This window comes from Sediminicola luteus (assembly GCF_002514735.1).
Lineage (GTDB): Bacteria > Bacteroidota > Bacteroidia > Flavobacteriales > Flavobacteriaceae > HQA918.
The window spans coordinates 230,687-288,357 of sequence record NZ_NBWU01000004.1; the positions used below are offsets into that span (position 1 = coordinate 230,687).

43 protein-coding genes (2 of these 43 running past the window's edge) are annotated in these 57,671 nt (G+C 43.3%); 24 read left to right on the forward strand and 19 right to left on the reverse strand.

What is annotated here, in order from left to right:
• Window positions 1-138, reverse strand: partial view of an endo alpha-1,4 polygalactosaminidase gene (locus B7P33_RS13335; RefSeq protein WP_172435950.1) — the start only. 855 nt of this gene lie to the left of the window's left edge; only the first 138 of its 993 coding nucleotides appear in the window; its start codon is at window positions 136-138; the stop codon falls past the left edge of the window.
• Window positions 139-429: 291 nt separating this feature from the next.
• On the opposite strand from B7P33_RS13335, the gene B7P33_RS13345 reads away from it, so the two are divergent.
• From B7P33_RS13345 to B7P33_RS19285, 3 genes are read left to right on the forward strand one after another with little or no spacing between them, the layout of a single operon-like run.
• The gene (locus tag B7P33_RS13345) at window positions 430-963 is read left to right on the forward strand and encodes an RNA polymerase sigma factor (protein ID WP_097442518.1); all 534 of its coding nucleotides are present in this window, start codon (window positions 430-432) and stop codon (window positions 961-963) included.
• A 6-nt stretch (window positions 964-969) separates the two neighbouring features.
• Window positions 970-1,386, forward strand: coding sequence for a hypothetical protein (locus B7P33_RS13350; protein ID WP_097442519.1), 417 nt, complete (start codon window positions 970-972; stop codon window positions 1,384-1,386).
• Window positions 1,352-1,606, forward strand: coding sequence for a hypothetical protein (locus tag B7P33_RS19285; RefSeq protein ID WP_141402487.1), 255 nt, complete (start codon window positions 1,352-1,354; stop codon window positions 1,604-1,606). Before B7P33_RS13350 ends, B7P33_RS19285 begins: the two co-directional genes overlap by 35 nt.
• 222 nt (window positions 1,607-1,828) lie before the next feature.
• Here the strand turns inward: B7P33_RS19285 and B7P33_RS13355 are convergent, their stop codons facing one another.
• Window positions 1,829-3,457 carry a thiol-activated cytolysin family protein gene (locus B7P33_RS13355; RefSeq protein WP_097442520.1) on the reverse strand — a complete coding sequence of 543 codons (1,629 nt, stop codon included), beginning with the start codon at window positions 3,455-3,457 and terminating at the stop codon, window positions 1,829-1,831.
• A 309-nt stretch (window positions 3,458-3,766) separates the two neighbouring features.
• On the opposite strand from B7P33_RS13355, the gene B7P33_RS13360 reads away from it, so the two are divergent.
• The gene (locus tag B7P33_RS13360) at window positions 3,767-5,665 is read left to right on the forward strand and encodes a tetratricopeptide repeat protein (protein WP_097442521.1); all 1,899 of its coding nucleotides are present in this window, start codon (window positions 3,767-3,769) and stop codon (window positions 5,663-5,665) included.
• Window positions 5,666-5,772: 107 nt separating this feature from the next.
• Window positions 5,773-6,012, forward strand: coding sequence for a DUF1059 domain-containing protein (locus B7P33_RS13365; protein ID WP_097442522.1), 240 nt, complete (start codon window positions 5,773-5,775; stop codon window positions 6,010-6,012).
• Here the strand turns inward: B7P33_RS13365 and B7P33_RS13370 are convergent.
• Window positions 6,009-7,478, reverse strand: coding sequence for a c-type cytochrome (locus B7P33_RS13370; RefSeq protein WP_097442523.1), 1,470 nt, complete (start codon window positions 7,476-7,478; stop codon window positions 6,009-6,011). The two genes, B7P33_RS13365 and B7P33_RS13370, sit on opposite strands and share 4 nt — an antisense overlap.
• A gap of 120 nt (window positions 7,479-7,598) precedes the next feature.
• On the opposite strand from B7P33_RS13370, the gene B7P33_RS13375 reads away from it, so the two are divergent.
• The 5 genes from B7P33_RS13375 (at window position 7,599) to B7P33_RS13395 (ending at window position 14,762) form a co-directional block, all read left to right on the forward strand.
• Window positions 7,599-8,003, forward strand: a complete 405-nt coding sequence (locus tag B7P33_RS13375) for a thiol-disulfide oxidoreductase DCC family protein (RefSeq protein ID WP_097442524.1) — start codon at window positions 7,599-7,601, stop codon at window positions 8,001-8,003.
• A 219-nt stretch (window positions 8,004-8,222) separates the two neighbouring features.
• Window positions 8,223-10,793 (forward strand): c-type cytochrome, encoded by a 2,571-nt coding sequence (locus B7P33_RS13380; RefSeq protein WP_097442525.1) that lies wholly within the window; start codon window positions 8,223-8,225, stop codon window positions 10,791-10,793.
• Window positions 10,794-10,845: 52 nt separating this feature from the next.
• On the forward strand, window positions 10,846-12,765 hold the full coding sequence (locus B7P33_RS13385; protein WP_097442526.1) for a DUF294 nucleotidyltransferase-like domain-containing protein: 1,920 nt from the start codon (window positions 10,846-10,848) through the stop codon (window positions 12,763-12,765).
• Window positions 12,765-13,439, forward strand: a complete 675-nt coding sequence (locus B7P33_RS13390) for a 3'-5' exonuclease (RefSeq protein WP_097442527.1) — start codon at window positions 12,765-12,767, stop codon at window positions 13,437-13,439. The genes B7P33_RS13385 and B7P33_RS13390 overlap by 1 nt, the downstream gene beginning before the upstream one ends.
• Before the next feature lie 57 nt (window positions 13,440-13,496).
• Window positions 13,497-14,762, forward strand: a complete 1,266-nt coding sequence (locus tag B7P33_RS13395; protein WP_097442528.1) for a mechanosensitive ion channel family protein — start codon at window positions 13,497-13,499, stop codon at window positions 14,760-14,762.
• A 350-nt stretch (window positions 14,763-15,112) separates the two neighbouring features.
• Here the strand turns inward: B7P33_RS13395 and B7P33_RS13400 are convergent, their stop codons facing one another.
• The 5 genes from B7P33_RS13400 to aroC all read right to left on the reverse strand — a co-directional run bounded on the left by B7P33_RS13400 (window position 15,113) and on the right by aroC (window position 20,668).
• Window positions 15,113-16,282 (reverse strand): flavohemoglobin expression-modulating QEGLA motif protein, encoded by a 1,170-nt coding sequence (locus tag B7P33_RS13400; RefSeq protein WP_097442529.1) that lies wholly within the window; start codon window positions 16,280-16,282, stop codon window positions 15,113-15,115.
• Window position 16,283: 1 nt separating this feature from the next.
• Window positions 16,284-17,105, reverse strand: a complete 822-nt coding sequence (locus B7P33_RS13405; protein WP_097442530.1) for an N-formylglutamate amidohydrolase — start codon at window positions 17,103-17,105, stop codon at window positions 16,284-16,286.
• Window positions 17,098-18,129 (reverse strand): glutathione synthase, encoded by a 1,032-nt coding sequence (gene gshB, locus B7P33_RS13410; RefSeq protein ID WP_097442531.1) that lies wholly within the window; start codon window positions 18,127-18,129, stop codon window positions 17,098-17,100. The genes B7P33_RS13405 and gshB overlap by 8 nt, the downstream gene beginning before the upstream one ends.
• Window positions 18,130-18,139: 10 nt before the next feature.
• Complete coding sequence (locus B7P33_RS13415; protein WP_097442532.1) at window positions 18,140-19,465, reverse strand: dicarboxylate/amino acid:cation symporter; 1,326 nt, start codon at window positions 19,463-19,465, stop codon at window positions 18,140-18,142.
• A 135-nt stretch (window positions 19,466-19,600) separates the two neighbouring features.
• Complete coding sequence (gene aroC / locus B7P33_RS13420) at window positions 19,601-20,668, reverse strand: chorismate synthase (RefSeq protein WP_097442533.1); 1,068 nt, start codon at window positions 20,666-20,668, stop codon at window positions 19,601-19,603.
• A 181-nt stretch (window positions 20,669-20,849) separates the two neighbouring features.
• Here aroC and B7P33_RS13425 point away from each other — a divergent pair, with 181 nt between their 5' ends.
• Entirely contained in the window at window positions 20,850-21,761 is a 912-nt protein-coding gene (locus B7P33_RS13425) for a UDP-2,3-diacylglucosamine diphosphatase (RefSeq protein ID WP_097442534.1), read from the forward strand.
• A 4-nt stretch (window positions 21,762-21,765) separates the two neighbouring features.
• On the opposite strand, the gene B7P33_RS13430 is transcribed toward B7P33_RS13425, so the two are convergent.
• Both B7P33_RS13430 and B7P33_RS13435 read right to left on the reverse strand, forming a co-directional pair.
• Window positions 21,766-23,523, reverse strand: coding sequence for a hypothetical protein (locus B7P33_RS13430; RefSeq protein ID WP_141402488.1), 1,758 nt, complete (start codon window positions 23,521-23,523; stop codon window positions 21,766-21,768).
• 110 nt (window positions 23,524-23,633) lie between these two features.
• A complete protein-coding gene (locus tag B7P33_RS13435) occupies window positions 23,634-26,543 on the reverse strand; it encodes an FAD-binding and (Fe-S)-binding domain-containing protein (protein WP_394341532.1) in 2,910 nt (969 codons plus the stop codon).
• 91 nt (window positions 26,544-26,634) lie between these two features.
• Between B7P33_RS13435 and B7P33_RS13440 the strand changes: the two genes are divergently transcribed.
• On the forward strand, window positions 26,635-27,129 hold the full coding sequence (locus B7P33_RS13440) for a hypothetical protein (protein WP_097442537.1): 495 nt from the start codon (window positions 26,635-26,637) through the stop codon (window positions 27,127-27,129).
• A 102-nt stretch (window positions 27,130-27,231) separates the two neighbouring features.
• The gene (locus B7P33_RS13445; protein WP_097442538.1) at window positions 27,232-28,350 is read left to right on the forward strand and encodes a TlpA disulfide reductase family protein; all 1,119 of its coding nucleotides are present in this window, start codon (window positions 27,232-27,234) and stop codon (window positions 28,348-28,350) included.
• Window positions 28,351-28,434: 84 nt separating this feature from the next.
• Here the strand turns inward: B7P33_RS13445 and B7P33_RS13450 are convergent, their stop codons facing one another.
• Together B7P33_RS13450 and B7P33_RS13455 are read right to left on the reverse strand one after the other, a co-directional pair.
• Entirely contained in the window at window positions 28,435-30,081 is a 1,647-nt protein-coding gene (locus B7P33_RS13450) for an LVIVD repeat-containing protein (protein ID WP_097442539.1), read from the reverse strand.
• Between the two features lie 150 nt (window positions 30,082-30,231).
• Window positions 30,232-30,879 carry a rhomboid family intramembrane serine protease gene (locus B7P33_RS13455; RefSeq protein WP_097442540.1) on the reverse strand — a complete coding sequence of 216 codons (648 nt, stop codon included), beginning with the start codon at window positions 30,877-30,879 and terminating at the stop codon, window positions 30,232-30,234.
• 48 nt (window positions 30,880-30,927) lie between these two features.
• Here B7P33_RS13455 and B7P33_RS13460 point away from each other — a divergent pair, with 48 nt between their 5' ends.
• Window positions 30,928-31,836 (forward strand): lysophospholipid acyltransferase family protein, encoded by a 909-nt coding sequence (locus tag B7P33_RS13460; protein WP_097442541.1) that lies wholly within the window; start codon window positions 30,928-30,930, stop codon window positions 31,834-31,836.
• A gap of 67 nt (window positions 31,837-31,903) precedes the next feature.
• On the forward strand, window positions 31,904-32,794 hold the full coding sequence (locus B7P33_RS13465) for a lysophospholipid acyltransferase family protein (RefSeq protein WP_097442542.1): 891 nt from the start codon (window positions 31,904-31,906) through the stop codon (window positions 32,792-32,794).
• A 15-nt stretch (window positions 32,795-32,809) separates the two neighbouring features.
• Here B7P33_RS13465 and glmM read toward each other — a convergent pair whose 3' ends face one another.
• Window positions 32,810-34,198 carry a phosphoglucosamine mutase gene (gene glmM, locus B7P33_RS13470; protein ID WP_097442543.1) on the reverse strand — a complete coding sequence of 463 codons (1,389 nt, stop codon included), beginning with the start codon at window positions 34,196-34,198 and terminating at the stop codon, window positions 32,810-32,812.
• Between the two features lie 101 nt (window positions 34,199-34,299).
• On the opposite strand from glmM, the gene B7P33_RS13475 reads away from it, so the two are divergent.
• The 3 genes from B7P33_RS13475 to B7P33_RS13485 all read left to right on the forward strand — a co-directional run bounded on the left by B7P33_RS13475 (window position 34,300) and on the right by B7P33_RS13485 (window position 37,506).
• A complete protein-coding gene (locus B7P33_RS13475; protein ID WP_097442544.1) occupies window positions 34,300-34,902 on the forward strand; it encodes an acyl carrier protein phosphodiesterase in 603 nt (200 codons plus the stop codon).
• Window positions 34,903-35,109: 207 nt separating this feature from the next.
• A complete protein-coding gene (ggt, locus tag B7P33_RS13480; protein ID WP_097442545.1) occupies window positions 35,110-36,792 on the forward strand; it encodes a gamma-glutamyltransferase in 1,683 nt (560 codons plus the stop codon).
• A gap of 15 nt (window positions 36,793-36,807) precedes the next feature.
• Window positions 36,808-37,506, forward strand: coding sequence for a hypothetical protein (locus tag B7P33_RS13485; protein WP_097442546.1), 699 nt, complete (start codon window positions 36,808-36,810; stop codon window positions 37,504-37,506).
• 3 nt (window positions 37,507-37,509) lie between these two features.
• Here B7P33_RS13485 and B7P33_RS13490 read toward each other — a convergent pair whose 3' ends face one another.
• The 6 genes from B7P33_RS13490 to B7P33_RS13515 all read right to left on the reverse strand — a co-directional run bounded on the left by B7P33_RS13490 (window position 37,510) and on the right by B7P33_RS13515 (window position 46,565).
• A complete protein-coding gene (locus B7P33_RS13490) occupies window positions 37,510-38,262 on the reverse strand; it encodes a LytR/AlgR family response regulator transcription factor (RefSeq protein ID WP_097442547.1) in 753 nt (250 codons plus the stop codon).
• A 26-nt stretch (window positions 38,263-38,288) separates the two neighbouring features.
• Complete coding sequence (locus B7P33_RS13495; protein ID WP_097442548.1) at window positions 38,289-40,154, reverse strand: tetratricopeptide repeat-containing sensor histidine kinase; 1,866 nt, start codon at window positions 40,152-40,154, stop codon at window positions 38,289-38,291.
• A 137-nt stretch (window positions 40,155-40,291) separates the two neighbouring features.
• A complete protein-coding gene (locus B7P33_RS13500; RefSeq protein ID WP_172435952.1) occupies window positions 40,292-43,180 on the reverse strand; it encodes a cadherin domain-containing protein in 2,889 nt (962 codons plus the stop codon).
• 207 nt (window positions 43,181-43,387) lie between these two features.
• Entirely contained in the window at window positions 43,388-44,863 is a 1,476-nt protein-coding gene (locus B7P33_RS13505) for a BspA family leucine-rich repeat surface protein (protein ID WP_097442550.1), read from the reverse strand.
• Window positions 44,864-45,105: 242 nt separating this feature from the next.
• Window positions 45,106-45,876 carry an XRE family transcriptional regulator gene (locus B7P33_RS13510; protein ID WP_097442551.1) on the reverse strand — a complete coding sequence of 257 codons (771 nt, stop codon included), beginning with the start codon at window positions 45,874-45,876 and terminating at the stop codon, window positions 45,106-45,108.
• 158 nt (window positions 45,877-46,034) lie between these two features.
• Entirely contained in the window at window positions 46,035-46,565 is a 531-nt protein-coding gene (locus tag B7P33_RS13515; protein WP_097442552.1) for a hypothetical protein, read from the reverse strand.
• Window positions 46,566-46,683: 118 nt separating this feature from the next.
• Between B7P33_RS13515 and uvrA the strand changes: the two genes are divergently transcribed.
• The 6 genes from uvrA to B7P33_RS13545 form a co-directional block, all read left to right on the forward strand.
• A complete protein-coding gene (gene uvrA, locus B7P33_RS13520) occupies window positions 46,684-49,515 on the forward strand; it encodes an excinuclease ABC subunit UvrA (RefSeq protein WP_097442553.1) in 2,832 nt (943 codons plus the stop codon).
• Between the two features lie 23 nt (window positions 49,516-49,538).
• Complete coding sequence (locus B7P33_RS13525; RefSeq protein ID WP_097442554.1) at window positions 49,539-50,225, forward strand: LOG family protein; 687 nt, start codon at window positions 49,539-49,541, stop codon at window positions 50,223-50,225.
• 42 nt (window positions 50,226-50,267) lie between these two features.
• Window positions 50,268-53,066, forward strand: a complete 2,799-nt coding sequence (locus B7P33_RS13530; protein WP_245871814.1) for a gluzincin family metallopeptidase — start codon at window positions 50,268-50,270, stop codon at window positions 53,064-53,066.
• A 155-nt stretch (window positions 53,067-53,221) separates the two neighbouring features.
• Window positions 53,222-55,636: an alpha-ketoacid dehydrogenase subunit alpha/beta gene (locus B7P33_RS13535; RefSeq protein ID WP_097442556.1), complete on the forward strand. Its 2,415-nt coding sequence runs from the start codon at window positions 53,222-53,224 to the stop codon at window positions 55,634-55,636.
• Window positions 55,637-55,644: 8 nt separating this feature from the next.
• Complete coding sequence (locus B7P33_RS13540) at window positions 55,645-56,652, forward strand: glycosyltransferase (protein WP_097442557.1); 1,008 nt, start codon at window positions 55,645-55,647, stop codon at window positions 56,650-56,652.
• A 109-nt stretch (window positions 56,653-56,761) separates the two neighbouring features.
• Window positions 56,762-57,671, forward strand: partial view of a BatA domain-containing protein gene (locus B7P33_RS13545; protein ID WP_097442558.1) — the beginning only. It continues 1,019 nt past the right edge of the window; the window shows 910 of its 1,929 coding nt (coding positions 1-910); its start codon is at window positions 56,762-56,764; the stop codon falls past the right edge of the window.

A 57,671-nucleotide genomic window follows, 5' to 3' on the forward strand; every position in this document is an offset into this window, starting at 1 on the left:
CTTTATAGCAATGACAAAATCCCGCATTTCCTGTCGGTAATCCACCGTTGGTGTTTCGGGGTTCGGGCTTTCAACAATAGGAGGGTTTTCAATTAAGGGTTCGTCCATGGGTATCTCATCAGAACCACATCCAATCATTAAAAATACGAGTATTGTCCTAAAGCAGGTTTTGGTCATAAAATCGATATACTTGGGTAACAATTTCAAAATAAGGAGACAAATAGTATTGACAACATTATTATTTACGACTAGAAACCTACTGATAGACTACGGGTTAGCATAAAAATTATTTTTTTTCAAAAAAAACGCAAGATTCCGGTTAGTTGGCGTCTTTACTAATAGAACAATCAAAAAACGGGTCTGGATCCCTTTGGAAATAAAATTCAAAGTAGTTGGACCATAATCATTAATCTCGATCACCAAGCCCTCTTGGAAACCGATAACCATAAAAAGCTACAGGCATTTTTTAAGCAAGAGTACCAGATTCTGACCCAGTATGTAAACGGACGAATCAGGGCCAATACCCAACGCGATGCCGAAGATATCATTCAAGATGTAGCCTTAAAGCTATTCTCTGGGGCGGATCGCTACGCCCCTATACAAAATGTGGCTGGTTTTGTGTATCGTTCAATAAAGAACAAAATAGTGGATGTGATGCGAAAAAACGGCCGCAACCCAAGAATGGAATCAATTGAAGAGGCACAGGTTCCCGAATTTGCACAAAGCCTGAATTTCTCTAATGCGGGGGAAACCGATGCCCAAATGGAGAAAAAATTGGTGACCGCAATACATCAATTAAAACCCATGTACCGCGATATCATTTTAGCTATTGATTTTGAAGGGTATTCGTATCGGGAAATAGCGGAAGAGACAGGAATTCCGGAAGGCACTTTAATGTCGCAACGTCACCGGGCCATTGCCCAACTATATAAAAAAATGGAAATAGAAATTTTATCTAAATAAGATATCATGAAAGATTATATTAAACATAAACTACGCGGAAAATCCATTGGAGAAATCATAGGTATTATCATTGCCGGGGGCATATTCATCGTAGGCTTGGCCATTTTGTTCGGCTTTGTGCTCATGTGGCTCTGGAATTGGCTTATGCCCGAAATATTCGGACTCCCTACGTTGGATTATTGGCAAGCCGTCGGGCTATTTATCCTATCCAAGCTATTGATCGGCGGATGTGGCGGCGGAAAATCCCATGGTAAAAAAGAATACCATTGCGACAACAAAGCCCAGAAAAAATCGGAATTCTCAAAGTGGAAGCATTATGGCGACTTCTGGAAAGAAGAAGGCGAAAAGCAATATCAATCATACATCAATCGAAAAACCGAAAAACAACATGACCACCCTAATAGCCCCGAAACCCCAGCATAGTACACAGGTATTGGTGTACAAAACAGACATTAGCACTCTAAAAAAAGTGAAAGATCTTAAGCGGTTCCTGAACACCTATTCGGGAATACTCGACTGGTCGGTAGATTTAGAGGATATAGACAATGTACTCTGGATCAAAGCTTCCAAGTATTTTAATGCCGATTTTCTGGTATGGCGATTGCAAATGCAAGGTTATGCCTGCGAACCCCTACCCGACTGAACACAAGTTTGCCTTTTAAACAAGTAACTCCCCCTGTGCGAGCAAACAAGGCATCCGAAGGAAATAAGATTTTAATATCAATGCAAGCCTGCCCACTTTTTGGCAGATAAGCCACAAGGAACTAATCCCTTTTGGCGGTGCCAAAAAAACAGTCGGCATCAAGTTGTTGAATCGCAACTTGAGCGGCCGACTGCCCTTTTAATGGGATATAACCCTAACCCCCTACTTGGGCTCAAGGTTTATTTTCTCTACAGTGTATTCAACATCTATTTTCCCGATTTTTAAGGTTTCTGTCAAAAGCTCTTCATCTCCTGAAATCAGATCTGAATTGATATCGTTTAAAGTGATTTTTACTTCCCCTTTACCGATCAGATCATCGGAGAATAAATCCTTATCGGACAATTTGGCGTAAACATTTACCTTATTCCCACTCATGCTGGGGCGGTACATTTCAAATTCCACCTCGGGTTGTCCGGGTATATCTACCTTCTTTTTATCCACTGGAATATGGTTACTTCTAGTATTGGAATAATAAGCATCCAACACATCTTTGGGATCATCGGGATCTTTCATATATACGATCTTTTCTTTGTCGTCATTGTCTTCTAAAATCATACGCGCGCCTATATAGCCATATACTTCAAAATTACCGCTCTTATCGTCGTTGCGCTGCATACTTAATAGTTTCACCTTGTATTTGTAATAGGCCAGTTCACAGTTGCGGATATTGTATTCCGAGGCCAAAACCACACGTGCCACAGGCAAATCGTTCTTCAAATACCGTAACGTATAGGCCAATGGTGCCGCAGGTGAATCTTGGGAGTAATTACCCCCTTCTTTGATATAGTTGAATACGCCACTAGGCCCATCGATAACTTGGGCCGCACTGGCGCCAGACCCCCCAATGACCAAGGCCTTTACATTGGAGTTTTTGATAATAGTAGAATCGGAGGCGGAAATACTGCCATCGGTAGAACGGTACGAGGCATTGAAAGCACCATGCACATCGGATCTACTATAGTCCGATTCTACCGAATACAGTACCATACGACCATATTTGACCGACGATACGATTACCGGGCTTGTACTGTTCAATTCGGGTAATTCGGTAAAAAGACTGCCGGGGTTGTTATTGGTGGGCAAATCTAGGTCGATACTGTAATACAACTGAAAGAACTTGACCAGGTATTTATGTTTTTTGGTGGTTTTATTAAAATCGAAGGCTGCCGATACATTTTTGTTCTTACTTCGATAGTTGGCGCCGATGGCCAGATTCAGATGCTGTTCGGAATATACCTCATCGGTGGTCAAATTCAGTTTGGCCGGGGTAGCCCCGCTAACCCCTTGTGCCAAAAGATCTTTTATACCATTACGTACCGTGGAGAGTTTAGGGTCGCTAACCTCAACGGAAGCATCCCCATTGATATTTTCCAAGGAAATGGACAAGGTAATCGGTGCCCTACCCCCATTGATACCAATATATTCACCCGTAGGTATCGATTCTCCCTTGAGCATGGCCCCTGGGTAAATTACATCGGAAGTAGGATCTAATGCCAAGAGTTCACTAAAGCCTGGGGCATGTTTATATTGGGTTATAAAACATTCCAAAGATTCATTCTCGGTATCACGTTCCGTGGCTTCATCTACAATCGTTGGGCTAGCCACTTCTTCTCCTTGTTCAAATTCAGACAAGCTGGCCAAGACCGCATTATGTTCGGCAGCGGTTTTGTCGTCAACTAGGGGTCCGCCCCCGCCATCGTCACTTTTACTACAGCCAAACAGCGTAGTAACTATCACTAGACAGCCCCAAGCCATCTTCTTTAATTTTGAATTAACTAATAGGGTTTTCATGCTTAAAGGTTTATTGGATTCAACGCTTCGAAAGTAGCCGTGAATCACCCAACCACCTAAAAACCAGCATGGACAAAGTATGGACAACCAAGTCGCTCTTGTTCCTTTTTGCTCATGGACAACAATAGTATGCCTCAAACTCAAAACTCACATAAAACCCTGTTTTATAACATAATACGAGTTAACATGAACAGGATAATCCATGGAATTCCCTAGACAGACTATGGACAGACCTTAATCTTGCTTTTCATACCAACTTTCTCGATACCAAAATTATAACTACTTTGTAATCAGCATAAAAACCAGCATATGAAAGCCAACCGGATTTATCTTTGCCTTTTTCTATTATCGACTTTTATTAGTAGTGGTCAACAAAACCAAGCCTTTATCGACAGTTTAAAACAAGAATTGACCCATGGCGGACACAATGACTCCATTAAAGTGGTACTCCTGACCAAACTACACGAAAAACTCATGTTCGCTGAACCTGAGGTGGCCAAAGGTTACGCCCAACAAGAATTAAATATTTACAAAGAAACCGGATTGGAGCTGGCTTATGGTTTAGGTAATTTGCATATGGGCGATTATCACTTCAATAAAAGCGAAAACGACTCGGCCCTTTACTACTATACCATTGCCAAAACAAACTTTGAAAAGAACAATAAGACACGGGCTATTATTTTTGTAAACTATACATTGGCGGATATATATAAAATGCAGGGTGATTATAAAAAAGCCCTTTCCATTTTCGAGAATAGTATCGACCAAATCGAAAAACATATCAGTGACGAGCCTTATAAAAGCCAGTTTTTAGCCTCGTCGTATCTAGCCATAGGTTCATGCTATTTTGCCAAAGGTGATTTACGTATTGCGTTATCGGAAACCTTAAGAGCCCTAAAGTTATATGAAACCATAAATGATGCATTACGTTCAGCCGATACCTTTAAGCAATTAGGTGATATTGAAAGTCGGTTATTGCATTATAAAAATGCATTGACTTACTACCAAGAAGCACAAAAAATCTACCATAATAAGAATGATAATATTTATGAAGCCAATGCCCTTCATGCTATAGGACAAATGCATACCCATCTAAACCAACCCGAAGAAGCGGAAACATACCTACTAAAAAGTATTGCGCTGGCCAAAAAGTACGAGGTAAAAGCAACACAAGCCAAAACTTTGAATGAATTAGGATTGCTTTATATATCCAAGAAGGAACACCAAAAAGCAATTCAGGTATTAACAGAATCCGAGCAAATCGCATCTGCCGAAGGCATTGTTTTGCAGCAAATTACTACCGGAAAATCAATGGCCTTATTAGCTGAAAATCAAGGAAACTACAATAAAGCCTTGCGCATGCTTAATAAGTCTATTTCGCTATGTAGCATACATGAAACCCAAAGTCTATTGGGAGATTTATTCGAACAGAAAGCCCATGTCTTAGAAAAGCAAGGAAATTACAAGGCTTCTATTGCGAATTATAAAAACGCACAAGCTGTTCATGACAGTATTTCATCTGTTGAAAAAACCAGGCAAATCGAAGAACTAAAAACCATATACGAAACCGAAAAAAAGGAAGCCGAAATCGCTTTACAGAAAGAAGAGATAAATACCCTGAACGAAAAAGCCAAGGTAGACAGGCTTACCAAAAGCTTGTATGCCGGGGGAATGTTCACCTTTGTTTCGGTATCGGGATTGCTGTTCTTTGGTTTTCGGCAACGCATAAAAAAGAACCGTATCGCCAGGGAAAAGAAAGAAGCTTTGTTACAAAAGGAAATCGACCATAAAAAGAAAGAATTGGCCTCCCAAACCCTGCATTTGGTGCAGAAAAACACGTTTATCCAAGAACTGAAGGAGAATCTGGAAAACCTCAAAAATTCTCCTGAAAAATTTAAAATGGAGTTCCGGCGTATCGTAATGCTCCTAAAAAAGGAAAATGCCTCGGACCGCGATTGGGAAGTCTTTAAATCGTATTTCTCGGAGGTCCACAACGATTTCGATCAAAAGATAAAGACCCTTTGCCCCGATATTACTGAAAAAGAGATCAGGCTATCGGCCTTTTTGCGTATGAACCTCTCGACCAAGGAAATTGCCGCCACCTTAAACGTCTTACCCGATAGTATTTTAAAATCAAAATATCGATTAAAGAAAAAATTGGGACTGGACAAAGACCAAGATCTGGGTCAATTCTTAAATGCGTTTTAAACCAAATACTTGGTAGTAGGTTAATAACTTTTCGATGAAATCGACCGTAAAAAGCTATCATCTTATAGGATATTTCCTATTTTTAGACACTAACAAAACCATTAACTATGAAATCCATGACTTGTAAGGAACTGGGTGGAGGCTGTGATATGCGCTTCAGTGCCAGCACCTTTGAGGAGATTGCCCAAATGAGTAAGGAACACGGACGGGAAATGTTCCAAAAGGGAGACAAGGCCCATTTACAGGCCATGGACAACATGAAAGCCCTGATGCAATCGCCAGAAGCCATGGCCCAGTGGTTCGAAGCTAAAAAAAGGGAATTCGAACGTTTGCCTTCTACGGTCTAAAGCGTTTTTAAGTACTCCAAAACGGCCTTTCTTTCCGTATCTGAAAGCACATCGCCAAAGGTATGGCCTTCATTGCCGTACCCGACCAAGGTAGTATTGTAGGTATTCTTGTTGGTCTGACTGCTTTCAACCTTATAATTCCACCCAACCTTTGTACTATCATAATCAGCGTCATCAAAAGTCCGACTCCAATAAGTGGGCCTGTTTTTACTGTCCAGCACATCCGCCAAAGTGGGTACCGAAGCATTATGTAAATACGGTGCCGTGGCCCAAATACCATCTAAGGGAGGGGCTACATATCCGCCTTCCCCTTTTAATGCTATCGGGGCATCGCCTTGCGCGAACCAACCGGTATTGAACCAATCCAAAAAGTAATCGTTCATTTCCGAGGCCTGTGAATAATCGTTGGACAAGGCCGGATCGGTACCAATGCTTTCCAAAGCCACTAAAAGGTTGGGATAGCTTTCGTTACTACCATAGGTACCATGGCAGCTACTGCAATTATTTTCAAACAAAACCTTCCCGGTATCGGCCAGCCCTTGGTCTATTTCATAAGGGTATTCCGGAGCTTCCAAACTGTAGATATAGGCTAGAATATCGTTTACGCGTAAATCGACTTCTTCGGCCTTCACCTTATCACTCATGGTCAACAAACTAGAACCGATAAATGCCTTTCCAAAATCTTTACGGTTAAGGCCATGATAGAACATGGCATTTTTCTTTTTCAGCAACCACCAAGCTGGTACATCTGTAGGGATCGTATAGGGGTCAATTGTTACTTTAGGGTCATCTACCCAGCTAAGATCATCCTTATCCCTATGGGCCACCAACACCTTGGTAATCTTGTCGGCAGGGTTTACCCCCCTACTCTTGGTTATGGTATTAGGGCCAATGGCCTTAATACTTTTTCCGAATTGGGCATAAGCCTGATATTCCGGACTATCGGTACTACCATATAAATTCAAAAGGGCCGCCTCTAAGATGGGGCTATTCAAACTTCGATCAAAGGTAAAATCACCATTATGGCTACCCAAGCCCATTATAAATTCACCGTTCAACGTACTGGCATGGCACTGCATACAATTGGGTCCCACCACTTTTACCCCATTCTCGGCCAATACGGCATTATAGTCATAAGGTAACTTGGCATTATCACCTTCGCGTTGCAAAACATTGGTGGTACTTTCACCAAAGCCCAATAAAAAGGCCTGAAAAGGTACCCCCGATGCCATATAATTACCCGTGGTGAGGTATTCATACCCGGCTTGGGCATTACCTACACGCTGGGCACTGGCCGCAATGGGACTCGATTTTATCTCGGGTTGTTCCGGGTTTTCGGGAGTCTCCGGTGTATTTGGGGTTTGACCGGATGAAGCGCCTAAGGCTTCTTCGAATTCATTTTTGGAACAAGAAGTACTTATACAAAGTAATACCACCATTAGAAGGTGAGTTGCGCGCTTTCCCATAGTTTACATGCTTATTACAAACCTTAAAAAATTAATCGATTTCGCTATCTTATTCACTGACAGCGACCTATATATTCGACAAAAGGATAGTGGCCGAATGCCCTATCTTTGCACCCAACAATGGAAACAGACAAAAAAATCATCCTTTTCGACGGACATTGTAACCTTTGTAATGGTGCCGTCAACTTTATTATTGATCGTGATAAAAAGGATCTTTTCCGGTTCGCCTCCCTTCAGAGTGACATCGGGGAAGAACTCACCAATTCTAGGGGTATTGACACCTCTAAAATCGATTCCATTATTTTGATCGAGCCCGGAAAGGCCTACTACATTAAAGCGGCCGCCGCCCTTCGTATCGGTACACTTTTTGGTGGTCTTTGGAAGGTTTTATGGCTATTCGAACAAATTCCGAGTCCCATTAGTAATGCCGTTTACGATCTCATCGCCAAATACCGCTATAGCTGGTTTGGCAGAAAGGAACACTGCCGTTTGCCCAGCCCGGAGGAAGCGAAGAAGTTTTTGTAAACTACCCTTGACCAAACTCGATAGCTATAGATACATGTGCATCCGAAGTAAGTAAGATTTTTATTTCTGGACTAGCCTCGAAATAATAAACCTATTTGGCCCGTGCCAATAAATCCATCGTTCTTGAAGTCATCCATATAAACTACCATGTCATTCAGACACAGGTTTATGGTTTTTTGAATACTTGCTTTATATTTAAGCAGACTCAACGAACCACAAATGAAAAAACACTTTATCGGTATTGGGCTTTTAGCCTTATTATGTGCCTGCGGACCGGAAAAAACAACTACTGAACCTCAAAACGAATATGGAATCGTATTGCCCGAGGGGTTCGAAATTGACCGTTTGTACCAACCTGGGGCCCATGAACAAGGTTCTTGGGTAAGTTTGGTGCAAGACGATGCAGGTGATTTCTATACCTCAGACCAATTTGGAAACCTTTACAAAATGGAATTAGGTGAAGGTGCACCCAAGGTAGAAAAGCTCAATTTGAATATTGGAATGGCCCAAGGGCTTTTATGGCATAACAAAAGCCTTTACGCTTTGGTAAACGCCAATCCGAAAAACGATTTGGGCACCCAAAGTGGTTTCTATAAAATCATAGATTCGAACGCCGACCAACTACTGGATTCAGTCATTACCCTAAGACATTTCGAAGGCAATGGCGAACATGGCCCCCACAGTCTAGTCTTGGGCCCAGATGGAAAATCCATCTACATGGTGGCCGGTAATTACACCAAAATACCCAAAGATCTTTCGGCCCGAATGGCTACAGATTGGCAGTTAGATAATGTGTTGCCCGTAATCTTAGATCCCAGCGGACATGCCAACGAGTTGGATGCACATGGAGGCTGGGTGGCCAAGACCGATTTAGATGGCACCCATTGGGAATTGTTTTCCATAGGCATGCGTAATACCTACGACATCGCTTTTAATGCCGATGGCGAACTTTTCGGATTCGATTCCGATATGGAGTACGATCTGGGCATGCCCTGGTATAGGCCCATACGTATGACTCACATTAGCCCAGGCAGTCAGTTTGGTTGGCGTACCGGTACGGGTAAATTCCATGAAGACTACCCCGATAACCTTCCTGGCATTGCCGATTTAGGCCAAGGTTCCCCCACAGGCGTCGTAGCCGGCACGGGATTAATATTCCCCACGGCATTCCAAAAAGGGATTTTCCTGCTCGATTGGAGTTATGGCACCCTTTATTTTGCCGATCTTAAAGAAGTGGGCAGTAGTTATTCTGCCCAAATCAGTGAGTTTTTATCCGGAGTGCCCCTCCCCTTAACGGATGCCATTGTAGGCCAAGACGGAAATCTGTATTTCCTTACCGGAGGAAGGCGATTAGAATCGGCCCTATACCGCGTACGATATACCGGTTCGGAATCCACGGAAAAACCAAAGGCTTCCCCCTCGGAAGAAGCTTTGGCCTTGCGCAAACTACGTAAGCAAATAGAAACCTATCAAATGAAAAAGGATGCTGAAAGCGTTCCCTTTCTTTTGGAATATTTAAGCCATGAAGACCGCTTTATCCGCTTCGCTGCCCGCACCGCATTGGAAAATCAGGATCCGTCGGCTTGGATAGACCAAGAAATAGCGGAAAATACCCCTGCCCAAATAGAAATGGCCGTAGCCATAGCCCATAAAGGAAACGATGCGCAGCGTACCCAAGCCTTGGAAAACCTGATACGACATAACCCAAAAGCGGAAATGGGTACGATCAGGGCTATCGGTCTATTGGTTTCCCGAATGGAGGCACCATTAGCCTCCCCCACAAAGAAAGCCCTACAAAACAGCCTAAAACCATTGCTATTACAAGCCCAAGCCGATGTAAACCGTGAAGTAGTAAAACTACTGGCTTATTTACAAGACAGTAGTATCATAGATCCCGTATTGACCGCCATGGAGACCGATACCATAATCGGCCAAAGTACACGCGACAAATACCTTTCGGCAGCTATTTCGGGCCGAAGCGAGCAGTATGGGAACGATGTAGCCAATATGTTGGCCAATATGCCCAATGACCAACATATATCCTATGCCAAAAGTCTTTCGGTAATTACAGAGGGCTGGACCAAAAAAGAGCGTGATCGTTATTTCGATTGGTTTCAAAATGCCCTGCAGAAATCGGGCGGCAAGATGTACAGCAAATTTATTTTGGCTATACAGCGTGAAGCGCTGCCTTATATTCCTGAAAACGAAAGACCCTATTACGAATCCTTGGCCAAGAACAGGGAATCTGGTGCTACCGATTATCTCAAGGGCGTATCTCAACCCGAAGGCCCCGGCAAGGCCTGGACCAGCTCCGACATAATAGAAGCCTACGAAAAACGAAAAGGGGTACCCGACTTTAAAGGTGGTAGTGATATGTTCCGGGCCTCTTTGTGTATCAATTGCCATAGTATGGATGGAATTGGAGGCAATACGGGCCCAGACTTGAGTACGGTAGGCACCCGTTTCTCTTTAAAAGATCTGGCTTTGGCCATTGCCGAACCCTCTGAAACTATTTCGGACCGTTACGAATACAGCGAATTCACCCTAAAAAACGGAAATACGGTAAGTGGTCGTGTGTTAAGCGATGTAAATGGCAAGATTACCTTAAGTACCAGTGCATTTTCTCCTGAGGTAACTACCACCATAGCTCGAAAAGAGGTAATAAAAGAAATGATTTCCAAAACCTCGCCCATGCCCAATGGCTTGGTAAACCGTCTTAATGATACCGAGATGGTAAACCTGATTACCTACATACTTCAAGGCGGTAGACGGAATCCGGATGTGTATTGATCTAAAATTCCCTTTGGCACGCAATAGCTACCTTTGCATCAAAACCTAAAAAGTGGCGAACAGTATAGCGGCCCGGGTAGCCGATTTTATGGGGAAACATCCGCCTTTTGACTTACTACCACAAGCGGAATTACTGGCATTGGCCAGCGAGGTTACCATTGCCTATCACCCAAAGAACGAACGCATCTTTTCAGAAAACCAGGCACCAAAAGACCATTTTTTTATGGTGCATAAAGGAGCCATTGCCCTCAAAAGGCCAAGTACCCAGAACTTGGTCGACCTCTGTGATGAAGGCGATGTTTTTGGTTTGCGCCCCTTAATGGCACAAGAACAATACAAATTGGATGCCGTGGCCCACGAAGAATCCATCCTATATGCCATTCCGATCGCGGTATTCAAACCCATGGCGGTGGCCCATAAAGAAGTTGGCGACTTTCTTATTGAAAGTTTTGCCTCCAACACTCGGAATCCGTATTCCAGACAACATCGAGGGAAGTTGTATGGCGAATCTTCTTCTACCCCACCAGGGCCATCGGAGACCAAATTATTCGACTTTCAGCCTGTGCCCTATTCCAAAAAAATAGTGTGCTGCGAGTCCGGGACACCGGTACAGGAGATAGCCCTTAAAATGACCGAAAAAAAGGTGGGTGCCATGTTAATCGTAGACAAGGGGTTACCAGTAGGTATTATTACCGATATTGACTTGCGCGACAAAGTGGTCAGCGGGAAATTCCCGATTACCGCATCGGCAAGCGAAATCATGCGGAGCCCGGTAATCACCTATCCCAAGCAGCTTACGGTTACCCAAGCGCAAATGGCCCTGATGAAAAGCGGTATCAACTACCTTTGCTTAACCCAAGATGGCAGTCCGAATAGCCCGGCCGTAGGTATGGTCTCTGAACACGATGTCATGTTGGCGGTTGGCAACAACCCGGCCGTACTAATGAAAGGGATTAAAAGGGCACGTAAAACCAAGCATCTAAAGCCTATTCGCAACGGCATACAACAACTATTGGCAGACTATTTAGAGTTGAATTTGCCCATGCGCCTAACCACCAAGATCATTTCGGAACTGAACGATGCCTGCACCAAACAAGTGCTTCAAATCGCTTTGAGCCGAATGGACACTCCACCACCAGTGCCTTTCGCATGGTTAAGTTTGGGAAGCCAAGGTAGAAGCGAACAATTGTTACGCACCGATCAAGACAACGCCTTGGTATACGCCGACGTCCCCGACACAGAGGCAGAAGCCACCAAAACCTATTATACGGAGCTGGCCCGCAAAGTGACCAAAAGATTGCATAAGATCGGGTACGACTATTGTCCGGCCGAAATGATGGCCTCTAACCCCAATTGGTGCCATAGTGTAAGTGATTGGAAAACCAAGGTCACGGAATGGGTCTCCTCCCCTGGGCCCGACGAAGTTCTTTTGAGTGCCATTTTCTTTGATTTTAATTTAAGTTATGGTGACGAAAAACTGGTCAATGCCCTCTCGGACCACGTTTTCGATACGGTAGCCAAGTATCCGGTATTCTTAACGCACTTGGCCTCGGGGGCTTTAAAAAACCCTTCTCCCACAGGATTTTTCCGTTCCTTTCTGGTGGAACAGAACGGAACCCACAAAGATCAATTCGACCTAAAACGGCGCGCCCTTTTACCCTTAACCGATGCCGCCAGGGTACTCAGTCTTTCGCATCGCATCAAATCGATCAACAGTACCGAAGAGCGTTTTGAGAAACTGGCCGAACTGGAACCCAACAACGCCCAATTGTACCGTTCGTGCTCCTATGCCACCAAAGCCCTGTTGAAGTTCAGGGTAAAACAAGGCTTGTTACACAACGATTCGGGCCGTTTTATTGCTTTGGACAGTTTAAGCAAAGAGGAAAAAATCAAGTTAAAACGTACCTTTAAGACCATTAAAGACCTCCAGGATCTGTTGGGCATACGGTATAACGCCTCAAACCGAATCTAATGTCGTTACGCCACTGGTTTAAAAAGGACAATACCGAATATCCAGAATTCTGGCAGCACTATGCCGCAGGTTTTGGCACAAAACCGACCATGGCCATTTCCGATGCCGAATTTGTGGTTTTCGATACCGAAACCACCGGATTTTCCTTTGATAAAGACCGAATACTTAGTATAGGTGCCCTCAAACTACAAAATGGGCAAATCAGGGTACAGCAAGTCTTGGAAGTCTACCTGACCCAGCACCATTTCGACTCGGAAAGTGTTCCCATTCATGGTTTGCTCCACAATGGAAAAAAAGAGCAGATATCTGAAAAAGAAGCCCTGAAATCGTTCTTGGAATTTATTGGTAATGCCGTATTGGTGGCCCACCATGCCGCTTTCGATATGGGTATGATCAATACCGCCTTGGCCCGGGAAGGTTTGCCAAAACTGAAAAACCGTGTGGTAGATACCAGTGTTTTGTATAGGCGTACCCTCTTGCAATCGCCCTTATTGCTAAAGCAGGAACAGTATAGCCTGGACGAGATCGCCCAAAAATTCGACATTTCGGTAAAAGATCGGCACACCGCTTTGGGAGACGCCTTTATTACCGCTATGGCATTCTTAAAATGTATAGACCGCCTAAAATGTACCCAGCTCAAAGAATTATTCAAAAGCGGGATCAACGGATTCTAAATCGGTGTTTATCCGTAATTTTGCAGCTGTATCCATAACCAAGAATACCTGCGAACAATGCAAGATTTCACCCATTTTTTATACGAACAATTGGTCGAATGGGGCGTAAGCACCGTCTGGGCCAAATATGTGAATGTTATCGTTTTATTGGTCATTTTACTACTGGCCATGCTGCTGCTAGATTTTTTGATCCGAAAGATCTTGGTGGGTACCTTTGAGCGTTTTACCTCAAAGTCCAAAAACAACTTCGACGATTTTTTGGTACGGAACCGGGCCCCGCGGAATATCGCCCATATTATTCCCTTACTACTTGCCTATGAACTGGCCCCCTCTATCTTCCAGGATTTTGAATATGCCGAAACCTTGATCATGAAAACCATTGAGGTAATCGGTATCATCCTTACCCTGCGTATCATTAGGAGTCTTTTGAATACCATGAAGGATTTCTTCAAAACCCTACCCAATTTAAAAGATAAACCCATAGACAGTTATTTACAGGTGTTTATGATCTTTTCGTGGTTCGTGGGCTTTATGTTCGCCTTTTCGATCATAACCAGTATGAAGTTGATGACATTCCTCACCACCTTGGGGGCGGCATCGGCGGTAATCTTATTGGTTTTTAAGGATACCATACTCGGTTTTGTAGCGAGTATTCAAGTTTCTATAAACGATATGGTACGTATTGGCGACTGGATCACTTTTGAAAAATATGGGGCCGATGGCGACGTAATCGAGATCAATTTGGCTACCGTAAAAGTGCAGAATTTCGATAAGACCATTACCACCATACCCACCTATGCCCTGATTTCCGATTCGTTCCGCAACTGGCGAGGTATGATGAATGCCCAAGGTCGTAGGATAAAACGTGCCCTAATCGTAAAACAGGAGAGCATTAAATTCTTGGATGCCGAAACCGTTAATAAACTTCGGCAAATACAACTCATCGATAGCTATCTAGAAAACAAACAGACCGACATAAGCGCCTATAACGAAAAGAACGGCATAGATACCACTTTGCCCATAAATGGCAGACAACTCACCAATTTGGGCACTTTTCGAAAGTATATTGACCGCTATTTAAACCAGCATTCGGGTATAAACAAAGACATGATGATCATGGTACGCCAATTGGCCCCGACCTCTCAGGGTATACCGTTGGAAGTCTATGCCTTTAGTGCCGATAAACGTTGGGAAAACTACGAATACATTATGGCCGATATTTTCGACCATATTTTGGCCGCCCTCCCCTATTTTGAATTGGAATTATTCGAGTTACCTAGTTCGAGTACATTTGAGCAAAAAACAGTTAGCCTTCAGCAATAATCGTATTGTTGAAGTTTAGTGTAAAGTGTTTCAAGAAGGTCTTGTCACCTCGACCTGCTGGAGCCATCCCATAACACATTCAGTGATTAGTAATCGGGCTTATGAAAACTAGTGTCTTATCCGCATATAGTATAGGTATTCGGAACCATTCCAGTGTATTACAAACAATCACCCTTCGACAAACTTCGTTTGCTACCTTCAAAAAGAGGCATGCTCTTTTCTGCAAATGCTCAGGAGGACAATGCCAACCATCTATCCTAGGTTTGTGGGTTATCCCAAATCTTCAAGGATCAACATGAAAGCTTGGCCAACTCAACCACTCAACGATTACACGATTAAACAACCACCATTTACTTCAGATTGTTCAAAATAAAGTCGAGGGTGGTATTGGTATTGTCGTTCGTTTCGAAGCTTAGGTTGTTATGGGCCAAGGGTACGGCCAGGCCTGCTTCTAGCAGTCGTTGCATTACCCCTTCATATTCCAATGAGACTTTTCCGAGAAGCAACAAATCCATGGATAGGCCTTTTTTATAACGGGAATAGATTTTACGTAGTCCGCTTAAATACAACCGATCTTTGGTAAATCCGCCACCCCTATGTGCACGTAGGGTAATGGCAAAGGCATCGTGTTTGTTCAACTTATATTGGTTATGGATCAAATCGAAAGTATCGGCAAAACCATAGCCTTTGATCAAACTATCTGAGGCCAAAACCCGATACGCCAATTCCTTCAACCGCTTTAGGGTCAGCGCCCCACCCATGTATTCGCTAAAGACCGCCAATCCTTCTTGGGTTTCCACATTATTAGGCAGTCCGTTCGAGAAAATCTTTAGGGGCTGCAAAATACCGTTATAGGTGGTTACCATATGTACCCCGATCTCGTGATGGGCCAAGGTCTCCAACTGGTTTTTACTGAACAAAATGTTCTTTTTCAAATATAGGGTCCGGGTACTATTGCTAACCATGGCCTCGGCGGCAATATTGGTCGATAACTTTACCCGTAACGGAAAATCATAGGCCTGGGCATAGTTCTCAAAATAGGTCTTGGCTTCTTCAGAAGTACATTTTTTCTCCTCTTCGGCTGTTGGGACCACATCATCAAAATGCAGGATGAATTTAGCATTCTCTACATCTTTTTCGGTGGGTGTACCATATACCCGAAGCGAATTGTAATAAAACTTATGCGCTGAACCAATGGTTTCAATACATTGGATCATATTGGCATAATAGTAGACGATTTCTTTATACAATTCCTGTAATTCAGGCTGCTGGATCTGATCTAACCGATGCGAAAAAAACAACCGCTGCAGTTTATAGGGGTCGAATTTGAGTTTAGGATACTTAAAATTCGGACTAGCCGTATACTTGGAAGCAAAAAACCGCTGTTTCTCGGTTTCAATATTCAGCGGGTTCACATAATTGAGAAGCTCTATCTTTTTCACCAAGCGATCCAAATGGGCATCGACCCGAAACAGGGCTTCATGTTCTTGTTTGATCTGCAACAATTCTCTCTCCGACATGCTATCCGTTGATAAATTCCTCCACCTGAAGGGGAATCAGGCGTTTGAGGGCCAATTCTACCGCGCAAACTACATTTTGGTACACGCTACCATCGAGTTCATCGCAATAAACCTTGGCGATTTCGGTGGCCAAAACTAAGCTATTCGGATGATTTTTAGTGATGTATTTCAAGAAATATCCGTTACCCTGAAAAGTATCGTTGATCTTGGCATCGACCATTATACTTTCCGGAAGCTCCATCCCCTCCAAAAAACTACGCCATTGTTCGGCCGTTTTTCCAAATCGAGCTTGGTCAATATTCGCCGTACCAATATTCCAAACCGGTACCATACGCTCCCAACGCTTCCAGTTATACGAATGCATATCGAAAACCAATACTTGGGGATATAACTGCTCTAATTTTTTCATTAAAGCCCCCACCACTTGGTAAAATGCGGTATGTTTTTCTAAACTTAAGCTGCGTTCCGATTCCGGTAAAGGCGATTTCCAAAGTTTTTTCCCCCAGGCATCTTCATAAATGGCAGTTTCGGGCGGACGGTTCAGATCGTACTCGAAACGACTATCGCAACCGGCAATGACAATGGGATGGCTGGACACCATTTGCTTGGTATGGGGATCTTCTTCGTACCAGCGCTCATAGTCGGAATGCAAACAGTAGCCCAAAAGCGACTCCCTGAATTGATGCCCATCGTGTACCGCGGCACATACGAAGGGTACATAATCGTCGATCTTGAGGGTAAAAGAGCCATCTTCGGCCAAATAGTCAAAGGTTTCCCCTTGTTTTATGGCCTCAATAATATGTGAAACGGAAGCCTTATGCATTCTCTACCTCGCTGCGTAATCGGGAACGACGTTCAAAGGCTTGGAGTTTATCCAACACCTTACTCTCTATAAAATCGATGACCTTTACCTGTAACTTGGTCTTATACACCTTGTTCATATAGGTGATTCCGCCGGGCGACATTACGTTTACCTCTACCAATTTGCCACCGATGACATCGATACCCACAAAAAAGAGTCCGTCTTTAACCAATTTGGGACCAATTTGCTTGCAGAGGGCCTTTTCTTCCTTGCTCAGGCTATGGCGGGCCACGGTACCCCCGGCCGCCACATTGGATCTATGATCATCAGAACCAGGAACGCGTTTCATGGCCCCAATGGGCTCCCCATTCAATAAAAGGATTCTAATATCGCCTTTTTCGGCCCCTTCTATATATTCTTGAAGGATAACATAGTTAGAAGTGCCATCGGAATTGGTAATATAAAAATCGAGCAGGGATTTGATGTTGCTCATTGCGGATTTCTCGATCAAAATCACCCCAGAGCCACCAAAACCGTTCAGGGGTTTTAAAATCATTTTTTCGGAAGCCGATTCGTCGATCTGGCGTACCAGATAATCCTTGTTTTTAGAAACATGGGTTACCGGGATGATATTGTTATGTGAATCCCCAAAGGCCGCCGTGTATAATTTATTGTTCGCCTCACGCAGGCCTTGTAAGGAATTAATGATCAATACATCGTCTTTTACCGAATCGAGAAAATTGAGCATCAAGGGATCTAAAGGGGGGTTGGCCCGCATAAAAATAACATCGAAGCCGGCCAGTGGCAACATTTCTTCCCGCAGGGTAACCTGTTTATAAAAGCCCTTTAAGCTACTAGAGGTCTTTTCCATACGGTTGATTACCTTACAGGCCGCACTGGTTACACTGTTACGAATGGTAAGGTTGGCCGGTGTACACAGGGCCACCCCATGCTTTCGTTTAACACATTCGTGGATCAAAGCCAAAGAGGTATCGTTCTCAGGATCTATTTGCTCCCAAGGATACATTAAAAAACAGATATTCATAGGTTGGTGTTTAGATCACTTCTTCTAAATGGTCGTCCCATTCCTTGGGATTGGGTTCGTGCAGTTTACCTACCGATTTGGCCACTACGGTAGACACAGTGGCATCTCCGGTTACGTTGATTACGGTACGGGCCATATCCAACGGACGGTCAACGGCAAAGATCAAGGCGAGTCCCACGGCGAATTTATCGGCTGGGAAACCAACGGATTCCAAAACAATGACCAGCATTACCATTCCGGCACCCGGAACAGCGGCAGAACCTATGGAGGCCAGCAATGCTGTTAAAACGATAGTGAGTTGATCGGCCAAGGTAAGATCAAAACTCAGGGCCTGTGCAATAAACACGGCGGCCACCCCTTGGTATAGGCTGGTACCGTCCATATTTATGGTTGCCCCTACCGGCAAGACAAAACTCGATACTTCTTTATCTACACCGATATGTTCTTCTACCCTTTCCATGGTAACTGGTAAGGTAGCCGCGGAAGAAGAGGTTGAAAAGGCCAACAATTGGGCTGGGCTCATTTGCTTTAAAAACCAAAATGGATTTTTCTTGGCATATACGGCCACTACGATACAGTAGAATACGACCATTAATATCAATCCGACCACAACCACCAAGGCATATTTCAATAGGGCCAATAACAGATCGGGGTCACTGGACGAAACTACTACACTGGCCAAAAGGGCGAATACCGCATAAGGGGCCGAAAGCATGATCAGGTCTACCATTTTAAGCACCACCTCGTTCAAGGAGTCGAAAATATTCTTGAGCGGTGCCGCTTTTTCTTCCCCTACCAAAAGCATGCTGATACCCAGGAATATGGAAAAGAAAATGACTTGAAGCATTAACCCATTATCGCTCATGGCCTTCATGGCGTTATCGGGCACCATATCTTCCAAGAAACTAAGCGGACCGGCATTTTTCTGTTGGGTGGCCTCGGCAATCTTAGAGGTTACCCCACTATCGGTGGCATAGGTACTGGTCAATTGGTTAATGGTTTCCTCAGAAATACCATCCCCGGGTTTGGTCAGGTTTACCAATACCAAACCAATGGTAATCGCCACAATGGTGGTCATCACATATATGGCAATGGTACGTAGCCCGATATTCTTGAATTTGGAAATATCCTTAAGGTCGGAAATCCCTTTGATCAAGGAAGCCAATATTAATGGAATCGCAATCAGTTTCAGTAGTTTGATAAAAATGGTACCGAAGGGTTTTATCCAATCGGTAACAAAATCTACCCCCCAAGACACTTGGGTCATGGCAAACCCGAATAGGATACCGATCAACATACCGATTAGGATTTTCCAGTGCAATTCCAGCTTCTTCATAAAAAACAGTTGAATTTAGAAGTGGAATATAGCATTTTGGCCAATTAAGTACCAAATATTGCCGAGGCAAATTGACGACTACATCAGAAAAAATTGAAAAAAGAAAAACTTCGCAAAGAAGAAGCCCCGACTAACCTATTCTATTCTAGCCCCTTTGGCCCGTAGGCTAAAATCGGCCATGACCAAGGCTGCCATAGCTTCTACGATAGGTACGGCCCTAGGCACTACACAAGGATCGTGCCGGCCACGGCCCATGGCGATGACCTTGTTCCCTTGTTTGTCTATGGTTTCATACGACTGGATCAAAGTAGCCACAGGTTTAAACGCTACTTTAAAGTAAATATCCATGCCATTACTAATACCGCCTTGTATACCCCCACTAAAATTGGTAACGGTACTACCATCGGAATTATACAAATCGTTATGGGTGCTTCCTTTCATGGCCACCCCTTCAAATCCGCTACCGTATTCAAAGCCTTTTACGGCATTGATCGATAACATGGCCTGGCCGAGTACCGCATGTAATTTATCGAAAACGGGTTCCCCAAGTCCGATCGGTACATTTTTGATCACACAAGAAACCACACCTCCTATGGTATCGCCTTCCTTTCGGATTTGCTTGATATAGCTTTCCATCTCGGCGGCCTTTTCTAGATCGGGGCAACGTACCGCATTGGTCTCGGTCAAACCTAAATCCAGATCACGATAGTCTTTATCCAACCCCAACTCACCCACTTGGCTTACATAGGCTTGAAACTCCATCCCCGACAAAAATTGCTTGGCCACGGCTCCTGCAACCACCCTAGCCGCGGTCTCACGGGCCGAACTACGTCCGCCTCCCCTATAATCGCGAAAACCATATTTACGGTCATATACATAATCGGCATGTGAGGGCCGGTAGGTTTCGGCAATATGCGAATAATCGCCTGACTTTTGGTTGGTATTTACGATAACGAATCCGATTGGGGTTCCGGTAGTTTTTCCTTCGAAAAGTCCTGAAAAGAATTCTACCTGATCCGGTTCCTTCCGTTGGGTAACGATAGCCGATTGCCCCGGCCTACGCCGATCCAACTCGGCCTGAATGGCTTCTAGGTCTAAGGTAATACCGGCCGGACAGCCATCGATAATGCCGCCCAGTCCCTTACCATGCGATTCGCCAAAAGTAGTCAGTTTAAAAAGGGTTCCGAAAGTATTCCCGGCCATAGCACTTGCTTTTGCCGTAAAAGTAGGGGTAATCCGGTAAAAAGTAAAATACAACCGGCATTATGGAACATTAGGGTAATACTTTGTTAAACTAAAATTAACCATTAACCAAACCAAATTTTACACCACCTTGATTTTCAGTTTATACCCAACAGTTTAATTTGTCGAAAACCGTGAAACATTGAAGCGAAGAAAAATTGATGTAGCCGTAATTTCCGATATCCACCTCGGGACTTTTGGTTGCCATGCCGAAGAATTGGTAGTATACCTGAACAGTATCCAACCCGAGAAACTGATTTTAAATGGTGATATCATAGACATTTGGCAATTTAGTAAACGGTATTTCCCCGCATCGCACCTAAAGGTTTTAAAAAAGGTTCTTGGTATGGCCTCTCGCGGTACCGAAGTGTATTATATAACCGGAAACCACGATGAGATGCTCCGGAAATTCACCGACATCTCAATGGGGAACTTTAATGTGGTAAATAAACTGGTTTTGGAGCTCGACGGTAAAAAAGCCTGGTTTTTCCATGGCGATGTATTCGATGTTTCGATACAGAATGCCAAATGGCTGGCCAAACTGGGCGGATACGGTTATGACTTTCTGATTCTGATGAACCGTAGCGTCAATTGGTTCTTGGATAAAATGGGCAAGGAACGTTACTCCCTTTCGAAACGTATAAAAAACAGTGTTAAGGGCGCCATCAAATACATTAACGATTTTGAGACCACCGCTGCCGAACTCGCTATTGAAAACGGCTATGATTATGTGGCCTGTGGCCATATACACCAACCCAAAAAGGAAGTATATGAAACCAAACACGGCCGATGCACCTATTTGAATTCCGGAGATTGGGTAGAAAACCTAACCGCTTTAGAGTACTCTTTTAAACGCTGGAAAATTTACCATTACAACCACGACAAGCTTTCACCCTTTATCGTAGATGAAGACCTAAAGCAAATGGATTTCCAAGAACTGATCGCCTCCATAACCATAAACAGCAAAATCAATCTTACGGCCGAACAAGAAAATCCGATGCAGGAAAGCGACCCCCAAAAAGCCCTTAAAAAGGAAAAAGAGGGACTGGAATAACCCCTTATCTCCCGTTGTTGCTTACCAAAGGCTTTGTTGAAAAGGAGGTTAGCTTGATCTTCCCCGAATCGGCGATCATCATAAAGGCACCGATAGTATCTTTCTGTGATTTTGTACCAAAATCTTGGGTAGAGGTCAACTTAAAATAGGTTGGGTGGCCACTTTTGTTGCCCAAATAGACCAAATTCACCTGCCAAGGGCCAAGAACGGTATTATCGATAATAAACTGTTTGGAATGTAGACCCTGTATTTTTTCTTGGTTGATCAAAGCGGCATTTTCTTCCGACGAATGGTTCCAATTCAGGGTTTGCCCATTCGGGTTGACCAGTTCCAATTCAAATTCGGCATCCGGATCGCTCCACTCCAGCAATAACCTTCCTTTAAGATACCAGGGTAATTCACCAATATTCCATGTAGAAGCACCCAGTTTTTTTTTGTTTTTGTGATATAAGCCTACCACCTCGGTTTTTACTATGGAATCCAATTCCGATATCTGATGGGTATCACCCTTTTGTAAAGATGCAATCTCGGCATAACAGTTGGCGGCATAGCTGGGTTTGGCATCCAAATCGGCATTCTGGGCGACATTTTTTATGCTTTGCACATTATTTATCTGTCCCAAGATCATTTTATACACCCTTCCTGATTCTTCATAGGCCTGCCAAGCATCCAAAACATAGGCCGATGCCAATAACAGTTGCACATCGGTCGGATATTGACGTACCAAATCCGTGACCATTAGTTTTCCAACGGATGGCATTCCCATTTCATCGGTAACAAAGCGTGACAAAAGCAGGGCTTGATAGGGGTGTTTCAACAAATCTTCTTTTTGTTCAGTCCATAAAGTAACCAAATCGACGCTTTTTTGACCAAACCCCCTTTCTCGTATCCAATCGGGATAATCCACTCGATAAGGTTTGGCATCCCGATTATAGGCATTGTCGCGCCTTTTGGCAAAATCATAATAGGTATCCGTCCCCTTTTCCCGCACTTTATTCGCCCGTTTGGTATTGATGACCATTATGGCCCCCACACCAACCCCATATTTTCGGCTGTGGTTCGCTAAATTCTCAGTAATCAACTTCCGACCTTCGTAGCGTGCACTGATTTTTGGGCCGGCCAGAACGGAAACACGGTCAATATCGTCTACATCTAAAAACAGGGGTAATTTATAGCTTACAAGACCATCTACATCATAAATGACCCTACCCCCATAGTGTCCTTTGGGGTTCATCATGATAAAGGGTGGGTTTTCGCGATAATACACGCGACCATCAATAATTTTAGCCAAGGCACGCGCCAAATCAGTCTGGGAACGATCTATACTATCCATCGGAATGTTTTGTAATATCCGTATTCCTTTGTCGTTCTGATCGATATAACCAACACTGGTACGAAAAAGGTCTTTGTTCATGACCCAAGCTTTTCGTAACTCATCCAAACCTGTTCTAGCATCAGCGACTTCTACATTATCCAAATCAGTAATCTCCGCCTCCAGTGCCAAGTTCAATACCTGGGTACCATAGGCAACGATTACCTCTTTGGTTTCTTTTCCGACATAGGAATAACGTAAGGTATCCAAAGCCTTGGCCTGAATAGAATAATCGCCAGTTACATTTGAGCTTACCGCTACCCGGCTACTAAGATTTTCGATTTTCGCTCCCGATAAGGGTCGATCAGAAGTGGTAAGGGTCCCGGAAACTTTGGTTTGACCAAATAGTAGCCCGGAAAACATTAAGGAGATAAGTAAAAAGAAACGCATAATTATGTTGGTTTTTGTATGTCTTTAGACCACCATCACCAACTTCATTTTCAATAACATACCGTTCAATTTTTAGCAACAAAAACCATGCCGCAATCCACTGAATTCAGCTATTTCAGTGCATTCTTTAAAATAGTAACCGGATGCAGGGCCTCACGCTGGGTACCGTCTTCGATCTGATGCCTACAACTGGTACCATTGGCCGCGATAAGAGTCTCGAAAGCCGATTTTCTAACTGCCGGAAACAAACGCTGTTCCCCAATGGCCATACTTACTTCGTAATGTTCTTTTTCATACCCAAAAGATCCCGCCATACCACAACAACCTGAATTGATCAAACGCACAGTATAATTTTTGGGCAAGTTCAGCACATCGAAAGTTACCTTTTGGTTCGATAAGGCCTTTTGATGGCAATGTACATGCACCTTCACCTCTTTCGTCTCTTGGGTGAACATTTTGGGACCTATTCGGCCATTTTCAGCTTCTTTGGCCAAAAATTCTTCAATCAAATAGGCATTGGCGCTTACTTGACTTACAGCTTCAGCATCCTGCACCAATCTAGGGTATTCATCCCTAAAACTTAAAATGGCGGATGGCTCTAGTCCTACCACTGGGATTCCCGCCTGGGCAAATTCCAATAAATTTCTGGTATTGTCCTCGGCCAATTTTTGAGCCTCTTTTAAGAACCCTTTGGATAAATAAGTTCGCCCGCTTTCCGCATAAAACAATTCAACAGCGTACCCCAATCCACTCAAAAGATCAATGGCATCCATACCCAGTTGCACATCGAGATATTGGGTAAACTCATCTACATACAAGACCACTTTTTTAGAATCAGCATGATTCTCTTTTTCAGCATTTAAAAGATACTTATCGAAATCTTTACTATAAACCTTTGGAAAACTTCTTTTTGAGGCAACCCCACTCACATTTTTGATAAGACCGCCCAAAGGTGACCCATAAACGGCATTGACCAAACCAGGCATTTTACTCGCCAATTTATTGAATTGGGTGTTGCGTGCAAACAACTTCGCCCGAAAGCCATAGCCGTTCTTTTCTTGATATTGGTACAAAAACTCGGTCTTTAACGCAGCCATATCTACATTAGACGGACATTCGCTGGCACAAGCCTTACAACTTAAACAAAGATCTAAGGCCTCTTTAATCTCGGGATGATCGAAAGGGTTTTTCCCCTTCTCGGTCAGGGTAATAAACTCCCGTAAGGCATTGGCTCTGGCCCGGGTAGCATCTTTTTCGTTTTTGGTAGCATGGTAACTGGGACACATGGCCCCTTTGCTTAAATGGGTCTTACGACAATCGCCGCTACCATTACATTTTTCTGCCGCGCGTAAATACCCCTGACTATCGGAAAAATCCATAAGGGTATCCAATTCCGGCTCTTCCCGATCCACCTCATACCGCAGGGCTTCATCCATAGGAAAGGCATCTACAATCTTACCCGGATTAAAGATATTATTCGGGTCAAAAATCTGTTTTACCCGTCGTAACAACTGGTAATTCCCATCCCCAATCATCAATGGGATAAACTCGGCACGCACGATACCATCGCCATGTTCCCCACTAAAGGAACCTTTGTATTTCTTGGTCAAATGCGCCACTGCCGTGGTTATCTCGCGAAACAATTTAACATCGTCACTTTTTTTAAGATCTAAAATCGGACGCAAATGCAGCTCCCCTGCCCCGGCATGGGCATAATACACGGCATCTTGTTTAAAATCGGCCATAATCTCGGAGAATTCCATGATAAAATCCTTTAGATCGGGTAAAGCCACGGCCGTATCCTCGATACAGGCCACCGCCTTACGATCACCTACCATATTCCCCAATAGTCCGAGTCCGGCCTTACGCAGTTCCAAGGCCTTTTGGATATCGGCCCCGTACAATACCGGACTGGCATAACTTAAGCCACTTTCGGCCACAGTATGTAATAGCTTATCGACCTCCTGTTGCAATTCCTCCTGGCTATCGGCCCTGACCTCCGACATCAATAAAGCGGCCGGATCGCCTTCCACAAAAAAACGGTTCGCCATCTGGGCCCGGTTGTTCTTGGTACAATCCAGAATCACCTTATCCATCATTTCACAGGTAAACAACCTATGCTGCATTAAGGGGGCCACATCTACCAAACTGTCTTCCAGTGTTCGGTATTGGGTAACCACCATAGCGGCATGTTTAGGCGGTAATTCGTCTAATTGCAAAGTCAGTTCGGTGGTAAAGGCCAAGGTACCCTCACTACCGCTAAGCAATTGACATAAATTCAAGCCCGCTTCGGTGCCTCCGAACAGCTCGCTTTTTAACAGCTCATCTACAGCATAACCTGTATTTCGCCTATGGATTTCCGGTTTAGGAAATTCTTCGCATATTTTTTCCTTTACTGATTTGTTAACCAATTCCTTGAATAGGCTCGCGTAAATCTTTGCTTCAAGAGTGTTCCCTTTCGATTTCTCATCGATTTCGGTGCGGGAATAGGTTTTGAAGCAGACTTCACTCCCGTCTGACAGCAGCCCCTTTATCTGCACCACCTTATCACGGGTTACCCCATACTGGATAGAAGTAGTACCCGAGGAATTATTACCCACCATACCCCCAACCATACAACGGTTAGACGTAGAGGTATTGGGCCCAAAAAAGAGACCGAAAGGCTCTAAGTACTGATTCAGTTCATCTCGGATAACACCCGGCTGAACCACTACCTGTTTTTTAGCTTCATCGACCGAAATAATTTGGGTAAAATGGCGCGACACATCGACTACGATACCCTCACCTACACATTGACCAGCCAACGAGGTACCCGCAGTACGCGGAATTAGGCCCACTTTATGGGTATTGGCAAAGGCAATCACTTTTTGGATATCGGCTTGGTCTTTTGGAAAAACCACGGCCAGAGGTGTTTTGCGGTAAACCGAAGCATCGGTTGAAAAAATAGCCTTGTGCAAGGCATCCAACTTCATCTCCCCCTTCAATTCTTGCTTTAACGAAATAAGTGTATTTTTGTTCAAGGCAACCGGATTTAATAGACTAAAGTAAGCCATTTCCGCATGGAAAAAAACCGGGTTTGCCCGAATTTATCAATCCTTAAATTAAGATTCTATGAAATTGACAAAAATGCTATGGTTAGCCGTATTCCTTATTCCATTTGCAATGCACTCCCAACAAATTGCAGACCACGCACTTGGTCTTCGACTTGGCGATAGTGATGGTTTTGGGGCCGAGATCTCGTACCAAAAACGTTTGGGCCAATTTACCCGTATGGAGGCCGATTTAGGTTGGCGTGACAGCAGGGAATACGATGCCTTTAAATTATCGGGTAATTTTCAATGGGTAAGACATCTCGATGGCAGTTTTAACTGGTTTTACGGGGTTGGAGGTAATATCGGTAGCGTAGATTTCGAACAAGGGGTAACCGACGACGATGGCGGACTTTTTATTGCCGCGGCAGGTACCTTGGGTATTGAATACGATTTTGAGATCCCGTTATTGATTTCTTTTGACATACGACCAGAAATTGGCATATTAGGCTATGATGGCTTTGATGACAACTTCGATTTCGACATTGCCATAGGTATACGTTACCAGTTTCAATAAGCTTTAAGAATAACCCAATTATACGGCCCTTGACCTATAATAGTGTCAGGGGCTTTTTTTATACAAGCGGATATCGCTATTTTTACCCAAAACATAATTATAATGATACAAAAGAGCTTAGGAATCCTAGCTATTGCCCTTTTAATGGTAGCCTGCGGCGGAAAAGGAACAGCGGATAGTTATACCATTGATGTGAACTTACGTGGCGAAGTTGCCGATAGCACCTTGGTCTATCTGAAAAAGATCAACGAACAAAACCAACCTATAGACGTAGATACGGTAAAGGTTATCGGCGGGCACTTCTATTTTGAGGGTCAAGCCGATTCGGTGCCGGAAATGCATTATATCTTTATTGACAAGATTAGGGGTTATCTCCCTGTTATCGTTGAAAAAGGTTCGGTAGAAATCAATGTTCAAAAAGACAGTTTACCTTTTTACAAAGTGAAGGGAACCGCCCAAAACGAGCTTTTTCATGCCTTTAACAAAGGCTCGAGGGCAATAGGCGAAAAATTACAGACCACCCAAGCCGATTTGCAAAAAGCCATGGGTGAAGGCGATGCAGCCAGTGCCCAAGCATACAGGGAAGAGATTTTCGAATTACAACAAGAAGGCAAGGACTACAATGTAAATTATGCCAAGAACAACCCTAATGCCTATATCTCCGTACTCTTATTACAAGGTATGCGTGCCAGCCAGGCTTTGGGCGAAAAAGAGCAATTGGAAATTTTTGAAAGCCTTAGCCCCGAGATCAAAAACACCAAAGTGGGTAAACTGCTTCAAAAAGAATTTGAGTCATCTAAAGCCACATCTATAGGTTCCACCGCTCCAAATTTCTCGGCCCCGACCCCTACTGGCGAGGTGTTGGCCTTGAACGAGGTATTGGGCAAAGTAACTATTTTAGACTTTTGGGCCGCCTGGTGTAAACCCTGTAGGGCCGAAAACCCGAATGTAGTCCGCATCTATGAGAAATACCACGACAAAGGTTTGAACATTATGGGGGTATCTTTAGACCGTAAGACTGAGGATTGGAAAAAAGCCATTGCTGACGATGGCCTAACCTGGAACCATGTATCTAACGTAAAATATTTTGACGAAATCGCGCAACTATATAATGTAAGAGCCATACCGGCTACCTTTATCTTAGACGAAAACGGGGTAATCGTTGCCAAGAATCTACGTGGCCAAGCCTTGGAAGATAAAATTGCGGAAATGTTGAATTAGATTTCCTAATCGTCACAAATAACAAAGCCCGGCCATTACAGCCGGGCTTTTAAGTTACTTATCAAATTCAGTGTATTATCTTAACTAGAACTTATTTAAGGTATCGGTAAAATTTCCGGTTACGCTTACATTGGCGCCTTTCTTAACCTGTCCGGACACATAGGCCTCATTACCATCGCCAATAAACACGACAGACGCCCCATCTTTAAGTTCTATATCGCCGTAAATGGCAAAATACCCTTCGATTTTAAGGGTGGCCCCTTCTTCTACGACAATTTTCTTTTTGCGACTATTACTACCAATAAGCATATACCCATTCATAGCCAAAGTGCCATTTTCTTCGATTCGAACATCGTTTCGTACCGTCCACGATCCGCATAAAGTTAGGTCGGCATTTTTACCCACGGTAATTCGGTTAAAGGCTTTAGACCCTCGATACCCTTTTTCGTCATTATCTGCAATGGTCAAACGATTGGTACCCCAGTAGGTACTGTAGGTGGCGCAAACCGCTTCTAAAGATGTGTCAGGGCGGTTGAGTTTGATAATCTGTAGGCCTTCGGTTCCCGAAGCGGCAAAAAGGTAATCGCCCTTACTTTCTACATAGTTGATGGACCCCCTGATTTCGATTAAGCCAACGGTTTCCAATTGACCATTGTCATTTTTAGCGATCGCGAGACCGCCCCCGCCGTTCGCCATAAACAAAAGCTCTTCATTGGCAGAAACCGCATTGGTAACGATATCAGAACTGGCAACCCCATCAGGATGTATGGCTATTGGTATATATTTTACCAAGTTTCCATTCGAAAGATCATACACCCCGGCCCCTTTGTCTCCTTCCGAGACTACGATATGTCCGTCATAAAAGTCCAAGGTACGTTTGGCATGCCCTAAATCGGTGGTTATAGCGATATCGCCGGTCGATTGGAAATTTCCGTCTAAAAGGCGCACCCCAGTACCTCCATCCAACAAGGCAAAAGTATTGTCTTTATAAGCAATCGAACGCAAGTCTTGGTAGGTATAGGAATTTTGTAGATCTAGGGTATTGGGTTCATAGGAACCGAGAACGCCATCGCGTCCCGAGGTTACATAGATGGAACCATCTAAGACCATAACCCCATTGCCAACAAAGCCTTCTTGAAAGGCATATTTGATATTGCTGGTACTGAAATACCCATTGGATGCCGAAAGGCGGGCCACAAAAGAATTCTCTTCACTTCGGGTCGATTTTTCGGAATCGAACCCACCGGCCGCGTACACATAGCCATTGCTATAGGTTATGGCATTGATATCGGCATTGGTGTAATGCAAGCGAGACCGTATATAAGGATTTCGGGGATCGGAAATATCAATTATATCCAAGGCTCCGGCATATTGGGCTTCTGGCGTGTTATAAGAGACATAAGCATAGTTCCCCTCCAAATAAACATGAGAAGCCGTTAGGTTTTGGGCATTACTGTATTTTGGGGGTTTGATCTGGGCCACCAATTCCATAGGGAAATCGGTTGCTTGGGCATCTTCATCGCCCGGCTTCGAAAATTTGTTGGCGCTTTTGGTAAATGCGGTTACGTCCAACACCCCAGCGGCATCGAGCACCACATCTTTTGCAAGTACGTTCTGGTCGTTTTCCAGGGCAACGTCCCCATCTTGATTTTCATACACGGTAGTTTCGTCGCTACACCCAAAAAGAAGCACAAAGGGTAGCGCATAGCACAGTATCCTTAATCTAGTCATGATAAGTAGGTAAAAATTTGGTTTTCACAAGAAACGTTAAAATCCCGCTTATGGTATGGGCTTTTCGACGAAATACATCTTTACCTAAAGAAACCTAAATTATTGTAAGAAGGGTACTACTAAACGGAAGTCGGTTTCCAACAAAACGTCTTATCGCGATCGTTTACGCTCCATAACGAAAAGTACCAAAATAGGTACCGCCATAAGCAGCACGATCAAAGGGTTCCGAAGAAAAACCTGTGGGGCGAACAAAAGGGTGACCAAGAATCCGCCAACGGCCCCACCAAAATGCGCACTATGCCCAATATTACCTATTTGATGGCGCATACCATAGATACTGTACAACATATAACCTATACCCAATACGTAAGCCGGTAGCGGTATAGGAATGAACATAATACCCAAACGCATATCGGGCTGTAGTAATATAGCCGCATAAAGCACCCCGGTAACGGCACCACTGGCACCTACCGCACTGTAATACGGTTCATTTTTATGGAATAACAAAGAAAGTAAGCTTCCGGCCACCAAACTAATCAGGTAAACAATCAAAAAGGTTAGCACCCCCAAATGCCCAATTATTACCGGTGCAAAAAAGTATAGGGTAAACATATTGAAAAACAAATGCCCCACATCCACATGCAAAAAACCAGAGGTAAACATACGATCCTTCTGTCCGGACGAGATAGGACCAACCTGAAATTTATAGCGATCGAAAAAAACCGAGTCATTAAATCCTTTAATTGAAACTAAGGCGTTAATAGCGATAATGGCAAGGGTAGCTAAGCGGATATCCATAACAAAAGATTCGCTCAAATATAGCTATATTTGGACAGAACCGAACCTATGGCAAACCGAATCGTCTACCTAATTGCCTATCCATTACTATGGGTAGTTTCCATGCTTCCGCATCGTCTTTTCTATACCCTTTCCGACGGTTGCTTCTTTCTCATATACCATGTGTTAGGGTATCGAAAAAAAGTGGTTATGGAAAATCTTCGACTTACCTTGCCCGATATAAGTACCTCAGAACTCAAACGGATCCAAAAAGACTTCTACCGCCATATGTGCGATATGTTCCTAGAGATGATCAAGACCATGAATCTCTCAAAGGCAGCTGTTAAACGAAAATATGCGGTGGAGAACATTGAACTGTTACAAGAACTGGAAAAAAGTAAGACCGTATTGGTTGTCTGTGCCCACTATGCCAACTGGGAATGGAACGTTAGCATTAACAATTATGTGAACGCCAAAGGATATGCCGTGTACCAACGTATTGGCAACCCCTATTTCGATAAACTTATCCGTAAGATTCGAGGTCGTTGGAACACCACCTTGATTACCATGGAGGAAACCGTGCGTACGGTGGTAAAAAACGAGAGAAACGGTATTCGCGGTATTTTTGGCATGGTAAGTGACCAATCGCCCATGCACTTTAAGGCGCCTTATTGGAGTGAATTTATGGGTATTACCGTACCTGTTTTTAATGGGGCGGAATTATTGGCCCGTAAAATGGACCTGGCCGTTTTGTTCTTAAAGGTTTCTAAGGTGAAACGAGGGCATTATGCTGCACGGTTTATTCCCATAACCACAGGGGGAAAAGAAACCGCGCCCAATGAAATCACCGAAACCTTCTTGCGCATGGCCGAAGAACAGATCCGGGAAAAGCCCGAACATTACCTATGGACCCATAAAAGATGGAAACACCGGGATAAGGTGCCGGAAACTTACCAGAAGAAAGTGAGCAAAAAATAGTCGCTGTCTCAGGTTTTTCCATTTCAGTATTCATGGTATCTTTGCCGCCTAATTCGATTTAGACACCATGCAATTATTGGTCTTTTTAGTGGTTTACCCCTTACTGTGGTTGGTATCTATACTCCCTTTCCCGATTTTTTACGCGGTTAGCGATGGTATTTTCTTTTTGATTTTCCATATTGTAGGCTATCGCAAAAAAGTGGTTATGGAAAACCTGAAGCTGACCCTACCCAATAAAAGTGAAGCAGAACTCAAAAGGATCCAAAAAGACTTCTACCGCCATATGTGCGATATGTTTATGGAAATGATAAAAACACTTTCCATTTCCAATAGCGAAATAGAAAAACGGTTTGCCTTACACAACTTGGAGTTACTTCATGATTTGGAGAAAAAAAAGAATATCATATTAGTAGGAGGCCACTATGCCAACTGGGAGTGGGCCGTACACATGAACGATAAGGTGGCCAGTGACGGTTATGGCATTTACAAGAAAATAAACAATGTCTATTTTGATAAAATGGTTAAGGGAATACGGGCCAAATGGGGGGCCCAATTGATCCTAACCCATGAAACGGTCCAGAAAGTCACTGAAACCGAAAAGCAAGGTAAAAAAGCCATTTTTGGTATGCTAAGCGACCAATCACCCCAAATGAGTAAGGCCTACTATTGGAACAAATTCATGGGTGTAAATGTGCCCATTTTTACGGGAGCCGAGTTTATGGCCCGTAAACTAGACTTGGCCGTAGTCTTCATTAAAGTCGAAAAAGTAAAAAGAGGCTATTACCAAGCAACTTTTAGCACCATTACCGAATCTGGGGCTACCACCGTTGAAAACGAAATTACCGATGCCATTATGGCCAAGGTAGAAGCACAGATCAAAGAAAAGCCGGAACACTACCTCTGGACCCATAAACGATGGAAGCACCGAGGTAAAACCCCAATGCTTCCCAAAAAATAAATTCCTTCCTACGCTTTAGATACCCGCGATTTCTTTGATTTCCCCTATGATACGATCGGCTAAATCATGGGCTTCCGCCTCTGTTTGGGCCTCTGTATAAATTCGGATAATGGGTTCGGTATTCGATTTTCGTAAATGCACCCAATTGGTGGCAAAGTCTACCTTTACCCCATCAACCGTAGAAACTTGCTCGTTTTTATATTTTTCGGCCATACCTTTTAGAATTCCATCAACATCCAAACCTGGGGTCAGCTGTATTTTCTTTTTAGCCATAAAATAACTGGGATAAGCATCGCGCATTTCTTGTACGGTTCCGCCTTGCTCGGCCAAATGCATTAGAAACAAGGCCGTACCCACTAAAGAATCGCGTCCGTAATGGCTTTCTGGGTAGATAATGCCCCCATTACCCTCACCACCGATAATGGCCTTCGAATCTTTCATGGCGACAACCACATTCACTTCGCCCACGGCAGAAGCCTGGTACTTACCACCATGCTTCTCGGTAATATCGCGCAAGGCCCTCGAAGAAGAAAGATTGGACACCGTATTACCCGGGGTTTTACCCAAAACATAATCGGCACAGGCCACCAAAGTGTATTCTTCCCCAAACATTTCGCCCGTATTACTTATAAAAGCCAAACGATCTACATCGGGATCTACGACAATACCAAAATCCGCTCCCTCTTCAGGTACTAGAGCACAGATATCGGTAAGGTGCTCTTTTAAAGGCTCGGGATTATGCGGAAAATGTCCATTGGGCTCACAATACAGTTCAATGCATTCTACGCCCAAAGCTTCCAACAATTTAGGAACGGCGATTCCCCCAGTGGAGTTCACCCCATCTACCACAACTTTAAATTTTTTGGCCCGAATGGTATCGGCATCGACCAAAGGAAGATCCAACACCGATTGAATGTGTTTTTCAATATAATCATCCTTTTTAATCACCTGACCCAAATCATCGACTTCGGCAAAAGTGAAATCTTCGGCCTCGGCAGTCTCCAATATTTTGGCCCCTTGCACACCATCTAGAAATTCGCCCTTGGCATTTAATAGTTTTAAAGCATTCCATTGCTTAGGGTTATGGCTGGCGGTCAATATAATTCCTCCATCGGCTTTTTCCACAGGTACGGCATATTCTACCGTTGGGGTGGTAGACAAACCAAGATCCACGACATCGATACCCATACCCACTAGGGTCGAGACCACTAAGTTCTGGATCATTTCGCCAGATAACCGGGCATCGCGACCAATAACAACGGTATATTTATCTTGTTGGGTCTGTGCCTTTAACCAACTACCATAGGAAGCGGCAAATTTAACGGCATCTAAAGGGGTAAGATTATCTCCGGTACTACCACCAATGGTACCACGGATTCCGGAAATGGATTTAATCAATGTCATAAAACGGAGTTTGTAAAATGTTTATACAAATATAAGCGGCTCTCCCCTATTGGCTTGTAAACAATTTGTAAATTCGATATGGATAAACCTACGATCGGTCTATGAACTTTTTGGCACATATCTACCTTTCTTTTGATTATGAGCAAATACGAATCGGTAATTTTATTGCCGATGGTGTCAGGGGCAACAAATACAAACACCTCCCCGAGAACATTCAAAAAGGGATAGTATTACATAGGGCCATAGACAGTTATACCGATACCCACCCCATTGTAAAACAAAGTATCTTAAAACTAAGGCCGCATCATGGCTTATATAGTGGGGTAATAGTAGATATTTTTTACGATCATTTCTTGGCTAAAAATTGGAAAGATTATCACGAACAACCCTTATGGGAATATGTATCGGACTTTTATGAATTGGTGGCGGCCTACGACCCCTACCTACCGCCCAAGGTAAAGCATATGATGCCCTATATGACCAGTGGCAATTGGTTGCTCAATTATGCTAAAATCGATGGGATAGCCCGCGTATTAAAAGGCATGGATGGCCGTACGAAAGGAAAATCGAAAATGGCATTGGCCATTGTGGACTTGGAAACCCATTACTCTGAATTCGAAAATGAGTTTACCCTATTTTTCGAAGAAGTTCAGGTTTTTGCGCGACAGCGCCTGGATTCCTTGATGGACTCCTATAAAATATAAGGCGCTGGCTATTTTTAACCAGATAAAGTAAAATACCAATTACACCTTATATTTTTAGCTTCCTTTATTCCCAGACAGGAAATAAATCAATCTTTGATTAGGTAAACGGACTTAATGCAAATATTTTATGTTTATATATATTTGAAAAAGGTTTTTCTATGCTGAATTGAAAAACCTTTTTTATTTTACAGCTCTAAACTAACTCGTATGCGCAGGCTATTTCCTATTCTTATCCTTGTTTTTTTAATCGGATGTCGTCAGAACTCCGTTGCACCCACCGGAACGGTTACCGAAAATGCCATGGTGGTTTCGGCCCGTATTGAAGCTTCAGCCTTGGGTTCTGCCATTATGGAAGAAGGCGGTAACGCTTTCGATGCCATGGCGGCGACGGAAATGGCTTTGGCCGTAGCTTTTCCGTTTGCAGGTAATTTAGGTGGTGGTGGGTTTATGGTATACCGCACGGCACAAGGGGAAATCGGCGGTTTGGATTATAGGGAAAAAGCTCCCGCGGCCGCCCATAAAGAAATGTACCTCGATTCTTTGGGCAACGTAATACCCAATATGAGTACGGTGGGGGCCACAGCCGTTGGTGTACCCGGTACGGTCGCCGGGGTATTTGCCGCCCATAAAAAGTTTGGAAAACTACCCATTGCCGATATTTTTGAAAAAGTGGCCCAATTGGCAGATAAAGGCATTATAGTAACCGAAAAACAAGCCAAAAGATTAGAACGGTACAGACCAACCATTATCGAGGTTAATGGCGATAGCACCCTATTCGCAACGCCCTTTAAAGTTGGGGACACCATTAAATATCCGGCCTTGGCCAAGACCTTGCGTATTATTGCCAAAAATGGGAAAGATGGCTTTTACAAAGGGGAAGTGGCCCAAAAATTAGCTTCCCATATTCAAGCCGGTGGTGGTTTTGTAAGTGAAGAAGATTTGGCCAATTATGAAGCAGCTTGGCGCGATCCCGTAACCTTTAACTATAAAGACCTCAGGATAATTTCCATGAGTCCGCCTAGCAGCGGGGGTTTCACCATGAACCAAATTTTAAAGATGATGGAACCACACGATTTGGCCAGCTTCGGACATAATTCCGAGAAACACATCCAATTGTTTACCGAGGCGGCACGTAGGGCCTATGCCGATAGAAATTATTGGCTAGGTGATCCTGATTTTGTAGAGATTCCGATGGAAGAACTGCTTTCCGACCAATATCTAAAAGAACGTATGATGGGCTTTACATTCGATAAGGCCACCAAATCGGAGGCTATTCAGCGCGGCGAGGTAAATATTGTTGAAAGCGACCAAACCACCCACTACTCTATCGTTGACCATGAAGGGAACGCGGTTTCGGTAACCACGACCATTAATGGGGCCTACGGTTCTAAATTGTATAACGATGAACTAGGCTTTTTCTTAAACAACGAGATGGACGATTTTAGCGCCAAACCGGGAGTACCCAATATGTTCGGACTCATTGGGGCCGAAGCCAATAGTATTGCCCCGGGAAAACGTATGTTAAGCTCTATGACGCCTACAATAGTTGAAAAAGACGGAGCCTTGTATATGGTGGTCGGTACCCCTGGGGGCTCTACCATCATTACCGCAGTAGCACAAACCATTTTGAATGTTTACGAGTTCGATATGAGTATGCAAGAAGCGGTAAACGCCCCACGTTTCCACCACCAATGGTTGCCAGATATGGTTATTTTTGAACCCCAAGGTTTTTCTGACAGCCTAAAACTAAACCTAGAGGCCAAAGGTTATAAAATCAACCAAGATCGTACGCCCATTATGGGCAAAGTAGATGCCATTCGAATACTACCCGATGGCCGTTTGGAAGGTGGTGCCGATAAAAGGGGCGACGACACTGCTGTGGGCTTCTAATAAATTCCCTACTAGATGAAACGTATATTCAAATTATTAGGGTACACTGTATTGGCCCTTGTGCTTTTAGGATTTGTCGGTTATCTGGTACTCGACAAACCTTTACCCGAAAGCACGCCTAGCCCAGAAGCCGATACTTTGGCAAAAAAAATGCAAACGGCGCTGAATTATAGTGCCTTTACCGAAGCGGAAGCCATATCGTGGTCATTTCCGGGTAACCACCATTATATCTGGTACAAACAAAAAGGGCAAGTAGAAGTACGTTGGGACGACTATGAAGTTTTACTTTACCCAGCATCCCCCAACAAAAGTAGTGTCTGGAAATCCAAAGACCCCATAACCGAGATTGATGGGAAAATGGAACTCATTAACAAGGCCCTAACCTTTTTCAACAACGATTCTTTCTGGCTATTGGCCCCTTTTAAAGTATTCGACCCTGGAACCACCCGTGCTTTGGTAGACCTTGATGATGGATCAAAAGGGTTATTGGTACATTACAGCGCCGGAGGCGATACGCCCGGAGATTCATACCTATGGATTTTAGATGAAAACCAATTTCCGAAAGCGTACCGTATGTGGGTAAATATTATTCCCATCGGTGGTTTGGAAGCGAGTTGGGAAGGCTGGAAAAAAACCGATGCCGGGTTTTATGTACCCCAATCGCATAAACTTGGGTTTATGACCTTGGATATGGGCAACCCAAAGGCCTATTAAAACCTAACACCATTCTTCGATAAGTTGTAAAAACTCGTTTTTCTTGGATCGGGATAAAACCGCTTGTTCCCCATTACGCATTACTATATAGGTGCCTTGATCATTGACATAACTTCGGATATGGTTCATGTTTATCAAGAAAGAACGATGGCTTCTAAAAAAACTAGGGTCTTCTTGTAGCAAATCGATATAATGTTTTAATGGTTTACAGACCAAAAAAGGCTTTTCACCTTCGATATGCACATGGGTATACATGCGTTCGGCCTCCATAAACACAATATCTTGTATCCGTTCGAAACGAATACCATTACCCACCGGAAACCCTATCTTACCATTATTGGTCTCAGAAAGATAATTTTTAAAATGGGCAAGCCTTTGATCGTTTTCTTGTTTCTGACGTCTTTTCATGACCTTGGCCACTGCATTACCAAGCTTGTCATCCATTATTGGTTTTAACAAATAATCAATAGCATGTAGTTCAAAGGCTTGTAGCGCATATTGCCTGTAGGCAGTGGTAAAGACCAGTTCAAAATCGATTTCCTCAACACTTATAAATTGAAACAATTCTAAACCGGAATAATTGGGCATTTCTATATCTAAAAACACCACATCGGGTTTAAACGATTTTATACATGCCACCCCTTCAGGTAAATTAGGAGCCATCTGAATACTGGTGATTTCCGGACAATGGGTTTCCAACATAATGCGCAAAAGGTTTCTTGCACGTTCTTCATCGTCTATTAGTAAGGCTTTCATAGGCTATTCAGATTTAAATAAACAAGTTATGCAGCATCGGTAATGGTAATTACAACCCGCGTACCTTGGGCCCTGTTTTCGCCATCGTATAAATCGATGATCTCTTCCTGTATCAATTGATCAGAATCGGCATTGATCAATTCCAGTCGTTTCTGGGTCGCTTGGGTGGCAAATGACCTATGAATGGCATTGCGCCGCTGATTATTGGTCATGGATTGTTTTCTGCCTATACCATTATCTTCAACCACACAAACCACACCATTTTCTTTTTTATCGATATGCACACTTAAGTATTTATCCCCAGATTTATGCATCAACCCGTGCTTTATTGCATTTTCTACGTAGGGCTGTAACAATAGCGAGGGAATTTCAAAACTTCCGGATACTTTATAATCTTTTTCTATCTCATACCGGAAACTATCGCCCAAACGAAGTTTTTCCAAAATCAAATAAAGATCCAAAGCTTCCATTTCTTCATCTATCAATACGGTTTTAAGCTGGCTGTGGTTTAAAAAAATACGCATCAGCATAGCGAATTTACCGATATACCTGCCCGCTATCGTTTTCTCATTGGTTAGAATATATTCTTGAATGGAGTTTAAGGCGTTGTAAATAAAATGCGGTTTTAACTGGGAACGGATAGCCTTGAGTTCACTTTGCCTTAAATCTTGTTCCATACGTAGTTTTTCCTTGGTTTTGCTCAACTTCAACTCAACCAAAGCCTGACGTTGTTTTTGTTTATAGCGCAGGTATAAAAAGCCAACGATCAACAATACCAAAACCACCAAAAAACCTAACACCATAAATCCCAATCGCTGTTGCCTTAATCTTAGCTCTTGTATTTCGGCTTTTTGGGTTAAATTTTGGATTTCGCGTTCCCTTTCTTCAGTTTCCATTTCTACCCGAGACCTATTCAACTGCCATTGCTCTTTTTGGGCATGGAGTTTGGCATTCACCTTAACAAGCTTTTTATAAGCCAAGGAACTTTCCTTAAAACGACCTAAATACTCTAAAATCTTAACCCGGGTCTCATAACATTCCTTTATCTCTGCACTAAAACCATTGTTGGTTTGTGTATACAAGCGTTCCGCCTCAGTGATGTACTCTAAAGCTTGTTGACCATTTCCTAGTGCCAGCTCTACCTCGGCCAAATTAACCAATGTAAAAGATCGGTTTAATATACTATGCGCCTCTTCTGAATCTTCGAGCAATATCAAAGATTGTTCTAACCACCCTTTGGCCCTTGGTAATCGATACCCTCGTCGAATATCGTCGAAAGCCTTACCGTTAAGGCTTCTTGCCTTTTTGGTATTTCCAAGATCTTTTTCTGCAATACTCAGGGCCTCATCAAAAAAAAGATGCACACTATCCCTTGGTGCATTAAGTCGGGCATTGATCATGCCCAAGCCGTTTAAACACTGAAAAATATCCTTGGGTTTCTGGTTTTCCCTAAAATAGGGTAGCGCTTTTAAAAAATAAGTCTTCGCTTCTTGATAATTACCATTGGCAAATAAGGTTCCCCCTATATTCAATTGGGTATATGCCAAAAATAACTTATGCCCGATTTTTTCACTGTATTTCAACGATTTTTGAAGATAGGCAATGGCGCTGCCATAATCACCTTTGATTTGGTACAGGCTACCATAGGCACTATAGGCTTGGGCCATACCCTTATCGAATTTATGTTTTTGTACATAGGCCAACAAACTATCGGCTTTTTGTTGGGCCAAGGTAACGTCTTTATACCAAATATCGCTAATGGCTATTACTTGCTCACGAACCGAAAGTATTACCGTACTGTCTACGGTTTGGGTTTGCTGTGCCCATATGGTATTCGAAACAAAAAGAGATAAAAAGCCTAGTAAAAATACATAGGATCTAGATATAAACATGGTCGTTTACGGTGGTTTGGTTAGTACAAGAATTTGGCGGTCGAAAATAGTTTATTCCACTGAATTCCAACTAAAGAAAAAGACAAATGTTTGCACATTTGCCTTTTTCTTTGCCTTTGAAAATCTATTTATATGGGCTAGTTGGAGCAGTCTTCCGTATCTCCGCTAAAAGTCCAGCCTTTATTGTTGATCAAATTGGTTCTACCCGAGTTCATGGAGTTACAATAAATAAGTCCGTCGGCACTCAACGACATATTGTTTACCGTCATGGTATCGGTTGCCCAACCTTCTAAGGTGGCCATATAATTTGCCCTTGACATGCCTGAGTTACTGAACATGCCATTCAAGGTAGTGGCCGAATAAACATTCCAATCGCCCAAATCTTGGTTAAACGCCGTAGCACCCTTGAATAGATTGATAAACTGGGTACCTTTTTTTACATTCCACCCAGAAATATCTTGATTGAATTGTTTGTTATTCGAAAAAATGCCTGTAAAGAATTTAACTCCAGAGGTGTTCCAGCCACTGATGTCTCCGTTAAAATTAGAGTCAGAGAACATATAAGATAAATTCTCAGCCGAAGAAACATTCCAATTTTCTATCCCATGAGTGGCCGAATTGTTTCTAAATTGAAACATACCTCCAAAAGTTTTAACCCTACTTACGTCCCAATTACTCAAGTCGCCAGTGAATTTATGGGTACCTGCGAAGGTACCGTTCATATGCTCTACCCTGCTTACGTCCCAATGGGAAATATTCGAATTAAAGTTAACACAGTACTGGAACATATTATCCATTCTATTCACCCTAGAAAGGTCTGGTGCATCTGTAGCTGAAATAATTAATTTCTTAAGCCCTGCAAACATACTGCTGACGACTCTCCATTTAATATTACCCCATTGTTTAATGTCAATGGTCGCAGCTTTTGTGGTACCATTTGATCTACTAAGTGGCAACATTGGTAAAACACCAGTTATTTTAACAGTATAGGTACCTGGTGCGGAAAAGGTATGGTTGGCCGTATTAGTTAGGTCGTTTTCAATGCTACCGTCTCCCCAATCTACATGAAAATCAAAACCAGGAACATTTAAGGTAGGAAGCTGTATGGTGGCATTGGCACTAGTTACCGTGAAATCAATAATTAAGGCATCGTCCCAAGAAACGGGTTTTGCCACATTAATGGTTATGTCGGCTGTAGTGGTATCGATACCATCGGTTACACTTACGGTAATAGTATGGCTTGCAGCCGTATTGTAGTTTACCGACATGCCGGAGGCAATCGATAGGTCACCCGTATTACTAATGGCGAAAATACCATTGCTATTGGTGGTAATGCTATAGTTCAAGGATTGCCCTTGGTCTGGATCAGTGGCATTTATATTGCCAAAAACAACAGCAGCGGCCAAGCCTTCATTAATGGTAAAAGAGGTATTGGCCACCGTTGGGGCCGTATTTTCGGCAACATCGGTCACAAGAATGCTTATGGTGGCTTCTGTTTCTAAAGTTCCATCACTCACCAATACCACAATGGTATACTCGTTTTTCGTCTCAAAATCAATTGTGGCCGTACTGGAAAGGCTTAGCTCCCCGGTTGCCTCATCTATCTCAAAGGCGTCGTCGTCATTGGTTTTAATGCTAAATGACAATGTATTTGATTCGGCATCGGTAGCTATCACCGTTCCTATAGCAGTACCGCTGGCACTATCTTCGGCAATATTAAATGTCTGAGCATCTACTGCCGGTGCCGTATTATCTTCTACATCGGTAATAGCAATGGTTACAGTAGCTTCGGTTTCCAAAACTCCATCGCTTACGACAACAACTATGGTATAGGAATTCTTGGTTTCAAAATCTAAGTTAGACGAAGTGGCAAGGGTTAATTCTCCCGTACTTGTATTTATTTCAAAAGCATCGTCATCGTTGGTTTTGATACTAAACGACAGCGTGTTGGATTCAGCATCGGTGGCCATCACAGTTCCAATAGCAATACCAGATGCACTATCTTCGGCTATACTAAAGGTCTGTGCGGTTACTACCGGAGCGGTATTCTCATCTACATCCGTAATATTTATAGTAACAACCGCTTCAGTTTCAAAAACACCATCACTCACCACTACAACCAGTGAATACACATTTTTGGTCTCATAATCGAAAGACCCCGTATTGGAAACAAAAATTTCCCCTGAGCTTTCATCTAGGGTAAAAGCATCGTCGTCATTGGTCTTTATGGCAAAAGACAAAGGTTCTGTTCCGTCATCGGTAGCAACGATTGTCCCAACAAGGAAACCAGCTCCAGTATTCTCTACCAAACTGAATTCTTGTGCAACCATTACAGGAGCAGTATTTTCATCAACATCGGTAATATTGATCGTAATGTTTACCTCGGTCTCCAATTCGCCATCACTGACCAAAACGGTAATGGTGTAGACATCTTTGGTCTCAAAATCCAATGTGGTCGAATCGGTTAGAAATAGTTCACCTGTACTTCCATCGATGCTAACAGCATCGTCATCATTGATCGAAATGGTAAAAGATAAGGGGTCTGCATTCTCGTCAGTGGCAATGATCGTACCGATTAGGGCTCCTGCTCCAGTATCTTCTGACAGATTGAACGATTGTGCCGCCACTACTGGTGCTACATTTTCAGCTACATCGGTAATGTTCACGGTAATGGTAGAAGAGGCATCTAATTCGCCATCGTTTACGGTTATGGTAAGGGTATACGATGTTTTGGTTTCATAATCTATGGAAGCCGACTCGGAAACGGAAAGTTCACCAGTGCTTTCATTTATGGTAAACGCATTATCGTCGTTGGTGGTAATGGCGAAAGTAAGCTCATCAGATTCCGCATCTGTGGCTTCTACCCTACCCACAGAAGCATTGGCAGCTACATCTTCTGCAATTGAAAAAGCCTGTTCTTCAATTTCCGGTGCCGTGTTTGGGGCCTCATCATCCTTGGAACAGGATATTATGGTACCCACCAGAATAAATAGCACTAAAAGCCATTGGGGGATTTGTTTTTTCATGTTTAGGGTTTGTTTAGTATGCATTATCAATTTTTAAATTTGGTTCTAGGTTGATACATATGCGTTATGTGTTTTTTAATTTGGAATGGCCGTCTTGGCCACTTCAACATTTGCGGGAAACGAAATGTGTAGCATAATTCTTAAAAATGCTCAGCTGACAAATAGCAACGCTATCATTTTGATGAGGTATGCAATGCTATTGTTTGGTTAAGAGCCGGTACAGTCTTCAGTATCTCCCAAGAATTCCCAGCCTTTTACATTACTCAAATAAGTTCTTGCGCCGTTGGTAGCGTTGCAATATTTTAGCTGGTAAACACCTACTCTTAAATTAGATGGAGTTGAAGGATAATCTTGCCACCCTTTTAAGGTTTTCATATAATTTTCAGTGGACATGGCCGTATAGTTAAGCATGTTTTGCATGGTAAGCACCCTACCAATAGCCCACGATCCTAAGTTTTGATTAAAGCTGGTAGCCCCATCAAAGGTTTCTCTTAAATCAGTTACTTGAGAAATATCCCAGCCAGAAATATCTTGATTAAAGAGCTTATTTCCGGAAAACATGCGATGCATGGTTATGGCCGATGACACATCCCATGCAGAGATATCTCCGTTAAATTCTGAACCTTCAAAAGTGGCGTAAAATCGTTCTACACTTGAAACATCCCAGTCTTTAATATGGTTTCCAAAATCATTGGTGTTTTGAAAAGTATATTGCAGACTGGTAACATTAGACACATCCCAGCTATTTAAATCTTGATTAAAGTACTTTACACCTGAAAAAAGGTTACCCATGTTGGTTATCGTACTTACATCCCAGTTCGATATATCAGAATTAAAATGGGTACAACCATAAAACATCCCATACATACTAGTTACTTGAGTAAGGTCAGGGGTATCTGAAGCAACAATTTCAAAAGTTTCTACACCTTGGAACATTCCGGTCATGTTTTTCCATTCCATATTACCCCATTGTAAAACCTTAGATAAAGAATTACGTGTGATTGGATTAGTGTCTTTCAACATCAAATGCGGTAGTTCTCCTTCAATAGATACGGTGTACGTGCCTGGACTAGCATAGGTATGACTGGCATTGGCAGTGTATCCTGTATCCATGGTATCATCTCCCCAATGCACGTCAAAATCATAAGTATAATCTGTAAAACCTATTGGGATAACTATTGTAGTATTGGCTTGAGAAATACTAAATTCTAAAACCAATCCCAGTGCCTCAAAAATGTCATTGACATGTATGGTAATGGTGGCTGTGGTGGTTAAAGAACCGTCTGTTACCGAAACAACAATATTGTGGCTTTCGGTGTTTTCAAAATCAAGCGTACGCCCAGAAGCCAAACTAAGGGTGCCATCAGCAGAAAGCGTAAACAAACCATCACTGTTGGTAGTAATAGAGAAATTAAGGTCATCGCCCTCTGCATCCGATGCTACTATTGTACCAATAGTACTACCCGCTTCAATATCTTCATTGGCTTCAAAGTTTTGATTTGCTATGACGGGTGCCACATTCGTTGGCTCTACAACTGTAGGATCTTCCGTTTTAGGGTCTACTGTTGGGGCTTCTTCATGGTCTTTACTACACGACCATACGGTAGCAACAAGTAATGCGAAGAAAAAACTCCTTTGGGGAAGGTGAAGTCTCTTTAATAGGTTAAGATTGGTAAACGACATATTTTTTTTAAGTTAAAATTTGTCGCAAAATTCCCTAATGCCTACTAAAAATGAGTGTTCGTTTTTCCCAATGGTAGGGATGGCTTTCCAAATGGTATAACCCCTTGTTGTTGGTCTAGTAGCAAAGTCACTTTAACCCTTTAAGGAAGCGGGCTGGGCAGGTTTTTTAGTACTCAAATATATGTAAAATGAAGTCTTTTGAAATTAGATTTTTAAAAAAGAGGAAGTAAACAATCGTTTTCTTAATTATGTTTATTTCCATGCAATCGAAGTTGTTCTTTCAGCTCTTCCATAGATTCTTGCAACTCTTTTAACAGGCCTTTTTCGTTACTGGCATCTACCCCAAAGGTAATTTTACTGCTTACCTGCCACAATTCTTGGATCTGTTCGGCATCTATGGTATAAGGCGGATAATTGGGATTTAAGGAAATGAGGTTGATCTTACCGGCCAGGGGGGCCTTTTCTATCTTTTTTACCATGACGGAATCGTATAAAACCACCACATGAATCTTATTGGCATCGAGTTGATCCAAACCTTCAATGGCCCGGGCCAAAACCCACTCCCCAGGTTTTAAGTTGGGCAACATACTATCGCCCTCCACCTGAAAACCACGATAGGTGGCATTTCGAAACTCGGGAATAGGCAGATCAAAGGCCGGTAAACGTTTATACCAAGAGGCGTCTTGTATATTCTGCGGATAACCCGCTGCCGCCTTGGCGTTAACCAACACCATATTTTCGTTCTCGGCCGCATCTACAGTGACCATTTTCGGAATCACGCTCACCGTATTACGCTGGTACTTGTTCTGGCTATGGCCATATAACCACAAAGGGTTGATCTCGAACTGGCGCAAAAGCTCCATAACTACCTTACCGGTAATCTTGGTACGCCCCCGTTCGATATCGGCCGTGGTGTTCAACCCCAGTAAATCGGCGAATTCGGCCTGGGTATACCCCAACTCACGCCTAAGTTCAGAAAACCGTCTCGATTCGATATTCGGATATTTTTCCATACCCAAATATAGCTAAAACCTTGGTTTTAATCCAAAAAGAAGGGAATAATCCAGAAAACTAAAGTACGAAATACGAAGTACAAGGTATGAAGTTTGAGAAAATTCTTCGTACCCCCCTTCGTACTTCCAACTTCGCACTTCCCCCTTCGGGGGCCATATTATCCTTTACTCTTCTCCCCTACGAAATGGTCGCTTTTGTTTTTGAACAACACATTAAAGGTGGTCAAGCTTCCATAGATTCGGGTAATGTACTGTTGTAGGTCAATTTTTTCCTGCTCGTCCAAAGTCTTATTAGCATTGATTTTCTGTTCCATGACCCGAATGCGGTCACGCACCATTACAATCTTATGGAAAAAGGTATCGATCGGCACTTCCTTGTTCGATAGGTTCCCATCACCGGGTTCCAAAACCAAAGTGCCACCTTTCCATTTATCGGCAATCGGACTAATGGAAGAAGCATCGCTCCAACGTCTTAAAATGGAAATCAAAGATTGTTCTACCTCCGAAAAACTAATGGTATCGACCTCGTCTTCAACCAATTCGATTACTTCCATTTCGGTATCCAAGGACAAGGTTTCCAGACCGCCATCTATAAAAGTAATCCAATAGTGTTTACTGGTCACGTTGGTAACCACACCTTTTCCATATTCCGGATGGTCTACTCGCGACCCAATTCCCAATAATTGCATAAAGAATCTCAATTTAAAACACTAAGGTAACCCTACTCCCTGAATTAACAAAAATCTATGATGGGGTCAGTTTTCGGTTACCTCCCAAAATCGTAAATTCGCGATTTGTCCGACGCATATGACGCAATACGAAGAGCAAATAGAGGTAAAAGGCGCTAGGGTACACAACCTGAAGAATATAGATGTTAGCATTCCTCGGGAGAAACTGGTGGTCATTACCGGTCTTTCGGGCAGTGGTAAGTCTTCATTGGCCTTCGATACCATTTATGCCGAGGGACAAAGGCGCTATATAGAGACCTTTTCGGCCTATGCCCGACAGTATTTAGGTGGCCTGGAACGCCCCGATGTGGACAAAATAGACGGACTATCCCCTGTAATCGCCATAGAACAGAAAACTACTTCGAAAAGTCCTCGCTCAACCGTGGGCACCATTACCGAAATCTACGATTTTTTGCGTCTGTTATACGCCCGTGCCGGGGATGCCTATAGTTATGTGACCGGTAAAAAAATGGTGAGTTATAGCGACGAACAGATCAAAGAACTCGTCAAAACCGATTTTGCGGGCAAACGGATCAATATTCTGGCGCCTGTAATCCGCACCCGAAAAGGACATTACCGCGAATTGTTCGCCCAAATCGCCAAGCAAGGCTTTGTAAAAGTGCGTGTAGATGGCGAGATACGTGACTTAGTCTCCGGAATGAAGGTAGACCGTTACAAAAACCACGATATCGAGATCGTAATCGACCGTTTAAAGATCGATGAGGGACAAGAGTTGGACAAGCGCCTATCGGAAAGCATTCATACGGCCATGTACCACGGATCCGATATACTCATGGTCTTGGAACACGGCAGCGACAAAGCCCGTTATTTTAGTAGAAATCTTATGTGTCCGGATTCCGGAATTTCCTACCCGGTACCCGAACCCAATACCTTCTCGTTCAACTCCCCAAAAGGTATGTGCCCCAATTGTAATGGCTTGGGCGTAGTACACGAGGTAAACGAGAAAAAGATAATTCCCGATACCACAAAAAGCATAAAGGCCGGGGGTATTTTGCCCTTGGGTCCCTATAAGAAATCATGGGCCTTCAAACAATTGGAAACCATTGCCCAACGCTATGAATTTGATCTAAACGACCCCATCGATCAGATTCCGGCCGAGGCTATGGCCGTAATCCTCAACGGGGGCCAAGATAGTTTTGAGGTCGCCTCGAAAAGTCTGGGGGTTACGCGCAACTATAAAATAGATTACGAGGGCATCTCCAACTTTATAAAAAACCAATATAACGAGGCCGATTCCACCTCCATAAAAAGATGGGCCAAAGAGTTTATGGACAAGGTATCTTGCCCAGATTGTGGGGGAAGCCGACTACGCCAAGAATCGCTGAACTTTAAGCTAGACGGTAAAAACATTGCCGAACTGGCCCATTTGGATATTGTAGATCTGGCCGAATTTTTCAAGGCCTTACCCGCCAAGCTGAGTAACACCCAGACGAAAATTGCCACCGAGGTACTAAAGGAAATCAATGCCCGAATCCAATTTTTGTTAGATGTTGGCTTGAATTACCTCTCTCTGAACCGTAGCTCTAAATCACTTTCGGGCGGTGAGGCCCAACGGATACGATTGGCCACCCAGATTGGCTCGCAATTGGTCGGGGTGCTCTATATTCTCGACGAACCATCTATTGGTCTACACCAGCGCGATAACGAACGATTGATCAAAAGTTTGGAATCGTTACGCGATATAGGCAATTCGGTAATCGTAGTAGAGCATGATAAAGATATGATCGAACGTGCCGATCATGTCATCGACATTGGTCCAAAGGCCGGTAAACATGGGGGCACCATCATCTCTGAGGGCACCCCAGAGGAAATAGCCAAACACCGTACCCTGACCGCCGATTATTTGAGTGGGATAAAAGAAATTTCGGTACCCAAAACCAGACGTAAGGGCAATGGTAAAAAAATAGTTTTAAATGGTTGTACTGGTAATAACCTAAAGAATGTTACCGCAACCTTCCCCTTGGGAAAAATGATCGGGGTAACCGGGGTATCGGGTAGTGGTAAAAGCACTTTGATAAACGAGACCCTCTACCCTATTCTGAATGCCCATTTCTTTAATGGCGTTAAAAAACCCATGCCCTACCAAAGCATTAAAGGTTTGGAGCATATCGACAAGGTGATCGACATCAACCAATCGCCGATCGGGCGTACCCCTAGATCTAACCCCGCTACCTATACCGGCGTTTTTAGTGAGATACGTTCGTTGTTTTCCCGCACCCCGGAAGCCGTAATCCGAGGCTACAAACCAGGGCGGTTCAGTTTTAACGTAAAAGGCGGGCGCTGCGAAACTTGTCAGGGCGGCGGGTTAAGGGTCATTGAAATGAACTTTCTGCCCGATGTTTATGTCGATTGCGAAACCTGTTACGGCAAGCGTTTTAACCGCGAAACCCTAGAGATCCGCTACAAGGGTAAATCTATCAGCGATGTATTGGAAATGACCATTAACGAAGCGGTCTCCTTTTTTGAAAACATCCCCAAAATACACCGTAAACTCAAGACCATTCAAGACGTTGGGCTCGGCTATATCTCCTTAGGTCAACAAAGTACTACCTTATCCGGCGGAGAGGCTCAACGTATTAAATTGGCCACCGAACTATCTAAGCGCGATACGGGCAATACTTTTTATATCTTGGACGAACCAACTACCGGATTGCATTTTGAGGATATCAGGGTACTAATGGAGGTTTTGGATCAATTGGCCGACAAGGGCAATACCGTATTGGTCATTGAACACAATTTAGACGTCATTAAAAAGGTAGACCATATCATAGATATTGGCCAAGAAGGCGGTAAAGGCGGAGGTGCCATTGTGGCCGAAGGAAGTCCGGAAGCCATAGTAAAAAAGAACCAGGGCTATACGGCCCAATTTTTGCGTAAGGAATTGCGTTAAACACAAACCAATAGTTAAACAACATGAGAAAAGAAAGACATCATAAAGGCTGGAACGAAATTAAGACCAACGATTCTTGGGCATTGTTCAAGATCATGGGCGAATTCGTAAACGGATTCGAGAAAATGAGTGCCATTGGCCCTTGTGTTTCGATATTTGGGTCGGCCAGAACCAAAGAACACCACGAATATTACCAATTGGCCGTTGACACCGCCGCCAAGATCGCAGAAGCAGGTTATGGGGTTATTACCGGAGGTGGTCCCGGAATCATGGAGGCTGGTAACCGTGGGGCCCATAAAGCTGGCGGTACTTCGGTAGGCTTAAATATCGATTTACCATTCGAGCAACACGACAATCCGTACATCGACTCTGATAAAAGCCTCGACTTCGATTATTTCTTTGTCCGTAAGGTTATGTTCGTAAAATATTCCCAAGGTTTTGTGGTTATGCCCGGCGGCTTTGGAACTTTGGACGAACTTTTTGAAGCCATAACCCTCATACAGACAAAAAAAATAGAGAGCTTCCCAATTATATTGGTAGGCACCGAATATTGGCAAGGTTTATTGGAATGGATCAAAACCACCATGTTGGGTAATGGCACCATTAGCGCCAGTGATCTAGATTTATTGCATTTAGTAGATAGTGCGGAAGAAGTGGTAGATATTTTGGACGGATTCTATAGAGGTCATAATCTAAGCCCGAATTTTTAATTGAAGCATTCGGGTTTTCTAAAATATCATGTTTTGCCCTTCGTGGTATTCCTGTTCGGATGGTGTGCCCATGCCCAATTCAAGAACAGGCTTACCGTACACTTAGATGAAAATTCGAATACCCTACATATTCAACAAGAATGGGAATATCCCAATATGGCCGACACCGTATTGGAAGAGTTGTATTTTTTGGATTGGGCCAACGCCTATTACGACAAAGATTCGGAATTGGCCAAACGCTTTGCCCAAGAGTTTAAGAAAAACCTGCATTTTACCAAAGAGGAAGATCGGGGGCGCACCGATATCATCAATATCTCCGACGCCCAGTTCCGTAACCTAAACTGGACACGGACCCCGGCCAGCGATATTTTACGCATTGATCTAAAAACACCCTTGGGCATTGGCCAAAGTACCAAATTCACCTTTACCTACGATGTAAAATTACCTGATAGCAAGTTTACCGATTTCGGCTATGGCATCAATCATTTCTTTTTAAAAGACTGGTATTTGGTACCCGCGACATTTAGAGATGGACAGTGGCTGTTAGATTCTAACAAAAACCTAGATGACCGTTTTAGCCCTTTAGCAGATACCCATATCGAGTTCCACTACCCGGCTATTTATGAGTTAACCTCAAATTTTGACTCAAACCCGATCATTACTGAAAGCGCCACGCAAAACAAAGTGGAATTGATTGGAAAAAATCGGGACGCTTGTGAAATACACCTTAGAAAAAGTAAGCGCTTTAAAGATTACCACAATCCGGGCATGGTAGTGGTTTCCGACATGAGCGCCCCCAGATTGGATGCGGTTAAACAAGACCTATCCATGATCAAGGTTATGAATTATGTAACTCGTAACTTAGGTCATTTTCCCCACGCTACCTTATTGATCACCGAACGGGACTATGGCAAAAACCCCATTTACGGGTTAAGCCAACTCCCTTCCTTTATTCGACCTTATGACGAAGCCTTTATTTATGAGCTAAAGCTGTTAAAAACCAGCGTGGACAACTTTCTAAAGGAAAGCTTACACATAGATCGAAGAAGGGAAAAATGGGTGCATGATGCACTTCTCAATTATTTTATGATCGATTATGTAAAACGACACTATCCGGATACTAAATTGATTGGCAAGCTGAGTAAGATGTGGGCAGTACGCCACACCTATTTGGCCAAAATGGGTTTTAATGACCAATACCCACTGCTTTACATGCTTACGGTTCGCACCAATTTACATCAGCCGCTAACCACACCGAACGATTCTTTGGTCAAATTCAACCAACGGATTTCCAACCCCTATAAGTCCGGTTTAGGGCTTACCTTATTAGAAGATTATTTAGGCAAGAAAGACTTCTCCTCCAACTTAAAGGGGTTTATCTCCGATAATCAAGGAAAATCAGTAAGAACACAAGCATTTGAAGACAACTTACAAGCGTTTGCCGAGCAAGATATCTCTTGGTATTTTGAAGAATATGTAGAAAAAAGCAACCTAATCGATTTTAAGATCAGGGAAATCGAAGTAAAGGGAGATTCTATGGAGGTCACCCTAAAAAACAAGACCGGGGTAAATTTGCCCGTTTCGGTATTTGGAGTACGTAACGATACCATTATCTCCAAGTTCTGGTACGACCCTAACCCCGATAAATTCAACAGCAAAAGTTTCCCTTATCAAGGCGAGGATAAGCTAATCTTAAACTACGACAATAAATTACCCGAATTCAACCAACGGAACAACACCCACTCGGTAAAACCCAGCCTGTTTGGCGGAAAACCCATCCGTTTTCAGTTTTTTAAAGACATTGAAGACCCATACAAACATCAGATTTTCTATGTACCGGTACTCACCTTCAATGCCTACGATGGCATTACACCCGGTATTCGGTTTCACAATAAATCGGTTTTAAGAAGACCTTTTGTTTACGATTTCACCCCTTCATATGCTATAAAGGAAAAGTCCCTAGTAGGGTCTGCAAAACTAAGTTATACGCATAATTTAAATAAAAGCGGGCACTATTATACTAGCTATACCATTGGTGGCTCTACTTTCCATTTCGAGGAAAACTCACGTTATAAAAGACTGGTTCCACGAATTTCATTGGGGTGGCGACCCGAAGACCGCTTATCTAACAAACGAAAGTACCTCACGCTACGCTATGTTATGGTTCAAAGAGACCTTGCCGACGGTCTTGACATAGATACCGAACCAGATTATGGGGTTTTAAATGCCCGTTTTACCAATGTAGACAACCATATTCTCGATTATTTCTTATGGTCGGCAGACGCCCAACATGCCGCCGATTTCAGTAAAATATCATTTACCACCGAATACCGTCATTTGTTCGAAAACAACCGACAATTGAATTTGCGTTTCTTTGCCGGTAAATTTTTAAGGAACAATTCGAGGGAGTCCGATTACTTTAGCTTTGCCCTAGATCGTCCCACCGATTATTTATTTGACTACAACTACTTGGGCCGTTCCGAAGATTCTGGTATTTTAAGCCAACAGATCATTATAGCTGAAGGAGGTTTCAAATCGCAGCTCGATACCCCCTTTGCCAACGATTGGATCGCCACGGTTAACGGTAGCGTTAGTATATGGCGTTGGATCGAGTTTTATTCCGATTTCGGTTTCGTAAAAAATTATGGACAAAAGGAAGAAATGGTATATGATTCAGGTATTCGATTGAACTTGGTCACAGATTATTTCGAACTATACTTCCCCCTCTACTCGAACAATGGTTGGGAAGTTGGCCAAGATCGCTACGATCAAAAGATACGTTTTGTAATAACCCTTAGCCCTAAAACCCTTCTTGGCCTGTTTAACAGGAAGTGGTTTTAATTGCATTAATATCATTTATTCGGTTGTTTTTTTAGATATTACCTAATTTCGATATCTAAAAAGAATCCTAATTTAATAATAACGCAACAAAACTAGAGATTCGTTGTTTGTATTTGTCGCATAAATTTGGTAATTTCGCGATAAATCTCAAGCCTATGAAAACTGCTCCTGAACACACTATGGACGATAATATATCCTTCGAAGATTTTAAAGAACAAATCATTCAGGATTATACCATAGCCGTAAAGAGCAGGGAGTGTAGCCTTTTGGGTAGACGTGAGGTACTTACCGGCAAGGCCAAGTTCGGAATATTCGGAGGCGGTAAAGAGGTAGCGCAATTAGCCATGGCCCGTGTTTTTGAGAATGGCGACTTTCGAAGCGGGTATTACCGTGACCAGACCTTTATGATGGCCTTGGGGTTATTAAGTCCGAAAGAATTTTTCCACGGCCTTTACGCCACTACCGATATTGAAAAAGAACCCATGAGTGCCGGAAGGCAAATGGGTGGTCATTTTACGACCCATAGTTTGGACGAAAATGGGCAATGGAAAGATCTGACCCAACAAAAGAACAGTAGTGGCGATATTTCACCAACGGCTGGTCAAATGCCCCGTTTGTTAGGTTTGGCACAAGCTTCAAAAATCTATAGAAACGCGCCTGAGATTCCGTCCGAAGGGTTTTCGCAAAACGGAAACGAAGTCGCATGGGGTACCATTGGTAATGCGAGTACCAGCGAAGGCCATTTTTGGGAAACCATAAACGCCGCTGGTGTGCTTCAAGTACCCATGGTAATAAGTGTATGGGACGACCAATACGGTATATCGGTACCCGCCAAATACCAAACGACCAAAGAAGATATCTCTAAAATATTAAGTGGTTTTGCCCGAAATGAATCGGAAGCGGGCTATGAAATCATAAAAGTCAAAGGATGGGACTACACCGCATTGATCCATGCCTATGGCAATGCCTCGGAAATTGCCAGGGAAGAACACGTGCCCGTATTAATTCATGTAGATGAAATCACCCAACCCCAAGGGCATTCTACCTCAGGTTCACACGAGCGTTACAAGTCTAAAGAACGATTGGCCTGGGAAAAGGAATACGATTGCAACAAGCGTTTTCGCGAATGGATTTTAGAGAACCAAATCCGTACCGAAGAAGAGCTAAAAGCCCTTGAAAAAGGCATTAAAATAGAGGTAAGAAACGCCAAAAAAGAAGCTTGGTTAGAATTCTTACAGCCCATTAAAGACGAAAAGAAAGTATTGGTTTCCCTAATGGATGCCGCCGCCCAGAATAGTAGTAATAAAAGTTTTATTGCCCGTCTAAAAAACGATTTGATCGCGGTAGAAGAACCCATTAAGCGCGACTTGGCCTCAAGGGCTCGAAAAGCCCTGCGTTACCTAACTCATGAAACCGGTCCTGAAAAACAGGCCTTACGTAAATGGGTTACCAATTTTATGGCCCAAACCCAACCCGATTATAGTTCGCACCTTTATGCCGAACACGATCAGGCAGCCGATAAAATAGCAGGAATTACGCCCACCTATGAAGCCGAACCCGAAATGGTCGATGGCAGGATCATTATCCGTGATAATTTTGACACTCTATTCGAAAAGCACCCAGAAGTGGTGATTTTCGGTGAAGACAGCGGAAACATAGGCGATGTTAACCAAGGTTTGGAAGGGCTTCAGGAAAAATACGGTGACGTGCGTATCTCAGATACCGGTATTCGCGAAGCTACTATTTTAGGACAAGGCATCGGACTGGCCATGCGAGGTTTGCGCCCCATCGCCGAAATCCAATACCTCGACTACATCTTGTACGCCCTACAAATTATGAGCGACGATTTGGCCACCCTGCATTATAGAACCGTGGGCAAGCAAAAAGCCCCATTGATCGTACGTACGCGAGGACACCGTTTAGAAGGCATTTGGCATTCTGGTTCGCAAATGGGTGGACTAATCCACTTATTGCGTGGTATACATATTTTAGTGCCCCGGAACATGACCAAAGCAGCCGGATTCTACAATACTCTATTGCAAAGTGACGAACCTGCACTAATAGTTGAAAGTTTGAACGGCTACCGCTTAAAAGAACCCAAACCGAACAACTTAGGTGAATTTAGGACCCCCATTGGTATGGTCGAAACCCTTAAAGAAGGTACCGATATCACCTTACTCTCTTACGGATCTACAGTAAGAATCGTAGAAAATGTAGCCAAGGAGTTGTTGGAAGTCGGTATCGATGCTGAAGTCATCGATGCCCAAAGCCTACTACCCTTCGATAAAAACCACGATGTAGCCAAAAGTCTGGCCAAGACCAATCGTTTGTTGATTATTGACGAAGATGTACCTGGCGGATGTTCGGCATACTTGCTGCAAGAGGTTTTGGAAAACCAAGGCGGTTACGAATTATTGGACAGTCAGCCACAAACCTTGACAGCTAAAGCCCATAGACCGGCCTATGCCACTGATGGGGATTATTTTTCCAAACCGAGTGCCGAGGATATTTTTGAAAAAACCTATGCCATAATGCATGAAGCCGAACCTCAAAGGTTCCCCGCGCTTTAAATTATTTTATGGCCCACCCTAAGGTAAGTATACTTATCCCATTTAAGAACACCGAAGCCTATTTACCCCAGTGCCTCGATTCTATTATAGGGCAGACCTACCAAAACTGGGAAGTATTGGCCGTAAACGACCATTCTACCGATCAAAGCCGAGCCCTAGTACAGGGATATGCCCAAAAAGACGACCGTATTAAAATCTTTGACAATAACGGAACTGGCATAATCGAAGGCTTACGCACCGCTTATTCCCAAGCCCAGGGCAATATGGTTTCCCGTATGGATTCCGACGACATTATGAAACCGGAGAAACTGGCCTATATGACCCAAGCTTTAGTGCAGTCCGGTCCAGGGCATGTGTCTGTGGGACAGGTCAAATATTTTTCGGATCGCGGAATCAGCAATGGGTATGCCCGTTACGAAACATGGCTAAACCAGCTTACCGAAACCGGAAGTAATTACCAGGAAATCTATAAGGAATGTAGCATTCCCTCCCCTGCCTGGATGACCTTTACCGAAGATTTGGATCGGGTCGGGGCCTTTGAACCCAACTTATACCCTGAGGATTACGACCTTACCTTTCGCTTCTATAAACACGGGCTACAATGCATTCCCTGTTCCCAAGTTTTGCATTTATGGCGCGATTACGACACCCGCACCTCACGTACTAGCGAACATTATGCCCAAAACTATTTTTTGGATATTAAACTGCGTTACTTCCTAGAATTGGAATACGACAAAACCAGACCCCTGGTCATCTGGGGCGCAGGGAACAAAGGCAAACAGATTGCTAGGGATTTACAACAACAAAACATTCCCTTTTATTGGATCTGCGATAATCCCAATAAAATCGGCAAGGATATATATGGCGAACCCATGCGCCCGTTTACCTTTTTACAAAATCTCGCCCATGCCCAAAGCATAATAACGGTTGCAAACGAAGATGCCCAAAAAGAAATACGCGCCTATATGGCCCAGCGTAACATGCACGCTATGACCGATTATTTCTTTTTTTGTTAAACAAAGACCTTTTCTTTTAAGAAAAAAAAATCTCCGTTTAATAGTTTTTTCCAAACCTTATGCCAAGCCTATGGTTTCAAAACCATGAATTGCTATATTTGGTTAGCCTATGGGAAATATCCAATTTTTGTACCCGAACGTACTTTGGGCCCTGCTATTACTGGGGATTCCAATTATCGTGCATCTTTTTAAATTACGAAGGTTCAAAAAGACCCCATTCACCAATGTTAAGTTTCTCGAAAAAGTAGTTTCCGAAACCAACAAGACCAGCCAAATCAAAAAATGGCTTTTGTTGATCAGTAGATTGGGCATGCTTACTTTTTTGATCCTGGCTTTTGCCCAACCTTTTACCGCTACTGAATCGGCTTTAGTGACGAAGGAGTATACCGTTTACCTCGATAATTCGTTCAGTATGGAAGCTCCGGGCAAGCAAAACGACCTGCTTCAGGAAGCCATACAGGATTTGGCACAACATTTTCCCCAAGAACAAAAACTGAGTTTCTTTACGAACGACCAAACCTACCGTGATGTTAGTTTTCAAGAAATCAGAAGTGTTGTATTACAGACCACAAGTAATCCGGAAGCCTTAAACTTTGAAGATGTGTTATTAAAAGCACAAACCCTTTTCAGTAAGCATAATGGGGTTCAAAAAGAACTTATACTAATCTCAGATTTTCAGGGCCCCATGACACCAGTGGAAAACGATAGTACGACCAATCTCAATGTGTATACGGTTCCCAAAACCGCGACGGAAACCTTAAACGTGTCTATCGATAGTCTATATGTTTTGGAAAATGGCCCTCAAGAAACGGCCCTACGCCTTAATTTACAGGCCAATGGAGCCATTCGTGAAGTTGGGGTTACGGTACAAGATGGCGACCGTCTTCTAGCAAAAAGCCTATTGGATTTTGAAGAAAACAGTCTTGAACAACAACTCGATTTCAAAATCAAGAACGGTACGGGTATCCAAGGACAGGTTAGCATTCGAGATGGTGGCTTACCCTACGACAACCAACTGT

Excerpts from the sequence above, each read along its gene's own strand:
- B7P33_RS13350 (WP_097442519.1), top strand. The coding sequence starts at position 970 with ATGAAAGATTATATTAAACATAAACTACGCGGAAAATCCATTGGAGAA.
- B7P33_RS19285 (WP_141402487.1), top strand. The coding sequence starts at position 1,352 with ATGACCACCCTAATAGCCCCGAAACCCCAGCATAGTACACAGGTATTG.
- B7P33_RS13355 (WP_097442520.1), bottom strand. The coding sequence starts at position 3,457 with ATGAAAACCCTATTAGTTAATTCAAAATTAAAGAAGATGGCTTGGGGC.
- B7P33_RS13360 (WP_097442521.1), top strand. The coding sequence starts at position 3,767 with ATGAAAGCCAACCGGATTTATCTTTGCCTTTTTCTATTATCGACTTTT.
- B7P33_RS13365 (WP_097442522.1), top strand. The coding sequence starts at position 5,773 with ATGAAATCCATGACTTGTAAGGAACTGGGTGGAGGCTGTGATATGCGC.
- B7P33_RS13370 (WP_097442523.1), bottom strand. The coding sequence starts at position 7,478 with ATGGGAAAGCGCGCAACTCACCTTCTAATGGTGGTATTACTTTGTATA.
- B7P33_RS13375 (WP_097442524.1), top strand. The coding sequence starts at position 7,599 with ATGGAAACAGACAAAAAAATCATCCTTTTCGACGGACATTGTAACCTT.
- B7P33_RS13380 (WP_097442525.1), top strand. The coding sequence starts at position 8,223 with ATGAAAAAACACTTTATCGGTATTGGGCTTTTAGCCTTATTATGTGCC.
- B7P33_RS13390 (WP_097442527.1), top strand. The coding sequence starts at position 12,765 with ATGTCGTTACGCCACTGGTTTAAAAAGGACAATACCGAATATCCAGAA.
- B7P33_RS13395 (WP_097442528.1), top strand. The coding sequence starts at position 13,497 with ATGCAAGATTTCACCCATTTTTTATACGAACAATTGGTCGAATGGGGC.
- B7P33_RS13400 (WP_097442529.1), bottom strand. The coding sequence starts at position 16,282 with ATGTCGGAGAGAGAATTGTTGCAGATCAAACAAGAACATGAAGCCCTG.
- B7P33_RS13405 (WP_097442530.1), bottom strand. The coding sequence starts at position 17,105 with ATGCATAAGGCTTCCGTTTCACATATTATTGAGGCCATAAAACAAGGG.
- gshB (WP_097442531.1), bottom strand. The coding sequence starts at position 18,129 with ATGAATATCTGTTTTTTAATGTATCCTTGGGAGCAAATAGATCCTGAG.
- B7P33_RS13415 (WP_097442532.1), bottom strand. The coding sequence starts at position 19,465 with ATGAAGAAGCTGGAATTGCACTGGAAAATCCTAATCGGTATGTTGATC.
- aroC (WP_097442533.1), bottom strand. The coding sequence starts at position 20,668 with ATGGCCGGGAATACTTTCGGAACCCTTTTTAAACTGACTACTTTTGGC.
- B7P33_RS13430 (WP_141402488.1), bottom strand. The coding sequence starts at position 23,523 with ATGCGTTTCTTTTTACTTATCTCCTTAATGTTTTCCGGGCTACTATTT.
- B7P33_RS13440 (WP_097442537.1), top strand. The coding sequence starts at position 26,635 with ATGAAATTGACAAAAATGCTATGGTTAGCCGTATTCCTTATTCCATTT.
- B7P33_RS13445 (WP_097442538.1), top strand. The coding sequence starts at position 27,232 with ATGATACAAAAGAGCTTAGGAATCCTAGCTATTGCCCTTTTAATGGTA.
- B7P33_RS13450 (WP_097442539.1), bottom strand. The coding sequence starts at position 30,081 with ATGACTAGATTAAGGATACTGTGCTATGCGCTACCCTTTGTGCTTCTT.
- B7P33_RS13455 (WP_097442540.1), bottom strand. The coding sequence starts at position 30,879 with ATGGATATCCGCTTAGCTACCCTTGCCATTATCGCTATTAACGCCTTA.
- B7P33_RS13460 (WP_097442541.1), top strand. The coding sequence starts at position 30,928 with ATGGCAAACCGAATCGTCTACCTAATTGCCTATCCATTACTATGGGTA.
- B7P33_RS13465 (WP_097442542.1), top strand. The coding sequence starts at position 31,904 with ATGCAATTATTGGTCTTTTTAGTGGTTTACCCCTTACTGTGGTTGGTA.
- glmM (WP_097442543.1), bottom strand. The coding sequence starts at position 34,198 with ATGACATTGATTAAATCCATTTCCGGAATCCGTGGTACCATTGGTGGT.
- B7P33_RS13475 (WP_097442544.1), top strand. The coding sequence starts at position 34,300 with ATGAACTTTTTGGCACATATCTACCTTTCTTTTGATTATGAGCAAATA.
- ggt (WP_097442545.1), top strand. The coding sequence starts at position 35,110 with ATGCGCAGGCTATTTCCTATTCTTATCCTTGTTTTTTTAATCGGATGT.
- B7P33_RS13485 (WP_097442546.1), top strand. The coding sequence starts at position 36,808 with ATGAAACGTATATTCAAATTATTAGGGTACACTGTATTGGCCCTTGTG.
- B7P33_RS13490 (WP_097442547.1), bottom strand. The coding sequence starts at position 38,262 with ATGAAAGCCTTACTAATAGACGATGAAGAACGTGCAAGAAACCTTTTG.
- B7P33_RS13495 (WP_097442548.1), bottom strand. The coding sequence starts at position 40,154 with ATGTTTATATCTAGATCCTATGTATTTTTACTAGGCTTTTTATCTCTT.
- B7P33_RS13500 (WP_172435952.1), bottom strand. The coding sequence starts at position 43,180 with ATGAAAAAACAAATCCCCCAATGGCTTTTAGTGCTATTTATTCTGGTG.
- B7P33_RS13505 (WP_097442550.1), bottom strand. The coding sequence starts at position 44,863 with ATGTCGTTTACCAATCTTAACCTATTAAAGAGACTTCACCTTCCCCAA.
- B7P33_RS13510 (WP_097442551.1), bottom strand. The coding sequence starts at position 45,876 with ATGGAAAAATATCCGAATATCGAATCGAGACGGTTTTCTGAACTTAGG.
- B7P33_RS13515 (WP_097442552.1), bottom strand. The coding sequence starts at position 46,565 with ATGCAATTATTGGGAATTGGGTCGCGAGTAGACCATCCGGAATATGGA.
- uvrA (WP_097442553.1), top strand. The coding sequence starts at position 46,684 with ATGACGCAATACGAAGAGCAAATAGAGGTAAAAGGCGCTAGGGTACAC.
- B7P33_RS13525 (WP_097442554.1), top strand. The coding sequence starts at position 49,539 with ATGAGAAAAGAAAGACATCATAAAGGCTGGAACGAAATTAAGACCAAC.
- B7P33_RS13535 (WP_097442556.1), top strand. The coding sequence starts at position 53,222 with ATGAAAACTGCTCCTGAACACACTATGGACGATAATATATCCTTCGAA.
- B7P33_RS13540 (WP_097442557.1), top strand. The coding sequence starts at position 55,645 with ATGGCCCACCCTAAGGTAAGTATACTTATCCCATTTAAGAACACCGAA.